The 57202-nt window shown below is 44.4% G+C and carries 64 protein-coding genes (2 of these 64 only partly in view); 17 read left to right on the top strand and 47 right to left on the bottom strand.

Annotated features, from left to right (window positions below; all coding sequences use genetic code 11):
- From TY16_RS16270 to TY16_RS16205, 14 genes are all read right to left on the bottom strand, one after another.
- Positions 1-119: the 5' end (the start) of a stage V sporulation protein AB gene (locus TY16_RS16270; RefSeq protein WP_155922346.1), read on the bottom strand. It extends 304 nt beyond the left edge of the window; only the first 119 of its 423 coding nucleotides appear in the window; its start codon is at positions 117-119; its stop codon lies off the left edge, out of view.
- The gene (locus TY16_RS16265; RefSeq protein ID WP_043934792.1) at positions 109-729 is read right to left on the bottom strand and encodes a stage V sporulation protein AA; all 621 of its coding nucleotides are present in this window, start codon (positions 727-729) and stop codon (positions 109-111) included. Before TY16_RS16265 ends, TY16_RS16270 begins: the two co-directional genes overlap by 11 nt.
- 157 nt (positions 730-886) lie before the next feature.
- The gene (gene sigF / locus TY16_RS16260; protein WP_043932890.1) at positions 887-1645 is read right to left on the bottom strand and encodes an RNA polymerase sporulation sigma factor SigF; all 759 of its coding nucleotides are present in this window, start codon (positions 1643-1645) and stop codon (positions 887-889) included.
- Positions 1646-1656: 11 nt separating this feature from the next.
- Positions 1657-2097, bottom strand: coding sequence for an anti-sigma F factor (spoIIAB, locus tag TY16_RS16255; protein WP_043932889.1), 441 nt, complete (start codon positions 2095-2097; stop codon positions 1657-1659).
- The gene (spoIIAA, locus tag TY16_RS16250) at positions 2097-2447 is read right to left on the bottom strand and encodes an anti-sigma F factor antagonist (RefSeq protein ID WP_043932888.1); all 351 of its coding nucleotides are present in this window, start codon (positions 2445-2447) and stop codon (positions 2097-2099) included. Before spoIIAA ends, spoIIAB begins: the two co-directional genes overlap by 1 nt.
- Before the next feature lie 184 nt (positions 2448-2631).
- Entirely contained in the window at positions 2632-3804 is a 1173-nt protein-coding gene (locus TY16_RS16245) for a D-alanyl-D-alanine carboxypeptidase family protein (protein WP_043932887.1), read from the bottom strand.
- A gap of 133 nt (positions 3805-3937) precedes the next feature.
- Positions 3938-5242 (bottom strand): pyrimidine-nucleoside phosphorylase, encoded by a 1305-nt coding sequence (locus TY16_RS16240; RefSeq protein WP_043932886.1) that lies wholly within the window; start codon positions 5240-5242, stop codon positions 3938-3940.
- A 518-nt stretch (positions 5243-5760) separates the two neighbouring features.
- Complete coding sequence (deoB, locus tag TY16_RS16235) at positions 5761-6948, bottom strand: phosphopentomutase (RefSeq protein WP_043932885.1); 1188 nt, start codon at positions 6946-6948, stop codon at positions 5761-5763.
- A gap of 437 nt (positions 6949-7385) precedes the next feature.
- Complete coding sequence (gene xerD, locus TY16_RS16230) at positions 7386-8279, bottom strand: site-specific tyrosine recombinase XerD (protein WP_043934791.1); 894 nt, start codon at positions 8277-8279, stop codon at positions 7386-7388.
- Between the two features lie 8 nt (positions 8280-8287).
- Positions 8288-8515: a YqzK family protein gene (locus TY16_RS16225; protein WP_043932884.1), complete on the bottom strand. Its 228-nt coding sequence runs from the start codon at positions 8513-8515 to the stop codon at positions 8288-8290.
- A gap of 118 nt (positions 8516-8633) precedes the next feature.
- Positions 8634-9113 (bottom strand): ferric iron uptake transcriptional regulator, encoded by a 480-nt coding sequence (gene fur, locus TY16_RS16220; RefSeq protein ID WP_043932883.1) that lies wholly within the window; start codon positions 9111-9113, stop codon positions 8634-8636.
- Between the two features lie 115 nt (positions 9114-9228).
- Positions 9229-9867, bottom strand: a complete 639-nt coding sequence (spoIIM, locus tag TY16_RS16215) for a stage II sporulation protein M (protein ID WP_043932882.1) — start codon at positions 9865-9867, stop codon at positions 9229-9231.
- Positions 9868-9965: 98 nt separating this feature from the next.
- Entirely contained in the window at positions 9966-11132 is a 1167-nt protein-coding gene (locus tag TY16_RS16210; RefSeq protein WP_043932881.1) for an endonuclease Q family protein, read from the bottom strand.
- Positions 11132-11683, bottom strand: coding sequence for an NUDIX domain-containing protein (locus TY16_RS16205; protein WP_043932880.1), 552 nt, complete (start codon positions 11681-11683; stop codon positions 11132-11134). The genes TY16_RS16210 and TY16_RS16205 overlap by 1 nt, the downstream gene beginning before the upstream one ends.
- A 74-nt stretch (positions 11684-11757) precedes the next feature.
- On the opposite strand from TY16_RS16205, the gene mciZ reads away from it, so the two are divergent.
- Both mciZ and TY16_RS16200 read left to right on the top strand, forming a co-directional pair.
- Complete coding sequence (gene mciZ / locus TY16_RS25800) at positions 11758-11904, top strand: Z-ring formation inhibitor MciZ (protein ID WP_081773015.1); 147 nt, start codon at positions 11758-11760, stop codon at positions 11902-11904.
- 40 nt (positions 11905-11944) lie between these two features.
- Positions 11945-12853, top strand: a complete 909-nt coding sequence (locus tag TY16_RS16200; RefSeq protein WP_043932879.1) for an aldo/keto reductase — start codon at positions 11945-11947, stop codon at positions 12851-12853.
- A gap of 34 nt (positions 12854-12887) precedes the next feature.
- On the opposite strand, the gene TY16_RS16195 is transcribed toward TY16_RS16200, so the two are convergent.
- The 3 genes from TY16_RS16195 to TY16_RS16185 form a co-directional block, all read right to left on the bottom strand.
- On the bottom strand, positions 12888-13418 hold the full coding sequence (locus TY16_RS16195; RefSeq protein ID WP_043932878.1) for a GrpB family protein: 531 nt from the start codon (positions 13416-13418) through the stop codon (positions 12888-12890).
- Positions 13418-13675: a YqkE family protein gene (locus tag TY16_RS16190; RefSeq protein ID WP_043932877.1), complete on the bottom strand. Its 258-nt coding sequence runs from the start codon at positions 13673-13675 to the stop codon at positions 13418-13420. Before TY16_RS16190 ends, TY16_RS16195 begins: the two co-directional genes overlap by 1 nt.
- Before the next feature lie 412 nt (positions 13676-14087).
- Positions 14088-15278 carry an acetyl-CoA C-acetyltransferase gene (locus tag TY16_RS16185; RefSeq protein WP_043932876.1) on the bottom strand — a complete coding sequence of 397 codons (1191 nt, stop codon included), beginning with the start codon at positions 15276-15278 and terminating at the stop codon, positions 14088-14090.
- Positions 15279-15409: 131 nt separating this feature from the next.
- Here TY16_RS16185 and TY16_RS16180 point away from each other — a divergent pair, with 131 nt between their 5' ends.
- From TY16_RS16180 to TY16_RS16160, 6 genes are all read left to right on the top strand, one after another.
- Positions 15410-16312: a hydroxymethylglutaryl-CoA lyase gene (locus TY16_RS16180; protein WP_043932875.1), complete on the top strand. Its 903-nt coding sequence runs from the start codon at positions 15410-15412 to the stop codon at positions 16310-16312.
- A gap of 54 nt (positions 16313-16366) precedes the next feature.
- Positions 16367-16498, top strand: a complete 132-nt coding sequence (locus TY16_RS27125; RefSeq protein WP_269320305.1) for a hypothetical protein — start codon at positions 16367-16369, stop codon at positions 16496-16498.
- 115 nt (positions 16499-16613) lie between these two features.
- Positions 16614-17585, top strand: a complete 972-nt coding sequence (locus TY16_RS16175) for an alpha/beta hydrolase (RefSeq protein WP_081773146.1) — start codon at positions 16614-16616, stop codon at positions 17583-17585.
- A 66-nt stretch (positions 17586-17651) separates the two neighbouring features.
- Entirely contained in the window at positions 17652-17861 is a 210-nt protein-coding gene (locus tag TY16_RS16170; RefSeq protein ID WP_043932874.1) for a CDGSH iron-sulfur domain-containing protein, read from the top strand.
- A gap of 178 nt (positions 17862-18039) precedes the next feature.
- Positions 18040-18375: a PadR family transcriptional regulator gene (locus TY16_RS16165; RefSeq protein ID WP_043932873.1), complete on the top strand. Its 336-nt coding sequence runs from the start codon at positions 18040-18042 to the stop codon at positions 18373-18375.
- Positions 18372-19052, top strand: a complete 681-nt coding sequence (locus tag TY16_RS16160) for a DUF1129 family protein (RefSeq protein WP_043932872.1) — start codon at positions 18372-18374, stop codon at positions 19050-19052. Before TY16_RS16165 ends, TY16_RS16160 begins: the two co-directional genes overlap by 4 nt.
- 29 nt (positions 19053-19081) lie before the next feature.
- On the opposite strand, the gene TY16_RS16155 is transcribed toward TY16_RS16160, so the two are convergent.
- From TY16_RS16155 to TY16_RS16135, 5 genes are all read right to left on the bottom strand, one after another.
- Positions 19082-19585 (bottom strand): GNAT family N-acetyltransferase, encoded by a 504-nt coding sequence (locus TY16_RS16155; protein ID WP_043932871.1) that lies wholly within the window; start codon positions 19583-19585, stop codon positions 19082-19084.
- Positions 19578-20180: a GNAT family N-acetyltransferase gene (locus TY16_RS16150; RefSeq protein WP_043932870.1), complete on the bottom strand. Its 603-nt coding sequence runs from the start codon at positions 20178-20180 to the stop codon at positions 19578-19580. Before TY16_RS16150 ends, TY16_RS16155 begins: the two co-directional genes overlap by 8 nt.
- Before the next feature lie 72 nt (positions 20181-20252).
- Positions 20253-20525, bottom strand: coding sequence for a YfjL-like protein (locus TY16_RS16145; protein ID WP_043932869.1), 273 nt, complete (start codon positions 20523-20525; stop codon positions 20253-20255).
- A 163-nt stretch (positions 20526-20688) separates the two neighbouring features.
- Complete coding sequence (locus TY16_RS16140; RefSeq protein ID WP_043932868.1) at positions 20689-21021, bottom strand: YolD-like family protein; 333 nt, start codon at positions 21019-21021, stop codon at positions 20689-20691.
- A 55-nt stretch (positions 21022-21076) separates the two neighbouring features.
- The gene (locus TY16_RS16135) at positions 21077-22336 is read right to left on the bottom strand and encodes a Y-family DNA polymerase (RefSeq protein WP_043932867.1); all 1260 of its coding nucleotides are present in this window, start codon (positions 22334-22336) and stop codon (positions 21077-21079) included.
- 212 nt (positions 22337-22548) lie between these two features.
- On the opposite strand from TY16_RS16135, the gene TY16_RS27305 reads away from it, so the two are divergent.
- The 4 genes from TY16_RS27305 to TY16_RS16120 all read left to right on the top strand — a co-directional run bounded on the left by TY16_RS27305 (position 22549) and on the right by TY16_RS16120 (position 25373).
- Positions 22549-22707, top strand: coding sequence for a YqzH family protein (locus TY16_RS27305; RefSeq protein ID WP_081773145.1), 159 nt, complete (start codon positions 22549-22551; stop codon positions 22705-22707).
- A 21-nt stretch (positions 22708-22728) separates the two neighbouring features.
- Positions 22729-23172 (top strand): SgcJ/EcaC family oxidoreductase, encoded by a 444-nt coding sequence (locus TY16_RS16130; RefSeq protein ID WP_043932866.1) that lies wholly within the window; start codon positions 22729-22731, stop codon positions 23170-23172.
- A gap of 25 nt (positions 23173-23197) precedes the next feature.
- A complete protein-coding gene (locus TY16_RS16125) occupies positions 23198-24082 on the top strand; it encodes a proline iminopeptidase-family hydrolase (RefSeq protein ID WP_155922345.1) in 885 nt (294 codons plus the stop codon).
- Positions 24083-24341: 259 nt separating this feature from the next.
- The gene (locus TY16_RS16120; RefSeq protein ID WP_043932864.1) at positions 24342-25373 is read left to right on the top strand and encodes a DUF2332 domain-containing protein; all 1032 of its coding nucleotides are present in this window, start codon (positions 24342-24344) and stop codon (positions 25371-25373) included.
- 50 nt (positions 25374-25423) lie between these two features.
- On the opposite strand, the gene TY16_RS16115 is transcribed toward TY16_RS16120, so the two are convergent.
- Both TY16_RS16115 and TY16_RS16110 read right to left on the bottom strand, forming a co-directional pair.
- Positions 25424-26215: an SDR family NAD(P)-dependent oxidoreductase gene (locus tag TY16_RS16115; protein WP_043932863.1), complete on the bottom strand. Its 792-nt coding sequence runs from the start codon at positions 26213-26215 to the stop codon at positions 25424-25426.
- Positions 26208-27188, bottom strand: a complete 981-nt coding sequence (locus tag TY16_RS16110; RefSeq protein WP_043932862.1) for an MBL fold metallo-hydrolase — start codon at positions 27186-27188, stop codon at positions 26208-26210. The genes TY16_RS16115 and TY16_RS16110 overlap by 8 nt, the downstream gene beginning before the upstream one ends.
- Before the next feature lie 187 nt (positions 27189-27375).
- Between TY16_RS16110 and namA the strand changes: the two genes are divergently transcribed.
- The gene (gene namA, locus TY16_RS16105) at positions 27376-28398 is read left to right on the top strand and encodes an NADPH dehydrogenase NamA (protein WP_043932861.1); all 1023 of its coding nucleotides are present in this window, start codon (positions 27376-27378) and stop codon (positions 28396-28398) included.
- Between the two features lie 305 nt (positions 28399-28703).
- Here namA and TY16_RS16100 read toward each other — a convergent pair whose 3' ends face one another.
- On the bottom strand, positions 28704-28985 hold the full coding sequence (locus tag TY16_RS16100; RefSeq protein WP_043932860.1) for a hypothetical protein: 282 nt from the start codon (positions 28983-28985) through the stop codon (positions 28704-28706).
- A 197-nt stretch (positions 28986-29182) separates the two neighbouring features.
- On the opposite strand from TY16_RS16100, the gene TY16_RS16095 reads away from it, so the two are divergent.
- Positions 29183-29461, top strand: a complete 279-nt coding sequence (locus tag TY16_RS16095; protein WP_043932859.1) for a hypothetical protein — start codon at positions 29183-29185, stop codon at positions 29459-29461.
- A 108-nt stretch (positions 29462-29569) separates the two neighbouring features.
- Here the strand turns inward: TY16_RS16095 and rnz are convergent, their stop codons facing one another.
- Positions 29570-30493 carry a ribonuclease Z gene (gene rnz, locus TY16_RS16090; RefSeq protein ID WP_043932858.1) on the bottom strand — a complete coding sequence of 308 codons (924 nt, stop codon included), beginning with the start codon at positions 30491-30493 and terminating at the stop codon, positions 29570-29572.
- A 248-nt stretch (positions 30494-30741) separates the two neighbouring features.
- On the opposite strand from rnz, the gene zwf reads away from it, so the two are divergent.
- A complete protein-coding gene (zwf, locus tag TY16_RS16085) occupies positions 30742-32277 on the top strand; it encodes a glucose-6-phosphate dehydrogenase (RefSeq protein ID WP_081773014.1) in 1536 nt (511 codons plus the stop codon).
- Between the two features lie 178 nt (positions 32278-32455).
- Here the strand turns inward: zwf and TY16_RS16080 are convergent, their stop codons facing one another.
- Positions 32456-33736, bottom strand: coding sequence for a DNA polymerase IV (locus TY16_RS16080; protein WP_043932857.1), 1281 nt, complete (start codon positions 33734-33736; stop codon positions 32456-32458).
- 169 nt (positions 33737-33905) lie between these two features.
- Between TY16_RS16080 and TY16_RS16075 the strand changes: the two genes are divergently transcribed.
- Positions 33906-34715, top strand: coding sequence for a hypothetical protein (locus tag TY16_RS16075; RefSeq protein ID WP_043932856.1), 810 nt, complete (start codon positions 33906-33908; stop codon positions 34713-34715).
- Positions 34716-34818: 103 nt separating this feature from the next.
- Here TY16_RS16075 and TY16_RS16070 read toward each other — a convergent pair whose 3' ends face one another.
- From TY16_RS16070 to mce, 3 genes are all read right to left on the bottom strand, one after another.
- The gene (locus tag TY16_RS16070) at positions 34819-35937 is read right to left on the bottom strand and encodes a M20/M25/M40 family metallo-hydrolase (RefSeq protein ID WP_043932855.1); all 1119 of its coding nucleotides are present in this window, start codon (positions 35935-35937) and stop codon (positions 34819-34821) included.
- Between the two features lie 75 nt (positions 35938-36012).
- Entirely contained in the window at positions 36013-37563 is a 1551-nt protein-coding gene (locus tag TY16_RS16065) for an acyl-CoA carboxylase subunit beta (RefSeq protein WP_043932854.1), read from the bottom strand.
- A gap of 1 nt (position 37564) precedes the next feature.
- The gene (mce, locus tag TY16_RS16060; protein WP_043932853.1) at positions 37565-37978 is read right to left on the bottom strand and encodes a methylmalonyl-CoA epimerase; all 414 of its coding nucleotides are present in this window, start codon (positions 37976-37978) and stop codon (positions 37565-37567) included.
- A gap of 186 nt (positions 37979-38164) precedes the next feature.
- Here mce and prli42 point away from each other — a divergent pair, with 186 nt between their 5' ends.
- Positions 38165-38260, top strand: a complete 96-nt coding sequence (prli42, locus tag TY16_RS26330) for a stressosome-associated protein Prli42 (protein WP_155922268.1) — start codon at positions 38165-38167, stop codon at positions 38258-38260.
- Between the two features lie 112 nt (positions 38261-38372).
- On the opposite strand, the gene TY16_RS16055 is transcribed toward prli42, so the two are convergent.
- The 17 genes from TY16_RS16055 to TY16_RS15975 form a co-directional block, all read right to left on the bottom strand.
- Positions 38373-38885 carry a L,D-transpeptidase gene (locus tag TY16_RS16055; RefSeq protein WP_043932852.1) on the bottom strand — a complete coding sequence of 171 codons (513 nt, stop codon included), beginning with the start codon at positions 38883-38885 and terminating at the stop codon, positions 38373-38375.
- 40 nt (positions 38886-38925) lie between these two features.
- On the bottom strand, positions 38926-39906 hold the full coding sequence (locus TY16_RS16050) for an aromatic acid exporter family protein (RefSeq protein WP_043932851.1): 981 nt from the start codon (positions 39904-39906) through the stop codon (positions 38926-38928).
- A gap of 268 nt (positions 39907-40174) precedes the next feature.
- Positions 40175-40897: an amino acid ABC transporter ATP-binding protein gene (locus tag TY16_RS16045; protein WP_043932850.1), complete on the bottom strand. Its 723-nt coding sequence runs from the start codon at positions 40895-40897 to the stop codon at positions 40175-40177.
- Positions 40890-41549: an amino acid ABC transporter permease gene (locus TY16_RS16040; RefSeq protein ID WP_043932849.1), complete on the bottom strand. Its 660-nt coding sequence runs from the start codon at positions 41547-41549 to the stop codon at positions 40890-40892. Before TY16_RS16040 ends, TY16_RS16045 begins: the two co-directional genes overlap by 8 nt.
- A gap of 78 nt (positions 41550-41627) precedes the next feature.
- Positions 41628-42413, bottom strand: coding sequence for a transporter substrate-binding domain-containing protein (locus tag TY16_RS16035; protein WP_043932848.1), 786 nt, complete (start codon positions 42411-42413; stop codon positions 41628-41630).
- A gap of 414 nt (positions 42414-42827) precedes the next feature.
- A complete protein-coding gene (locus tag TY16_RS16030; protein WP_043932847.1) occupies positions 42828-43265 on the bottom strand; it encodes a BrxA/BrxB family bacilliredoxin in 438 nt (145 codons plus the stop codon).
- A 266-nt stretch (positions 43266-43531) separates the two neighbouring features.
- On the bottom strand, positions 43532-44581 hold the full coding sequence (gene meaB, locus TY16_RS16025) for a methylmalonyl Co-A mutase-associated GTPase MeaB (protein ID WP_043932846.1): 1050 nt from the start codon (positions 44579-44581) through the stop codon (positions 43532-43534).
- Positions 44582-46759, bottom strand: a complete 2178-nt coding sequence (gene scpA / locus TY16_RS16020) for a methylmalonyl-CoA mutase (protein WP_043932845.1) — start codon at positions 46757-46759, stop codon at positions 44582-44584.
- Positions 46749-48524, bottom strand: coding sequence for a methylmalonyl-CoA mutase family protein (locus tag TY16_RS16015; protein WP_231505637.1), 1776 nt, complete (start codon positions 48522-48524; stop codon positions 46749-46751). Before TY16_RS16015 ends, scpA begins: the two co-directional genes overlap by 11 nt.
- Positions 48525-48862: 338 nt before the next feature.
- Positions 48863-50191 carry a dihydrolipoamide acetyltransferase family protein gene (locus TY16_RS16010; RefSeq protein ID WP_043932844.1) on the bottom strand — a complete coding sequence of 443 codons (1329 nt, stop codon included), beginning with the start codon at positions 50189-50191 and terminating at the stop codon, positions 48863-48865.
- Positions 50192-50231: 40 nt separating this feature from the next.
- Positions 50232-51215, bottom strand: coding sequence for an alpha-ketoacid dehydrogenase subunit beta (locus tag TY16_RS16005; RefSeq protein ID WP_043932843.1), 984 nt, complete (start codon positions 51213-51215; stop codon positions 50232-50234).
- Positions 51215-52222 (bottom strand): thiamine pyrophosphate-dependent dehydrogenase E1 component subunit alpha, encoded by a 1008-nt coding sequence (locus tag TY16_RS16000; protein ID WP_043932842.1) that lies wholly within the window; start codon positions 52220-52222, stop codon positions 51215-51217. Before TY16_RS16000 ends, TY16_RS16005 begins: the two co-directional genes overlap by 1 nt.
- A gap of 61 nt (positions 52223-52283) precedes the next feature.
- Complete coding sequence (gene lpdA / locus TY16_RS15995) at positions 52284-53705, bottom strand: dihydrolipoyl dehydrogenase (RefSeq protein ID WP_043932841.1); 1422 nt, start codon at positions 53703-53705, stop codon at positions 52284-52286.
- A gap of 18 nt (positions 53706-53723) precedes the next feature.
- Positions 53724-54821 carry a butyrate kinase gene (gene buk, locus TY16_RS15990; RefSeq protein ID WP_043932840.1) on the bottom strand — a complete coding sequence of 366 codons (1098 nt, stop codon included), beginning with the start codon at positions 54819-54821 and terminating at the stop codon, positions 53724-53726.
- Positions 54822-54966: 145 nt separating this feature from the next.
- On the bottom strand, positions 54967-56061 hold the full coding sequence (gene bcd / locus TY16_RS15985; RefSeq protein WP_043932839.1) for a branched-chain amino acid dehydrogenase: 1095 nt from the start codon (positions 56059-56061) through the stop codon (positions 54967-54969).
- A 20-nt stretch (positions 56062-56081) separates the two neighbouring features.
- A complete protein-coding gene (gene yqiS / locus TY16_RS15980; RefSeq protein WP_043932838.1) occupies positions 56082-56993 on the bottom strand; it encodes a phosphate butyryltransferase in 912 nt (303 codons plus the stop codon).
- Positions 56994-57134: 141 nt separating this feature from the next.
- On the bottom strand, positions 57135-57202 hold the 3' end of the coding sequence (locus tag TY16_RS15975; RefSeq protein WP_197028409.1) for a sigma-54 interaction domain-containing protein. It continues 2050 nt past the right edge of the window; only the last 68 of its 2118 coding nucleotides appear in the window; its start codon lies off the right edge, out of view; it ends in the stop codon at positions 57135-57137.

The following is a 57202-nucleotide window of genomic DNA, read 5'->3' as shown; positions in this document are numbered from 1 at the left end:
GAAATTTGAGCCAGTCGCGGGATAATTCCTAATACTGTCAGGAAAGCAACAAAGCCAGACCCAACTGCTAGCCCTCCGCTCAAAGCAATGAACACTATTGCGAGCCCTTTAATGATCATCAAGGCGCTTCATGCTCTCCTTGTTTTCGTGTATCATGACATAGTTGTCAAGATCTTGCTGGTAGTTGAACATTTCTACTTCGAGCGGGCTAGGCTCTTCGTTAATTCGTTTTTTGAAAATATGGTTAAAAAATATGACCATTCCTGCCCCCAGTCCAATTGAATATGGTATTTGGAAAAGAAGGGGCTGATGGGACTCCTTACCTGTAATGATGGTATAGAGCTTTTCCTGCACACTTTGCATACTGACATCATCATGGAAATTCATGATTGCCATGGCTGAACCGAAAAAAAGCAAAAACCAGATTAAAATGAATAAGGGAAGGGAGAGCCCTTTTTTCTTTAAAATAACTTCAATCAGTGTTTGGGCAGGGCCAACCGTCTGAACATCTGCGCCAGGTATAGCGTTCGTAATATGCCGTATTATTTTCATGGCATCCATGACAATAAAATTGCTATCACGGGAGGTAACCTTGTAAATTGGAATCGTTTTGATCCGTTGATCCATCCCATCCGGCGCAAGCACTTGGGCAACATCTTTTAAGATAATTTCCTGATTGGGCTGGACCAATATCCTGTTCCTCATTCGGATGTAGACCGTTTTTTCCAAGACACTCACTTCCATCATTGATTTCCTTGTATTGCTAGTATGGATAAAACGGGAATTCTTCATGAAAGGCAATAATTGCCTCAGATACGATTATGATGAGGCTAAAATAGGGGGAATTAATCGATAATTAATTTTCCGCAAAAAAAACCATATGGACTCAGAGGTCCATATGGTTTTTCATTTGCTGCAGGATCTTTTTTTCTAGCCGTGAAACCTGTACCTGGGATATACCAAGCCTCTGGGCGACCTCTGATTGCGTCTGATCCTTATAATAGCGAAGATAGACAATCAGCTTTTCCCGTTCATCCAGTTCACCAATGGCTTCTTTAAGGGCGATTTTATCAAACCATTTCCCATCATTTCCATCATCAATTTGATCCAGAAGCGTTATTGGATCACCATCATTTTCATAAACGGTTTCATGGATGGATGCAGGCGTACGGCTTGCTTCCTGTGCAAGGACAATTTCCTCGGGTTCGAGGCCTAAATACTCGGACAATTCCTTTACTGTCGGTACACGCCCAAGTGTTTTGGACATTTCATCCTTTGCCCGCCGGATTTTATTTCCCGTTTCCTTCAGGGATCTGCTTACTTTGACGGTTCCATCATCCCTGATGAATCGTTGGATTTCCCCTATGATCATTGGTACTGCGTATGTTGAAAATTTGACATCATACGAAAGGTCAAATTTATCGACTGATTTTAGAAGGCCGATACAGCCGATTTGAAATAAGTCGTCCGGGTCATAGCCGCGATTTAAAAATCGCTGTACGACAGACCAGACAAGCCTCATATTCTTCTCAACAATAAGGTCCCGTGCATCCTGGTCCCCGTTATGGCTTCTCTTAATCAATTCCTTCACTTCATGGTCCTTTAGAAACGGCTGCGCACTCTCTTTTTTGACCTCCACATCCATAGGCCCTCTCCTTAATTGCAAAGCATTTTGCTTCGGGATAGATTCTTCCGCAACCTGACCTCGGTACCGCTACCTTGCTCGGACAAGACCTCGACCTCATCCATAAAGTTTTCCATGATGGTAAAGCCCATCCCGGATCGCTCAAGGTCTGGTTTTGTTGTAAACAAAGGCTGCCGTGCTTCATCTATATCGGCAATCCCGTTTCCTGTATCCTTAATGACAATATCAACAAGCTCCCCTTCAATCGCCACGTGGATATGGACAATTCCTTCGGGATCATTCTCATAACCGTGAATAATTGCATTCGTGACGGCCTCCGACACCACGGTCTTAATTTCAGTTAACTGGTCCATAGTCGGATCCAGCTGAGAAATGAATGCAGCAACCGTAACCCTGGCAAACGATTCATTTTGGCTTAGTGCCCGAAATTGGAGGTTCATTTCGTTTCTCATCATGCAACCCCCAATCTTTGAAAGGCAAATTCTTCAGTCGGTTCCATTTTCACGATTTTAAAAAGCCCAGACAAATCAAACAGGCGTTCAATCGCTGGTGAAACCGAGCAAACAACCATCTCTCCATGAAGCTGCTTCAATTGTTTATACCGTCCAAGAATAACGCCCAGCCCAGAACTATCCATAAAGGATAACCCTTCAAGGTTCAAAATAATGTGGCGGATTCCATATTCCTCGATTGCTTGTGTGGCTTGCGAACGAAGCCTGTCTGCGGTGTGATGGTCAAGTTCGCCGCTTAAACGGATGCATAGCACTTCACTTCTAACTTCCATTCCGATGTTCAGACTCACTATCTCCGGCCTCCTATTGTATACTCGGCATTTGGCAACTTCTGTGCCAATATTAGCCCACTGCGGATGCAGTCTGGCCGCCTTACAAAGGTTCAATTCGAGACAGGGTAGTTCAAATCCTTCAACACGGACAAAACTAGTGGCATTTCGCTAAAGGTAGTGCAATTATTTTCCGTTTCGACAACTACTCGCCGGACTTCGTAAACATGCCCAGAGCACGTTTATACATAGTCCACCATCCAGCTTCTCCAACATTTTTGCTTGCCATAAGCGGACTTTCCTGCAGCACTTTTCCGTCTTTTACAATTTTAAGCGTTCCAATCGTATCTCCTTTTCCGATAGGAGCGTGGATGTCCTTCTTTAGGTTGACCACTTTTTTGACATCTGAAATCTTTTCTCCTTTTTTCGTTAAAAGAGAAATTGGTTCACTTGTAACTGCCTGCAGCTTCTTTGAATTGCCTTTGCTTACTTCCACTGTGCCTACTGCAACATTTCTTTGGAAAAGAGGATGTGTTTCATACTGGCTGAAAGCATAATCAAGCATCCTCGTCACCTGTGCATTTCTAGCCTTTGAGGTAGGCGCTCCAAAGACAACAGCGATTACCCTCATTCCATCCTTTTGCGCTGTTGCGGTAAGGCAATATTTCGCTTCAGCAGTAAAGCCTGTTTTTAATCCATCAACACCAGGATAAAATCTGACCAGCTTGTTTGTATTTACAAGCCAGAACTTTTTATCGGTATCTTCACGCAGATATGCTTCATACAATCCTGTATACTTTGTTATATCTTCGTATTTCAGCAGTTCTTTCGCCATCTTTGCCATATCACTGGCAGTGCTGATATGGCCTTCAGCAGGCAAGCCTGTTGTATTTTTGAAAACGGTATTCTTCAGGCCAAGCTCCCTGGCTTTTTTATTCATCATGTCTACGAAGGCTTCTTCAGAGCCGCCAATCCGTTCTGCCATCGCAACCGATGCATCATTTCCCGAGCCTATTGCTATTCCCTTTAAAAGTTCTTTTGTTGTCATTTCCTCACCAGGTTCGAGGAAAATCTGGGAACCTCCCATGGAAGCGGCATATTCACTTGCACGAATCTTTTCATTAACATCGAGCTTACCATTATCTAATGCTTCCATGATGAGAAGCATCGTCATGATTTTTGTCATGCTCGCAGGCGGAAGCTGCTCATTGCTATTTTTCTCATAGAGAACAGTACCAGTGTCCCTTTCTATCAGGATGGCCGATTTTACATCCTTTGCCAAATCAGTGGAGTTATCTTCTTTAGCAGAAACTGTACCGGGTAAAACTAGTGTAAAAGAAAGCAATGTTGCCAGCATTAGTGAACCTAATCGTTTCATGTACATAACCCTCCATTCTTTATAGCCTCCATTTTTTCCAAAAATGGTTTTTCTATACAAATTTAACCGCAAAAAAGACAGTGGCCACAACTGCTTCAGCAGTTTAGCCACTGTCTTTATAATTTCAGTGATTTTATTCGGTTATTTCGCCATAGATTAAAGTCGGTGCGTCGACTTGTTCACTGGTAATTTTAATGCTGTTATAAAGCCTTTTCCTTACTTCTTCAACTTCCTCGCTATTGCTGTGAATTTCAGCAAGCGATTCTCCGGCTTCAACCTTATCGCCAATTTTCTTTTTCAAGACCAGCCCAACAGCGAGATCGATTTCGGATTCCTTAGTCGCTCTCCCTGCACCTAGGAGCATCGCGGCTGTACCTACCTCGTCGGCGATAATTTCAGAAACGTAGCCACTTGTCTTTGCTTCAAGAGGCATAATAAATTTAGCCTGAGGGAGCCTGGAAGGATCTTCCACAACAGAGGCATCCCCACCCTGAGAGCTAAGGAACACTTTCATTTTTTCAAGCGCAGAGCCGTCAGCTATTGCCGCTTCAAGCAATAGGCGAGCATCAGCTAGTGATTCCGCTTTTCCTGCCAAGAACACCATATAGCTGCCAAGTGTCAAACTCAATTCAGCCAAATCCTCAGGGCCTTCCCCTTTAAGCGTATCAATCGCTTCCTTTACCTCCAGAGCATTCCCAATTGCAAAGCCAAGCGGCTGGCTCATGTCGGAAATGACGGCCATCGTTTTCCGGCCAACATTATTCCCGATTCTAACCATTGCTTTTGCCAGCTCCCGGGAATCATCCAAGGTTTTCATAAATGCGCCGGCTCCAGTTTTGACATCAAGTACAATTGCGTCAGCACCCGCAGCTATTTTTTTGCTCATAATAGAGCTTGCAATTAGCGGGATACTGTCCACCGTAGCAGTTACATCGCGAAGTGCGTACAATTTCTTATCAGCCGGTGTCAGGTTCCCGCTTTGCCCGATAACAGCTATTTTATTTTTATTAACAAGCTCGAGGAATTCTTCATTGCTAATTTCAACATGAAATCCCTCAACTGCTTCCAATTTGTCAATGGTACCACCGGTATGTCCAAGCCCGCGGCCAGACATTTTTGCAACAGGCACTCCCACCGATGCAACCAAAGGGCCAAGTACAAGAGTTGTAGTATCTCCTACACCTCCAGTTGAGTGCTTATCCACTTTCACGCCTTCAATTCCTTTAAGATCTATCTGATCCCCAGACTTAACCATTGCCATAGTTAACTCGGCACGTTCAGATTCTGTCATTCCTTTAAAAAAGATAGCCATAGTAAGCGCGCTCATTTGATAATCAGGAATAGAACCAGAGGTATACCCTTGAATAAAGAAATTGATCTCCTCGGATGTCAGCTCTAGCCCATCACGTTTCTTTTCAATTATGTCTACCATTCTCATCGTAATCATCACTACCTTTTCATTTTTTGAAAAGCATTTACTTAACTAAAAATTTCCACTCCAGGCGCTTCGCTTTCCGTGGGCGGGCGGGGAGCCTGTCTCGCTTCAGTGCCTAGTCCCTCGAGGTCGCTTCGGTCCCTCAGGTGAAGTCAAAGAGCGACTTCTCCTTCAGGCCCTCCAGCGCTTGTCGGGGCAACCCAAGGCACTTACGCATTTCATTCTCCTCGGCGCTAAAGCGCCTGTGGGGTCTCCCACTGTCCCTTTTCTCCCACAGGACGTTGAATAAGCTTCCCTGAAAAATGCATCGCAGGAGAAAATGCGCTTTTTGCATTTTCGAACGAGTCCCGCGCCTTCCGTACTAATTAAAGTTATTTAGTTGATCTTGTTAAACAATCCATTATCATCACGATTGGTTAAAGTTGTACATCCATGTTACCTGCCCGCTAATAATGAAAAAAAGCATCTTCCAACAGAATGGCTTTCCACTAATTGTCTGTTTAGGGATATTAGTTTGACGGTTACTTCAGTTCGCCAAGAAAACTCTTCCCATGTTGCGGCATGGTTACGTTGAAGTTTTCTGCAACTGTTGCACCAATGTCGGCGAACGTTTCACGGATAGGAAGCTCACTGCCGCCAGTAAGTCCTTTAGAATAAACGAGAAGAGGAACATATTCCCGTGTATGGTCAGTTCCAGGGTGAACCGGATCGTTCCCGTGATCTGCGGTGATAATTAGCAAATCGTCTTCTTGCAGCTTTTCAAGCACTTCTGGAAGACGGGCGTCATATTCCTCAAGAGCCTTCCCGTACCCTTTTGGATCACGGCGATGGCCGAAAAGAGCATCGAAATCAACAAGGTTGAGGAAGCTTAGTCCTGTAAAATCCATATCGAGCGTTTCATTTAATTTATCCATTCCATCCATATTAGAAGCGGTGCGGAGCGATTTTGTCACCCCTTCGCCATCATAAATGTCGGAAATCTTGCCTATTGCAATTACATCTAGGCCCGCATCCTTCAATTCGTTCATAACTGTCCGGCCAAATGGCTTCAAAGCATAATCATGACGGTTCGCAGTGCGTTTGAAGTTTCCTGGCTCGCCAACAAATGGCCTGGCTATTACTCTTCCGACCATATATTTCTCATCAAGTGTTAATTCCCTGGCAATTTTGCAGATACGGTACAATTCATCAAGTGGAACAATATCTTCATGGGCTGCAATTTGAAGCACTGAATCGGCAGATGTGTACACAATAAGCGCACCTGTCTCCATATGCTCCTGCCCAAGTTCCACAAGAATTTCCGTACCGCTTGCCGGCTTGTTCCCAATGATTTTCCTGCCTGTACGAGCTTCAAGCTCGGATAGAAGTTCATCCGGGAAGCCTTCAGGAAATACACGGAACGGAGTCTGAATATTAAGGCCCATGATTTCCCAGTGTCCAGTCATTGTATCTTTTCCGTTCGAAGCTTCCTGCATTTTAGTATAAAAAGCAAGGGGCTTCTCCTGTTTTTCAATACCCTTAATTTCCTTAATATTGCTAAGACCCAGTTGGCCCATGACAGGCATTTTTAGGCCGCCCATTGCCTCACCAATATGCCCAAGCGTGTCTGAACCTTTATCTCCAAATTTTTCAGCATCAGGAGCCTCACCAATCCCGACAGAATCCATAACAATTAAAAAAATCCGTTTGAATGTTCCACCCTGGCCCATTCAAAACCCTCCTTTTAAGGTAAAAGCTGTTCTCAGCTGTTCACCTCTATAATTTGTCTTTAAGTAGAATATTTTCATCAAACCTCGTTGCTATTCTACCCTTTTCAACTATGATTACTCACCAGAATCACGGCGCATGCACCTTGTTTATCGCCATACAAAAGTGAAGTTGCTTCAACCGAGATAATGGAATCACGAAGATTGCGATTCATTGATGAACTACCTCAGGAGTAAACTGAAATTTTCCAGTCGATAAATGTTCAAGTGAGAGGTATAAGAAAGTCAGAAGTCTGACATCTATATTGTACTAAACCACAGAGAAAATACAAGCAAGAAACCGCTCTCAAGACCAATCTTTTCCGTGAATATAAAAAGCGCACGCACCATCAACACCAAAAAAGACCAGCTATCACTTCGCTGGCCTTTCTAGTAAACTCTTAAGCTCTTGGATGGAATTTACTGTATACATCACGCAGCCTTACCTTCGTGACATGTGTGTAAATTTGAGTAGTTGAAATGTCTGCGTGCCCTAGCATTTCCTGAACAGCCCGTAAGTCCGCCCCATTCTCTAACAAATGCGTTGCAAATGAGTGCCTTAGTGTGTGCGGGGTCAATGGTCTCTCAATTCCCGCTTCCTCGGCAAGCTTCTTCAAGATTTTCCAGAACCCCTGCCTAGTCAGCCTATGTCCAAGATGGTTAAGGAATAAGGCATCTTCACGCCCGGTTTTGGCTACGAGCTGAGGCCTGCCGTCAGAAAGATATCTTTCCAGTGTCTCAGACGCGGTCCGGCCGATCGGAATGATCCGTTCCTTGTTTCCCTTCCCTATGCAGCGGACAAAGCCCATTTGTAAATGAAGGTCTCCGATATTCAAGCCTATTAGTTCACTTACCCGTATGCCCGTTGCATAAAGGATTTCGAGCATTGCTTTGTCTCTAAGCCCAAATGGGCCATCCTCTGTCGGAGCTTCCAGCAAGGTCTCAACTTCCTCCATGCTTAAGACCTTTGGAAGGTTCCTCTCAAGCTGCGGCGTTTCAATATGGACAGAAGGATCGTGTTCAGATGCTTTGTCCCTCAATAAAAACTGGTGGAAGGAACGAATTGACGCCACGTGTCTGGCAATAGTTTTTGACGACTTCCCATCTTCCTTCAATTTTCCAAGAAAGTGCAGGATATGCGTCCTTTGAATCTCATTGACTGATGTTAACCCGCTTTTGTTTTTCACATGTTTCAAATAAGCCTTTAAGTCACGTTCATATGCTACAACAGTATTTTGTGACAATCCTTTTTCCACTAGTAGGAAATGGATGAAATCTTTCAAGTGATCTTCCATCATGCAAATTACTCCCCGCTCAAATAGAACAGCAACAACCGGTCCAGCCATTCGGGATTACTAGCCTGTGATGTGCTGGACACTTTCACTGCAGTTCCCTTCGGCTCATCGTACCGGTGATAGTTCTGATACTCTTCGTGTAACCACATCATACCATAATAAAATAGTACCGTGCAGGTTACAAACAGGATAAATACCTTCAATGTATGATAAACAGCCCTGCAAAATGACAACATGTTCTTTTCCCCCAAGGTTTCTGGTTTTAGTACAAGGTATGCCAAAATTGCACGATATTATACCTGGGGATCGCCCTGCAGAAAAAAAGAACCTGCCAATTTGGCAGGTTCTTGTATGTTATTTATTTGTAAATTCTGCTTCCAATTCGGCAGTTTCACTTTTCCCCTGGCAGCGATGGCAAATTCCATGGAAGGTGAGCCGGTGATCCTTAATTTTAAAATTCCAGCGGCGTTCCACGATTTCTTCAACGTCTTCCAACAGGTCTTCTTGAATTTCATCCACAGCGCCGCACTCGATACAAACAAGATGATGATGGAAATGGGCGGCACCTTCCTGGCGAAGGTCGTATCTCGAGACTCCGTCTCCAAAATTAATCTTATCAACTATTTTCAATTCAGTCAGCAATTCCAATGTTCGGTAAACAGTTGCCAGGCCGATTTCGGGTGATTTCTCTTTAACAAGCAGATAGACATCTTCTGCACTGAGATGATCCTCTTCGTTTTCCAGCAAAACCCGAACGGTTGCTTCGCGTTGCGGAGTAAGCTTATAGCTTGACGAATGCAACTGTTTTTTTATTCTTTCAATCCTTGTTTCCATGGGGTTGACCTCCCTCGCAACTGTCCCTCCCATTATAGCAGATAGAAATTAAGATGAAAACTAAAATTATTATAAACAACAGTTTAAAATGATTATTAACTGAAATTGATTATCACTAAAGGGAACCTGCGACTGCCTTCATGAAACCTGGCGAAAGATATGCCTCAATACCCGATCCAACCACTAATAAAAACAGTGCGGCAGCAAGAAAAATCAAATACCTTCCGAATAATGGCGCTATCGGTTGGCCGACCTTTTTGAAAAACTGCCTCCGGATCATTTTCAGAGAAAATACTATCGACACTGCTGCCATAATGATAAAGACAGGTATGATTATCACATTTTGCGGCAGAATTGAAACAAAAGCAAAAACAAAGCCATCCCAGCCCATTTGGCTGACTAGGAAGCCAACTGTAAATCCGATGACCATTCCTTTAATAAACAGCAGAATTAAAATAACCGGAAGTCCAATGATGGAAATTCCAAGAATCCACATCAGGGAAATGAATTTGCTATTATGCAAAAGGCTTTGGATAAATAAGTTCCTGGCAGATTCTGTTTCACCACTGGCTATCTGTCCGAAAAATTGAGATAAATAATAGAATAAATCTTCCTTTTGACCAAGGCTCATGCTGTTTACGATAATAGCCCCAAAAATGACTCCCATCATGAACAGGATGGAAACAAACAGGAAGATTGAGGAGTGCTCGCCTAAATATGCTGATACGATGGACTGGTTCATACGTTTTTTCATGGCATTTCCCCCTAAACGGTTCGTGTTTCTACCATTGTATGCCAATCCTATCTTGATATTACTGTCTCTCTCCATTTCCTACTATTAAATGATTATCTCTATGAGAAGTCTACCTTCCCATATTTACCTCCACCGCCGGCAGTTAAACGTAATCTGCCTTCTCTTGCCTCGATAATGAGCTTGGCAATTCGCTCCGGTATTACCTGCTCAATTGCTTCACTTGGAACATCATGAAGGATGGCCATTTCCGTCCCGAAATGCCACAATAATTTTTCAAAAAGCTTTGGGCCAAGCCCCGGGATAAACTCTAAGGGAACCTGGTGGATATACGGGGGCCGCCAGTTCGGGCGTTGTGCAGCACTCGACAACTCTGCTATCCTGTCCGCGACTCCTCTAGTAATCTTCATTGAACCGCAGTTGCTGCAAGGTTCTCCCGTTTTATTATTTGGCTGCAAACAGTCTGTACAAACCGTCCTATGGTATTTGCCAAGCAATGGATCCAAACCATAATTAGCCAGGATCCCGCATCCCCCTTCTCCCCTTAATCCCAGGGCGAGATTCGTAAAAGACGCTTCTTCCATTAAAATCGCCTGGTATTCCCGGGCTATTTTTGCAAGTGAATGGGCATCTGAATTTGTTAAAAAAGGATAGCTATGCAGTTCCTCCAATCCATCTGCCATATTAGTATCTGAGCTTAATCCAAGCTCAATGCCATCTATAAGCTGTGGGTCAAAAACTTCCTCGAGAGATTTATTGACACCTTTTCCGTATAGGCTTTTAAAAGGTGTGAATACGTGGGCGGGAATGAACAGACCGCCAAGTTCCTTCACTTTGATTTGAAGCTCCCGGCCAGTAGCGTAAATCCGCTGTGAGCTAAGATTTACGTTTTTCATTTTCCCTGAAAGCCAAGCGGAAAACTCCTTCATCGTTTTCATGTTGGGCATAAATACAAGGACATGGATTGGTCCCTTAGTTCCCGGATCATAAATCTCCAGCTCTGAACCTGGAATGACAGCCATCCCTCCAAATTCCAATCCACCGCCTGATAGTTCAGACATCTCACCCGCAAGCATTAGTTCCTCCATCTCGACGATGACTTCCGGTGAATGGCAATCAATTATACCAATCATATGAAGACCTTTTTTATTGCGGGCATGTTCAATGATATTGGTGAATGTCAGTGATTTTGCCCCGGTTATTTTGACTGGCTTTCCTGTCTTAGTCCGGCCAATGTGGATATGCAAATCCGTGTAGAACTTTTTCATTATTTCGAAAGCGCCTCCTGCAGCTGTACATATTGGACAGCATAAGCAGTTTTCGCATCATATATTCTTTTTTCTTCTATTAAAGTTAATGCTTCTTCCAGCGTAAGTTCCATAACATTGACGAATTCATCCTCATCTAGTCCTGCAGCATCTTCCTTTTGAGAAAGGCCTTTAGCAATATACAGGTGGACGATTTCATCCGCAAATCCCGGAGAGGTGTAGAAAGAAATCAAGAGCTCCATTTCCTGGCACTCGTAGCCTGTCTCCTCTTCCAATTCCCGGCGGGCGCAGACTGCAGGGTCTTCCCCTTTTTCAAGCTTTCCTGCCGGTATTTCCACTAGGATCTTCTCCATTGGTTTCCTGTATTGTTCAACCATGACTATTTTATTATCATCGGTAACAGCTAGCACAGCTACTGCACCTGGATGTTTCACAATTTCCCTGGTGGACGTCTTTCCATTTGGAAGCTCAACTTCATCGAGCTTAACGGTAATAATTCTTCCGCTGAAAATTTCCTTGCTTCCGATAGTTTTTTCCTCTAAATTTCCCATCCATTGCCACTCCTGTTCTATTCCTGACTATCTGTTCATACATTCTATCATACTTTAATTGGGGGAAATTAACCATGAAAGCGTATGTACACAAGAAGGGCTTCACTATGACCGGAAAGGCCTGGGAAATCAAATATTTACTCCGTGAATTGGGTTCTGTCCACCTTACAGTTTCTGAACTGCTTCAATTTGAAGCCAAGAGGCAGTCAAGTTGCCGCTAATTCACTCATGAGGGTACAATGGCAATAAGGAGTGATGGCTATGAAAAAGAATACACTTGGCAATTCCGAGTTGGAGGTTAGCGTTCTCGGGCTTGGCTGCATGTCGCTTGGAACTGATGTGGACAAGGTCCGTTCAATCATTGATGCCGCGCTGGATGAAGGAATTAACTACTTTGATACTGCCGACCTCTATGATTTCGGCCAGAATGAAAAGATTCTAGGTGAAACCCTGAAAGGCCGGCGGGACAAGGTGATCATTGCCACGAAGGCGGGAAATCGCTGGAAGCAGGACAAATCTGGCTGGACGTGGGACCCTTCAAAGGAACATGTTAAGAATGCAGTTAAGGACAGTCTAAAACGTCTTCGGACAGATTACATAGATTTGTATCAGCTGCATGGCGGCACGGTCGATGATCCAATTGATGAAACGATTGAGGCATTCGAGGAAATGAAATCCGAAGGGTTAATCCGCTATTATGGCATTTCATCAATCCGGCCGAATGTTGTAAGAGAATATGTGGATAAATCTTCGCTCGTATCTGTGATGGTCCAGTACAGCATGCTTGACCGGCGGCCAGAGGAGGAAATCTTGCCTTTGTTAAAGGCCAATGGTGTATCCGCAGTCACAAGAGGTCCGGTTGCAAAAGGCCTGCTTAGTGAAAAAATGCTCGAAAAAGCCTCTTCTGAAGGCTACCTGGATTACAGCTACGAGGAACTTGAAAGGCTATTGCCTTTGTTAAAAGAAAAACTGGGTTCCCGCTCTCTAGCCGAGGCTGCCCTTCAATACAACCTATCACATCCTGCAATCGCTTCAGTTGTTGCGGGTGCAAGCAGTGCTGAACAGATTGTGCAGAATGCGAGGGCAGCACGAGCCAACCCGCTTACAGACGAAGAAATAGCAGTCATTCGTGAGCTTACAAAAGTTAATAAGTATAGTGCGCATCGATAAATAAATAGGGCAGCCATCATTTGAAGCGGCTGCCCTATTTCTGTGTTTTCGCCCAATTTATCGCTTCTCGTTCGATATCTAAAACTATTTTTTCTTTATATGCTATATATGCGGTGATGTCATTAGGGAATTTGGATGCGGCCTCTTCCTTTATTTTTCCGTATGCATTAGCTCTATCAAAATGGCTAATAAGATAGTCGCGGAAATAGAGATGCCTGTTGATATGAGGACTTCCCTTTTCAAACGCATGGAGATGGACGAGCCGTTCTCCGTTCGGATTTACTTTTATATAATATCGCCGGCCCGCAATCCCGTTTTCTCCCCTCCCAATGTAGCCTGCATTCATCAGACTGCGTTCATTCCTATCAAAAATCTCCAGAGACTCCACCTCTGCCAGTATATCAATAATTGGTTTCGCGCTAAGGCCTGGTACAGATGTACTGCCGATATGATGAAGAATAACCCTGTCTGTTCTCAATTCCTTTAGAATATTATCTTTTTCCGCCTCAAACCGTTTTGGCCAATCGGCCGAATAAGGTGCCACCTCTACTTTCCGTGGGACCATTACTTAAACTCCTTCCAATTCATGCCGCTTTCGTTTAAAAGCTCTTCAAAGCTTTTATTCTTTTCTTTTAAGCGGCGCTCCTCGCGTTTGCGGTTTTCTTCTTCTTCCACTTTTCGTTTTTCTTCCTCTTTCAGTTCGTGCTGACGATTCTTTAGTTGGGTGAATATATCCTGATTTATCATATCTCCCAGTGTAAGTGGTGTTTCGGTCTTTTTTGATTGCTGATTTTGTCTTTTCGCTTGCTTTTTCTTTGCCATAGCCCGCCGCTCCTTTTTTAAATATAAGACTATTATACTTCATCTTTTTAAATGGAGGAACGAACGTATCTTTGCTTGGGTTAAGGGGATTCTTCGGGGGTACTGGGGTACTAAAGGATCTTTCACATTGGCCGCCAGAATTGAAAGTGTGCATAAATCTTGAAAAGTGTTCATAAATCCTGGGAAGTGTTCATAAATTCCGGGAAGTGAGCATAAATCTTTGGAAGTGTTCATAAATTCCGGGAAGTGCGCATAAATCTTTGGAAGTGTGCATATTTGTTCTTGAAACTTGTCTCTACTATTCATTTTTCATGAAAACTCTGCTATCAATACTATTGTTTGTAAAATTTAATCACAAATAAAAACGGAAGCATCCAGCTTCCGTTCTTTCATTGGATTTTTCGTAATCCCGCTATTCTGCTAGTTCAACTACGGAGGCGACTCCCTGTCCCCCGCCGATACAAAGTGTGGCGAGGCCTTTTTTTGCGTTCCTTCTTTTCATTTCATGAATGAGTGTGACGAGGATTCTTGCGCCGCTTGCTCCGATTGGGTGGCCAAGTGCTATCGCGCCGCCGTTGACGTTTACTTTATTCATATCAAAGCCCAAATCCTTGGCAACTGCGAGGGATTGTGCGGCAAAAGCTTCGTTCGCCTCAATGAGGTCTAAGCTTTCAATCGATTCCCCAGCTTTCCTTAACGCTTTCCTGACTGCCTCTACCGGTCCTATGCCCATGATAGCCGGGTCGACTCCAGCGCTTCCGTTCCCTTTTAACACGACGAGCGGCTTTACACCTAATTCTTCAGCTTTTTTACGGCTCATCACAATTACTACAGCAGCGCCGTCGTTAATACCTGACGCATTGCCGGCTGTTACGCTTCCATCCGCTTTGAAGGCCGCGCGCAGCTTGGCAAGTGTTTCAGGAGATGTCCCTTTCTTCGGATATTCATCTGTATTAAACACAATTGGATCGCCTTTGCGCTGGGGTATGGTTACCGGGACTATTTCGTCCTTGAACTTTCCTTCTTCAATTGCCCGTACTGCCTTTTCCTGGCTAGCGACCGCCAGAGCATCCTGATCCTGCCTTGTAATTTCATATTTCTCAACGAGATTTTCAGCGGTGACCCCCATATGATAATTGTTAAATGCGTCCCATAGTCCATCATATATCATGCTGTCGATTACCTTCTGGTCGCCCATTCGGAATCCCTCGCGCGCATTTTTTAATAGGTATGGCGCCTGGCTCATGTTCTCCATTCCGCCTGCCACAACAACCTCCGCGTCTCCGGCGAAGATGGCCTGTGCTGCAAGATGGACCGCCTTTAGCCCGGAACCGCAAACTTTATTGATTGTCATGGATGAAGCGGCATTAGGGATACCTGCTTTAATCGCTGCCTGGCGGGCGGGGTTTTGCCCCAGCCCAGCCTGGAGGACGTTCCCCAGGATAACCTCATCTACTTGATCCGGCTGGAGTCCGGCCTGTTCAAGTGCAGCCTTGATTACTGTTGCACCCAGCTCAGTCGCGGGAACACTTTTCAAGCTTCCATTAAAGTTTCCAATTGCAGTCCTTGCAGCAGCGACAATTACGATATCATTGTGATTCATTCCTATTCCCCTTTCAAACTAGTAATTCTCAATACCTTCTTACCCTAATAGCATTAAATTATCCATAAACTTGCATAAATCAAAATAGTCAAATTACAATGGAGAAAATGCAACTTAAGGGGGAGTATGGCATGCAGCTGCCACGCAATGTGACGGTTATTGAAGTTGGACCAAGGGATGGGCTTCAAAATGAAAAAGGATTTGTACCAACGGAAGCTAAGAAGGAATTCATCCATGCCCTTCGCCTCGCTGGAATTACTGAAATGGAACTAACCTCGTTTGTCTCACCAAAATGGGTACCCCAAATGGCCGATGCGGCGGAAATTGTAGATGGATGCCTTGATGGCAAAACGCGTTCCATTGTCCTCGCACCTAACCAGAAGGGAATTGACCGTGTCAAAGAAACTGGCTGCAAAGCGGTTGCTGTATTTGTTGGAGTCAGCAACACCTTTAATAAAAAGAACATTAACAAAACCACTGCAGAAAGCATGTTTGAATTGCGTCCGCTCATCGCCAACTTAAAAACTGACGGCTTTTTTGTAAGGGCTTGCATATCCACTGCATGGCATTGCCCCTTTGAAGGCAAGATTTCTGAAGATGACACAATCAAGCTGTGCCAGGAATTTGCCGAAGCTGGGGTGGATGAGCTTAGTGTCGCGGATACTATCGGGATGACTGTGCCAAATGAAGCCTATTCACTTTTTAAAAAACTAAAGGAAATCCTGCCTAACATCCTCCTGACCGGCCATTTTCACGACACGCGGAAGCTGGCATTAGCGAACATACTTGCTTCCATGCAAGCTGGAATTGACCGTTTCGATACTTCCGCGGGCGGACTAGGCGGCTGCCCATTTGCGCCTGGTGCGACAGGAAATGTCGCTACAGAGGATGTTGTGTATATGCTCGAGCGAATGGGGATTGAAACCGGTATTTCCCCTGAAAAAATTATCGAAGCTGTCGAAATTGTCCGGCCTCACCTTAGCCGCCCAATTGATAGTGTGATCTATAAACTGCAAGCTTCATCAGGTGCATAACCTATCCCCCTTGGGCTCATCTTAATAGTAAAGAAATGAAGGGAGACGTAAACGATGAGCCAGAAACGCGACAAAGGATTTAGCCAAAAGGGCCAGCCGTCGGCAAAGGATATTAAGCCTCAAATAGCAGTAGAGGATTTGGAAAAGGAAATTCATCCTACAAATAGGCAAAATGCTCCCAAATAAGTTTCAATCACCGCCTGTTCAGGGCGGTATTCTTTTTTGCCACGATAGTGGGTTTGAAACAGCCTCGAATGGTAAAATAATGAAGGGAACGCATATTGTAGCCGGAGGGATTTTTTTGAGAAGAGCATTTCGGGTTTTGTTATCAATACTTGCCGCCATTACAGCCGTTGGGGTTTATTTTACAAACAGGCTGATGTTCATGAAAAAGAAAGAAGATGAATTTATTCTGAGTCGTGAACGTGAAGCAGGGAGAATCATCGATGAAGAGTACGATTCTTTGAAAAAAAGGGATGTATCCATTCCCTCCCCATTCGGCTACGAGATTAAAGGTGTTTTGGCCGAGCCTCATGACACCAACTATTTTATGATTATTAGCCACGGTGTGACCGAGAACAAGTTCAATTCTATCAAATATATGAACCTATTTCTGGAGCGCGGCTTTAATGCCTTGATTTTCGATCATCGCCGTCATGGGGAATCCGGAGGGAAAACGACTTCCTACGGCCATTATGAAAAATTCGACCTGAAATCAGTTGTGGATTGGTTGAAAAACGAAAAGGGCCCTCATATCAAGCTAGGCATCCATGGCGAATCCATGGGGGCGGCCACTATGCTCCTATATGCAGGGATGCTCGAGGATGGCGCAGACTTTTATATTGCTGATTGCCCGTTCTCTGATTTCCGTGAACAGCTTGCCTATCGTGTAAAAGAAGAGGTCCGTCTTCCAGCGGGTGTCCTGGTCCCGCTCGCTGAACTGTTCCTCCGTTTCCGCGATAAATATTCGCTTCGTGAAGTTTCTCCTATTACGGTGATTGACAATATCAAGAATCCCGTTTTATTCATTCATAGTGCAAAGGATGATTTTATCCTTCCTTCGATGACAGAAGCTCTTTATGAAAAAAAGAATGGACCAAAAATGCTCTTTATGGCCGAAAATGGCATCCATGCCCAATCATTTAACGAAAACCGTGAACAATATGAGCTTGCGATTGACGATTTCCTGTTAAGTATAGGGATGGTTCCAGCGCGCAAAACTGCGGATTTTGCCCAAAAATCATCTACTGCTCAACAATCGCATATGTCTTAACAACCAGATTTCACTATTTCACCTGGGAGAGTAAACGAAATAAAGAAATATTGAGGAGGAATCGGAATGTCCAAAGTTCAAATTAAGATAAACGATAACGGATCAATCAGGATTACCGGCGAAGTTGAACTGCTTGATGGCCAGGGGAATGTGTATCAAACAAAACCTGCATTTTCTCTTTGCCGCTGCGGTTTGTCATCAAACAAGCCATTTTGCGATGGAACGCATAAGGGAAATTTCGAATCACAGGTTCGTGTACCGGAAGATCAGAATTAATCCTCTTTACTAACTATGACTGACTCGCCAATCGGCGGGTTTTTTCTTTTTGATGGATATTAGTATTGACATAAGTTTCCTCTCCGCTTATGCTATACATAACTACTTTGCAAAACAAGGTAGTTAACCTTTGAACAGCTATCTTGTTTTACCAAGTACCTAAAGGCAGGTATCACTTATGTCAATTCGAAGCCAGCTATTAAAAGGAATTTTGGACGGCTGCGTGCTCTCCATTATTTCAATTGAACCGGTATACGGCTATGAGCTTTCCCAAAAGCTCCAGGATGAGGGGTTGATGGAAGTGAGTGAAGGGACAATCTACCCGGTCTTGCTTCGCCTTCAGAAAAATGGGCTGATTGAGGGCAAGATGGAACCGTCGCCTTCAGGGCCAAACCGGAAGTACTATCATTTAACGAAAGAGGGACATGCTGCCCTCGCTCTCATCAAGGAGGAATGGGAGCAAATCGCACAGCCTGTAGACAGGATTCTAAAAAAAGGGAGCGGGATGGAATGAATGCGAAACAATTAATTGAACTGAACAATCAGAAACAAACAGAACTTTCACCGGAAAACGAGAAAATCTACTCCGATTTTCTTATTTATATCAGGCTGCAGCTTACCTTATCCGAACAGCAATCAGAAGAGGTCCTTATGGAAATTCTTGACCATTTGCTTGATGCCCAAAAGGATGGAAAGTCTGCACACTCACTATTCGGGGATGACCCAAAGAGATTCGCAGATGAACTGATTGCCGACATTCCAAAGGAGAGTAAAAGAAATGCCTTTGTGTTCATCTCCTCACTCGTTCTTCAACTGCTGAGCTATATGCTCGTTATTCATGGTATTTTTGGACTTATTTTAAATGAGGGTATAAATACTCTTTATCCATTAAAGGGTGTTCCTATTTTCATAGGTTCTGTGATTTCAATCTTTTTTCTCATCTGGCTATTTTTTAATCTGATTCAAAAAACGCTCTTTGTCAAAAATGCCTCTCATGTTAAAAACATGATTATCCTTGGAGTTTCGGCGGCCGTTTTAATGGCACTTTACTTGGCTGCTGGTCTCTTTATTCCCGATTTTGGCCCGTCTATCGATTTTCCGTGGTACACTTCTGTGATAATCGGTCTTCTTGCCTGGGGAATTTCCTATATGTTAAGAAATAGGTCTCTAGCTAAAAAAGCTGCTATCTAAATAAAATGGACAGAAAAAAGCGAATGGCTTTATCTGTCCTTTCTTGTTTTTTCGATTACCGGAGTGTTCCTGTCAGCCTTAGCGATATCCTTCCTGAACAAGGCGATCTTTAAGTTATCAGCAACCTTCCTCTCCCCTATTCTTTGAAAACCATGCTTTTCATAAAATCGAATCGCGGGTGTATTCCCGGATCCAGTCGAAACAACCAGCGAATCTGCATCTGGATTCCTTTCCTCAAGGTAAGCGAGAAGCTGATTGGCGATGCCTTTCCGGAAATAGTCAGGATGAACCATCAGGCGGTGGATATCGACCGTTTCGCTGATTAGCTTATACGAGATCGCCCCGCAAAGGCTGCCATTTTCATAGTAGCCACAAAATCTCTCACCACACTGGCGCAGTGTTTCAACCGTATCATTCAAGGTAGGAATCTCATAAAAATCAATCAGCTTTGCTTCTGTCATATACGCTGGCAACTGAATATCCAGCACTTCTTGGGCTATATCTTTTCTTGTAATATTAATTTCTTTAATCAAGATAATCTCCTGTAGTGGTTACTTTTTTCTGCAAGTTAACAAACTCTTCCTGAAGGATTGAATACACCTTTAAGTCTCGATGCCTCCCCTTAATGAACATCGCCTTTCGGTTAATGCCCTCAAAGCTCATCCCGGCCTTTTCCATCACCCTTGCTGATCCTGTATTGTCAACAAAGCATCTTGCCTGGATCCTAATAAGCTCCATCTGCTCGAAACCAAATTTAATGATCGCCTTCGCAGCCTCCGTACATATGCCTTTTCCCCAATATTCAGGTGCTACCACATAGCCGATTTCCGCGCTTCTATGGTTTGGCTGCCACCAGACAAAATCGATCGTTCCAATCAGACGGCCTGTTCCCTTGAGTTCAATTCCCCACGGGGCCACCTTTTTGTTGCTGTATTGATTGAGGACATAATCGATGAACGTTTGGGTATCCGAAAGTTTACGGTGTGTATCCCAAGTTACATACTGCGCGACTTCCTCATTTGATCCGTATTCAAACATGTCTTCTGCATCTGCTGGCGTTATTTTTCTTAGGAGCAGTCTCTCTGTTTCAAGTATCGGCAAGTCCCCATATATTTGCTCAATTTCCACCCTTAATTCCTCCATGTCCAATTCTTTTTCATATCCTATCAAACTTTTCTGAATTTTACTAGGAGGTTTTTGTTATTCATTACCAATTTCAATTACTTTCCCTTTCCTTATATCAAGATTTCCTTCTTGCTCCCCTTTATTTATGCTGTAATTGACTATATATGTTCCTTCCCCCGGATAGTAACTGACATTACTTATTTTTAAAGACTGTTCTGGATGCTTTTCCCGGAGGTATTTTTCAGCAATTCTTTTGCTCTCTGCACGTTCGACAGGATTACCATAGAAAAATAAGCCCACTGCAAGCAACAGCAGTGACATCAGTAACACCATAACTTTCTTTTTCATTTCCATCACCTTTCTCACAATTCTTTTGGTGTAATTTTACACCAAAAGAATGGAAAGTGACACTATTTATTTAGCCCTTTTTGAAATTTCTATTAAATCTGTGGAAACAGCCCAGACAACCTTTTTCGGTGTTATCTGGTCAAATGAAGAAGGCGGCCAATTATCAATCAGCCAGCCTTACGTCGGCAATTGCCGTAATTGAAATGAGGTGTGCATCCCCGAAGGAATCGATAATGTGGAGTTTTTGTGTAAGCTCATCCCAATAATGGACGTGCCCAATGCAGATTTCATAATTGTGGCGGCGATAATGTGTGATCACAACAGCCTGGTTAAATTCCATTGCTTCCCCAAGCACTTCATTCATCATTTCAAGCTGCTGCTCATCCAGTTCGGTTTTTTGCTTATACGAATCTTCTTTCACCCAGTCGCGGAGCATCTTTACGTGCTCAGGGAGCATCATTGAAGTCCATTTTATCCTGCCGCGGTCGCGAATCATGTTCTTCCCCTCTTTCTTGGTTGGACTAGCGGGCGCTGATCAAATATTGTTGTTCTTATGATTTATGTCCCCCAAGCAGCGTGGCCCGGTGCTTAGCAGTTCCTGCGGACGTATAGGAGACAGCCCGCAGCAGTGCCCCGGATCCGTACCTGTTCCGAATCCGGTCAACCACATAGCCAAGATCCCGTCTTTTGCTTGCGCCCATGTCAAAAAGGCTCATCTGGAGTTCGGTATCATCGACGATATTCCCAAGTGTGATGTTAATCTGGCGGACCGTCTTGCCGGAATAATTCTCGCCAAACAGTTCCAGGCAAACACGGTATATATCCATTGTGACGTTCGTCGGTTCGGAGACCGTCCTTGCCCGCTGGAAACCGCCTCCGAATTCGTCCTGGCTGTAGCCGATGCCAAGTGTGATTGTTCTGCCGGCTTTTCGGTGCGTCCGCGCTCTGCGTGCAACCTCCTCGCACATTTCAAGGATGACATGCTTGATTTCTTCCTCATCCTTATAATCCCGAAGAAGAATTTGGCCTTTGCCAAAACTGATCTGTCCCTCCATTATCGGAGCGCCCATATCGGAAAGGTCAACACCCCAGGCGTGGTAATACAGCTGGTTGCCCATAATGCCGAATTTTTTCTCGAGCAGTTCGAGGTCATACCGGGCCAGCTGGCCGACTGTGAATATCCCCATCCCGTTTAGTGTTTTTTCAACACGCCTGCCGATCCCCCACATTTCCCGGAGTGGCGAAACGTTCCATAGTTTGGTTTGGACATCGTCATAGGTCCATTCGGCAATTCCATGCTGTTTTGCATCAAGGTCAAGGCAAAGCTTGGCCATGAGCATATTCGGCCCAATACCAATTGCGCACGGAAGCTGAAATTCGCGCTCGATGTCATCCTTGATTTTCCGGGCGATTGTTTGGGCATCGCCCCAGAGCTTTGCCGCCCCGTCCACTTTGATAAAGCTTTCATCAACGCTGTAGACATGGATGGCTTCCTTCGGCACGTAGCGGTGGAAGACGCGGGTAATTTCGGTTGAAATTCTTAGAAACAGACCCATTTTAGGCTCAACTACCAGAATTCTTGGGTCATTCGGAATCTCAAATTTACGGGAACCCGTTTTTATTCCAAATTCCTTTTTTAAAAGTGGGGAAGCAGCGAGGACAACACTTCCTTCACGCTCTTTATCGCCGACTACAGCAAGGTAGCAGCCGAGGGGATCGAGCCCTTCCACAACTGCAGCACAGCTGGCGTAAAAGCTTTTCATGTCAACGCAAAGAATTTTATGCTGCGGCATCGTGCTGTAATCAACCATTGCATTTAACCTCCTACAGAAAAATAAGAACATCCGTTCCGTATCATTATACCCATATCATAAGCGAATATGCGTTCGCATTCAATGGAAATTTTCCGGCAGGTTGCATAAAAATAGGGTGCGTTTCCATTTCGATGTGTTACAGAAAAGAGCTATAATAGGATTTGAGGTGCTTTGAATGGAGGAAAAACTGGTAAGAAAAATGATTAAAAATTGCCTGCAAACAATATTATACCGATGAGGCTCAGCCACTTGGTGAACTCGATATTGCTCGCTTATGCGAACAAATTCATAGGCAAAAAGACGCAGATCCCGAGGCTCGTCTGCATGATATCGTCAATGACGTTGTCTATGATTTTTTAACTGCGTAGAAGAATGTTGGGAGGTTTAAAATGGAAACTTCAGCTGAAATTCAATCCTTGTACAGGAAATTAATTGAGGCATGGAACAAACGCGATGCGAAAGGTATGGCAGTGCTATTCGCAGACGGCGGCACCATGATTGGTTTCGATGGAAGCCTAGCTTTGGGACCTAGAGAGATTCTTTCCCATACAGGTCCGATTTTTGAACACCATCCCACTCCACCCTTTACTGTAAAAATAAAGGAAACCAATATTTTGGGAGCCGATACGGCTATCCTCCGGGCGATTGCTGGAATGGTGCCGACTGGGGGAGATGACCTCAAACCTGAACTCAATGCCCATCAAACGATGGTAGCAAAAAGGGATACAGGTATATGGAAAATTGAGTTATTCCAGAATACACCGGCGCAGTTCCACGGGCGTCCAGAGCTTGTCGAAGAAATGACAGCGGAATTAAAGCAGGAGATGAGATAGTTATTTATTAAAGGAGGAGAAAATGTTGAAGGTTGAAGAAGGTTTTGTTGGAGTAACTGGCGGCAGGGTATGGTATCGAATTGCGAAAGGCGAGCGGGATGCGGCTCCATTACTGGTACTGCATGGGGGTCCAGGTTCTACAACCTACCCGCTTCAAAGGCTGGACGAGCTTACCGAAGGAGCAGATGGCAGGACAATTGTTTATTATGACCAGCTCGGGGCGGGACGGTCACAAGGACCGACTGACAAGTCATTGTGGAACCTCGACCGCTATGTGAAAGAACTTGGCCAGGTACGCGAGCAACTGGGATTGGAAGAAGTACATATTCTAGGTCATTCTTGGGGAACCACTTTGCTTGCGGCGTATTTGCTTACCAAGCCTCCAGGCGTCAAAAGTGCGATTTTTTCAAGCCCCTGCCTAAGCGCGCCGCAATGGGCAAAGGATCAGGAGCGGCTGTTGAAACAGCTTCCAGAAGAAACGCAGGAGGCAATCGCCCGATGCGAGGCGGACGGCACGACAGACTCTGAAGAATATAAGCAAGCAATGGATGTGTTTGCGAAAAACTTTGTTTGCCGGATTGAAGTAAGTAAAGAGGAACGTGAAGCCGTTTCACAACTCGCCAATCGTGAGATATACAATACAATGTGGGGACCATCCGAATTTTGTGTAACCGGCAATCTTAAGGAATTTGACTGTACCCCGAGGCTCCATGAGTTGGATGTGCCTTCCCTGTTCCTTTGCGGCCGCTATGATGAGGCCACACCGGAATCGACCAGCTATTTTTCAAGCCTCGTTCCTGGAGCAAAGCTGCATATCTTTGAGAAAAGCGCCCATTCACCTTATCGGGAGCAGCCAGAAGAATACAGGCAGGTTGTGAAAGAATTTCTTGCTGGAAGAACAGAGAAATAACTAAAGAGGCGCCGGCCTCGGCCAGTGCCCTTTTTACATAGGATTTGTTAAATAGGATTTATTGGGAGGATACATGACTGGTGAATAAAAGATGGTCTTCAAGAACCTTTATTGACGACCGCGCTGATCATTTTTTACTCGCAGGGTCTTCAAGAACCTCTTTTACGACCGCGCACACCAATTTGATAAAATGCAGCAGATTTCCCAGCGCCTATGTATATATTTAGCAGGATAAAAAATAATTTTTCGGGGGGAAACCATGCTATCAACAAAGCTGCCTGAAACGTTTAAAGCTTTTGCAGAAAGAGAATGCAAGGGGTCAAGTAAGTTGTATGAAAGTATTTCTTTGAAACTAGCAGAAGACCCATACGTTCTTGAACTATGCGCCTATGCCCCACTAGGCCAGCCCGTTCCAAACCTGCTCTATGGTGCAGTCCATTACCTTCTCCTAAAGGGAAAAGACCATCCTCTGGCAAGGTTTTACGCAAGTATTGATAGCAAGCCGCAGTCTCCTGAAGCAGCATTTCCTCACTTTAAAAATTTTTGCGCAGCCCATCGGGAGAAGATTATTGAACTGTTACAAACCAAACTTGTTCAAACCAACGAAGTTAGAAGATGCGGCTATCTCTTCCCCACTTTCAATTATATATATACAAAAACAAACAAGCCTCTTGCATTGATTGAAATTGGCACGAGTGCCGGCTTTCAACTTCTCTGGGATCACTATTCTTATTCCTATAACAAGGGTACAATTTACGGAAGCAGCGAGTCGGAGTTGGTTATTCAGACTGAGGTTAAAGGGAAGGGAAAGCCTTTATTTCCGTATAGTCTTCCTCCAGTCCCAGCCCGATATGGCATAGATCTGCATATTAATGATATGAGAAATGAGGAAGACTCGCTTTGGATGAAGGCGCTGATTTGGCCGGAACACCAGACCCGAAGAGAATTATTTGATAAAGCAGAGCAGTGCATGCAGCAGAATCAGGGAAAAATCACATTCATAGAAGGTGATGGTGTAGACCTGCTGCCCGCTATTACGGGGGGAATCCCGGAGGAGTTTACTATCGTTGTCTTTCATACCCATGTAGCCAACCAGATGCCTTATGAAACGAAAACAAAACTGCTTGAAACGATAAAAACAATTGCAGCAAAGAGAGACATCTTTCATCTTTACAACAATATTCGGGATTCATATCTCCGCCTTGATTCCTTTGTTGGGGGTATCAACGACCATAAACTCGTTGCCGAAACGGATGGGCATGGAAGATGGTTTAGCTGGAAATTAACCTAAAACAGCAAACACTCGGGGTCTCTTCATTCCCGAGTGTTTTTACAAGATGATTATTTCTTGTTGAAAGCCTTTTTTCCAACCTTCTCAAACAGACGAGGAAACAAGGTATAAAAAGTGCTGCCCAGATTCATCCAGCCCGGGAGGTTAATTTCACGGACAGGCGACTCCATCGCATCAACTACCTTACGCGCGACGTATTCCGGCTTCAGCATCCATCGTTTTACGTTTTTTACATACGTACCACTTTCATCGGCGATGTTGAAGAAATTTGTTTCAATCGGACCGGGGTTGACAGTGGTGACGTGAACATTATAGTCAGAAAGCTCCATACGCAAGCTATTCGAGTAGCCCAGAACCGCATGTTTTGTAGCCGAGTAAACACTTGATTTTGGAGTGGCGATCTTTCCTGCCTGGGAGGCAATATTAATGATCTGCCCTTCTCTTCTCTTCCGCATTTTATTCAAAACAGCGCCAGTACAGGCAATCAAGCCGACAACGTTAACATCAAACATGGCCTTGACCTCATCAATAGGGGCTTCATGAGCATGACGGAACACGCCAAATCCGGCATTATTGACGAGAATATCAATATGGCCAAACTCATTATGTACTTGGTCAAAGACCTCAGCGATGCGCCCGGTATCAGCAACGTCGAGCTTATAGACAAATACTTTGTTCTTGTAAGTTGATTCGAGCTCTGCCTTTAGGGCTTCAAGCTTGTCGATACTCCTCGCAAGCAGGGCAAGGTTTGCCCCTCTTTCTGCTGCCATCCTTGCTATTTGAGCCCCTATCCCGCCCGAGGCACCTGTTATAACAATATTTTTTCCGGACAAGCTATCCATGGCCGACACCCCGTTTGCTTCGATAACACATAACATTCCCGTCAGTATACGATTCAATTTCGTCTAATGAAAGCAGATAATCCAACTGGCCGACTGTTTCTGAGAGAGTCAATCCCAACTCACGTTCAAATGCTTTTGGAAAAAGCTCGCGGCATAACTCAAATACTGTTTTTGGCCTCTCATTAAGCATTTCTTTCACATGCATGGCACGATCATGCTGGCGCTCAAGCCTCCGGTCAATCAACTGTGGAAGCTTCCTGACTTCCGCCCCATGCCCAGTATAAACAAGGTCAATTGGATAATCACGAAGCTTTTTTAGTGAAACATTGTACTGCAGTTGTGGCTTCGGCCGTTCTCCACCCGCTATGAGCGGAGGCTCAAGTAAGGGATTCGGGGAAATATGGGCCAGGATATGGTCACCGGCGAGCAGTACTCCATCTTCTTCACGGAATAAGGATATATGACTCTGGGCATGTCCGGGAGTTTCAATTACCCTCCAGCCCGCAAGTCCCGGAAGCCTGTCTCCTTCTGAAAGAGTTCCTGTCAATGACCGATGGCAGGAATATTTCAATGATTTCTTCAGCTGTCCCGCCATCCGCAAATACTGTTGCGGGATACCAAATTCCGTAAACAGCCCCAAGTAAAATCGATCGTGCTCCTCCAAAAACTCTTCAGTCCGATTTATCCATCGTTCATTCAAATAATGGCCGAAAACTTCCAGAGAATCAGGAAAATAATCAAGAAGTCCGGCATGGTCCGGATGATCATGAGTGAGGATAACCTGCTCAATATCCTCTGGAGTAAGACCTAGCCCTGCCAATTGAAATTTAAGAGATTCCCAGGCCTCTTCTGTTTTCGGTCCGGCATCAACTAGTGTCAGCCTATCACCTTTTATTAAGTAAATATTTACATCGCCAACCGCAAATGGTGTTGGGAGTGTAATTTTTGCTATTTGATTTTTCCACTCTGCCATAAAAGTCCCTCACAACATTATTTTCAAATATCATACGTCTTAGTTTACCGATTCAGGAAAACCTTGTCATTATTTTCGCCTCTACAGGCAAGGAATATGTCTGAAATGTCCAAGCAATCATTTTTCTAAAATAAACAGACTTTGCTATACTAAAATTGGAAAGAGTTAGAAAGGGAGGCTAAAAATCGTGGCAGCAAGATTATTCACTCCGTTTACAATTAAAGGAGTTACTCTGAAAAACAGGATTGTTATGGCGCCAATGTGCATGTACTCATGCGAGTTAGAAGATGGAATCGTTACAGACTGGCACCGGACCCATTATACTAGCAGGGCTGTAGGACAGGTCGGTTTAATTATTATTGAAGCGACAGCTGTGCAGTCTCAAGGAAGAATATCCCCGAACGACCTGGGAATCTGGAGCGATCAGCATATTGAAGGGTTAAGAGAATTGACCTCTATGGCGAAGGCTCACGGTGCGGCAATGGGAATTCAGCTTGCGCATGCAGGCAGGAAAGCCGTTCTGGAAGAAGATATATACGCGCCATCAGCACTCGCATTTAATGAAAAATATAAAACACCAAAAGAAATGACTAAAAACGATATTAAGGAAACCGTTGAAGCATTTAAAAAAGGTGCGGAGCGGGCAAAACAAGCAGGATTTGATGTGATCGAACTGCATGCTGCGCACGGATACTTGATTAACGAGTTCCTGTCCCCACTCACAAATAAACGCAAAGACGAATACGGAGGCTCGGCAGAAAACCGTTACCGCTTACTTCGTGAAGTAATTGATGCAGTCAATACCGTTTGGGATGGCCCTTTGTTTGTCAGGATTTCTGCAAAGGACTATCAAGAAGAAGGGTTGGTGCCTGAGGATTATATCCAGCTGGCAGAATGGATGAAGGAGCAAGGTGTTGATTTAATTGACACAAGCTCGGGCGGAGTTGTACCAGCTCATATCAATGTATACCCCGGGTATCAGGTTCCTTTTTCCGAGACAATCCGAAAAGGAGCAGAAGTTGCTACTGGTGCGGTTGGGTTAATCACAACTGGAAAACAAGCTGAGGAAATTCTCCAGAATGAACGAGCCGACCTTGTTTTCCTTGCACGTGAATTATTGCGTGACCCCTACTGGCCGCGCACTGCCGCAAGAGAACTAGGGGAAGAAATCCCGATGCCGGAACAATATATTCGCGGATGGAAATACTAAATACAAAAGCGCAAGCGCCTTCGTGACAGGCAAAAACCGCCTGTCCCTGCGATGATTATTCTTGGAAGCTTTCCTTAGTGGTCATCGCCGTACAAACTGGAGGGGCTTTGACTGAGATAAAGGAATCACGAAGAGCGAGGCGATTGGATGATGACTTATCGTAGGGAGGAGACCTGAAGTTTGCGCACGCGTAGGCGCTGGTGCTAGACGTAAACATCCTCGATAAAAAAAGTTATCCACAGTCGCGAGATCTATTTATCTTAACAGCAAAAAGGGCGCATTCCCGCGGGAATACGCCCTTTTGTTTAATGAAGTATACTCTCTGGTTCAACTTCTGTTTTATTTTTCAAATAGCGCCCGAAACGACCAAGCGCGACGGCCATACCCGAGAAAATAATATTAAAGATTATAGCAAATAAAGTGCCTACATCAAACACAAAACTGGCTAATACTCCGGCAAGCGCGCTAGCTGCCAAAATGAATATAACATGTATTTTAGGAAAGAAATAACTTACCAAACCGCTGGCAAAAAGGACAATCGACCCCATAATTAAACAATAAACACCCATAATGATAATTGCTTCCATTTTGAATCCCCCTGTAGTATGTATAAAATACTACTACCCTACCTGAAAACAATTATTCCGAAAAAGTAGTAAAAATATAAAATCCGGAATGAATAGTCGATATTTCAGCCCAAGCTAAATAAAATGAGTAGTTCCCAGATTTCGGATAAAAATAAATAAGTCATTACATTTCTCCATGGGAGGGATCGCTCAAATACATGAACTTCCCTATTATATATACAAATATGTGGGATGCAGTCTTTGCTGTTCCCGCAGTCATGATCATTACTCAAACCCTAAAAATATATTTTGGGATACCAAAGTTCATTGTTCCAACAATCGCACTTTGTATCGGACTGGCGTTATCCATTCTCGTATGCCACAAGCATAGCTTTATTGCTGCTATTTTCATGGGTTCGTTTTACGGTTATGCAGCCATAGGCAGTTATGCTTCCATAAAGACATCCTGGCGGGCCTACCGCGAAAATAAACGTTAAAGCCAGACGGTAGATTGCTCGGGTAAAAGAACAATTCACAGGCAGGAAGCCAAATGTTTTCTAAAAAACAAAAAACCCGGCTTTTCCAATTTGGATGCCGGATACTTACTATGGGAGAGGTATATGAATTTCTTTAAAATCCTCAGCAATTTCGGTATTTGCAAAGTAACTTTGTGTCTCTTTTAAGAGCTCTTGGGCCGCATGGCGATCGTAGCGCGAACTAATATGTGTAATGCATAGTTTCTTCGCATTCGCTTTCACTGCCACATCAGCAGCCTGGGCAGTGGTCGAGTGGAAATAATCATGCGCCATGCCTTCCTCACCGGCTGCATAGGTTGCCTCATGAATAAGGAGGTCTGCATCCCTTGCCAGTTCCACAGCATTTTCACAACGCCGGGTATCGCCCAGGATTGTCACAATTCTTCCTTTCTGCGGCGAGCCAACAAAGCGGGATGGGTCCAACACTGTTCCATCCTCTAAAATGACTTGCTCCCCTGCTTTTATTTTTTTATATAAAGGGCCTGGAGGAATTCCGGCGGCAGCAAGTTTATCAGCGAGCAAAGTCCCTGGCCTGTCAGCTTCCGAAATCCTGTATCCATATGAAGCAATCCCGTGGTCAAGAAGCCGCGCTTCTACCCTGAATTGCTGGTCTTCAAAAACGTTTCCCTCTTCTAGCTCAGTAATTTTCAAAGGATACTTCAAGTACGTCCCGCTAATTCTCAGGCTTGTCCTGATAAAAGTGTCAATTCCTTTTGGGCCGATCACCTCAACCTCGGAATCGCCGCCCTGGAAAGAACGGCTGGACAATAGACCTGGCAGGCCATAGATATGATCACCATGCAGATGGGTGATGAATATCTTTTCAATCCGGCGCGGTTTAAGGGAAGTATGAAGAATCTGATGCTGGGTAGCTTCACCACAGTCAAACAGCCAAACAGAGCCCCTCTCTTCCAGAAGTTTGAGAGCCACCGCAGTGACGTTTCTGAGCTTTGCCGGCAGTCCTGCGCCAGTTCCAAGAAACAACAAATCCAACGTAAAAACCTCTCTTCAAAAAATGCTTTAAACGCATTATGATTGAAATAAAATTTACTTTACTATACCATACTTAACGCTTCCTGCCTTCATCATACCAACTGGTTTGATTACAAGCACTAAAAATACAGGAGGTCGCCTATCAGTCTTTTCCAGCTTTTTTAAACCTGGTACATGGATTGCATTACATTTGCGAAATCTAGAAGAAACAGCTAAACTTAAATATTTGTAAAGACAATTCATCATCTATGGAAATTTTTCACGAAAAGGAGTCCTTATCCTTGGCAGAAAACAAAGAACAAGCATCCTTAATTATGATATTCGGGGCAACCGGGGACCTTGCAAAGCGCAAGCTATTTCCTTCGCTCTACAGGCTTTTTAAAAAAGGGCTGCTTTCCGAAAGGTTTGCAGTTATAGGTGTTGCCAGAAGGCCTTTGACAAATGAACAGTTTCAGGAAAACGTGAAGTATTCGGTCAGCGAAGCAATGGAAGCCAGCGATAATCTGGACGAATTTGCATCTCATTTTACATACCATTCTCACGATGTAACTGATTCTGGGTCATATGCCGTTCTTAAGCAACTGGCAGAAGAAATGGACAGCAAGTACGGACTCGCCGGCAACCGAATCTTTTATCTGGCAATGGCACCTGAATTTTTCGGTCCAATTGCACTCCATCTAAAATCGGATGGCTTGACAGATGTTTCAGGCTTTAAACGGCTTGTTATCGAAAAGCCGTTTGGCCATGACCTTCAATCTGCAATTGAATTGAATGAGCAAATCCGTACTGCATTCGATGAGCACGAAGTTTACCGGATTGACCATTATCTCGGAAAGCAAATGGTTCAGAACATCGAAGTAATCCGGTTTGCCAACGCAATGTTCGAACCGCTCTGGAACAATCGTTATATTTCAAATATCCAGATTACATCCAGTGAAACACTTGGTGTCGAAGAACGCGGGCGCTATTACGAAACAAGCGGAGCTCTTAGGGATATGGTACAAAACCATATGCTTCAGATGGTTGCGCTGCTGGCAATGGAGCCGCCTATCAAACTGACGACAGATGAAATCCGCTCAGAGAAAATCCGGGTCTTCCGGTCGCTAAGAACAATAGAAGGCGATGAAATCCAGAATTACTTTGTCCGTGGCCAATATGATGCCGGCTTCATCAATGATGAAAAAGTTCCTGCTTACAGGGACGAGCCGATGGTCGACAAACAATCTAATACGGAAACGTATGTAGCAGGCAAGCTAATGATAGATAACTTCCGCTGGGCAGGAGTTCCTTTTTACATTCGAACAGGTAAAAGGCTCGGCGCCAAGTCAACGAAGATTGTCATCCAGTTCAAAGATATTCCAATGAACCTTTATTACCAGCCGGACAAGCCTCTCAACCCAAATCTGCTTGTTATCCACATCCAGCCTGAAGAAGGAATTACCCTTCACTTGAACGCCAAGAAGGCAGGCCAGGGCATGGATGCAACAGAAGTAAAATTGAGTTTTGCCAACAATGGTGTGAACGAAATAAATACACCTGAAGCATATGAGCTTCTCTTGTACGATTGCCTGCGCGGAGATGCAACTAACTTCACTCATTGGGATGAAGTTGCCCTCTCTTGGGCCTTTGTCGATAAGATATCGGAAGTTTGGGAAAAGACGAAAGATGAAAGCTTCCCGAATTACGAATCCGGCTCGAGGGGACCAAAGGCTGCCGAAGAACTGCTTGAAAAAGATGGATTTTCATGGTGGCGTGTCCGTGACTTACAAGTTGATAAATGTTAGCGTGGAGGAAAACCGGGAAGGTGCGCATAAACCTTAAAAAATGTTCCGTAAATAGTAAAAAGTGATCGCATAAAACTCAGAAAGTCTTTATAAAACGCGAAAAATACGCATAAAAGCTCGCACAATAGAGTTTTCCAAATCAGCATACTAAATGCCGCTCTGAATTTCAGGGCGGCATTTATTTTGATTTATTATCATCCTGTCCAGGCTTAAAACCGCGAAGAAAATCTTTATTAAAACTTGTTTGAGTCCCCTTGTTGGCATCGAGCTCGGCTTTGCTTCCGGCATTGGTAATTATGTTTTTGCCATACTTGTCCTTCAATTCAGAAAGAGTCTTGAATAATGGCTCCTTCCTTGCTTCTTTTTCATAGGAAAATAAATCCAGTTGGGTTGCAATTCTATCAATATCTGCCAAATCTGAACCTGTAATCCCTAGCAGCCTGACCGGGTTACCGTTCCAATTGCTCATAAAAAGCTGCTTGGCCAGCTGCAGGATATCTTCCTTAGAGCTGACAGGATTCCTTAGTTTACGGCCGCGATTTATCGTTTTGCGGTCCTTGTACCGAATCGTGATTGCCAAAGAATTAGCAACAACCTTCTTTCGTTTTAGTCGGGTTGCCACTTTATCGGAAAGACCTTCAAATACCTTGAACAACTCGTGCTGGTTGGTCATATCCCTCGGAAGGGTTGTGGAATTCCCTATACTTTTAAAATCCGAAACAGAATCCGGGTCAACCGGGCGAGCATCAATTCCATTGGCTCTTTCCTTTAGTCTGGTCCCATTTATTCCAAGCAGCATCTTCAATTGTATGTCATTACCGCCAGCGAGATTCCCAATGGTTTGTATGCCAATCCCGTTCAATTTCTCTGCAGTTTTTGCTCCAATACCGTGCATGTCCCCTACAGGGCGATGCCACAGAACGGCAGGAATATCCCGCTTTCTAAGAACTGTAATCCCAAGAGGTTTTTTCATATCGGAAGCTGTTTTGGCAAGGAATTTATTTGGCGCTATCCCGATGCTGCATGGCAGATCAAGCTGTGCCATGATCCGTTTCTGGATGCTGTGTGCTATTTCGAGTGGGCTGCCCAGCTCGTGGCTTCCTGTAATATCCAAATACCCTTCATCAATTGAGACAGGTTCAACCAGCTCGGTGAATTGGGCAAGTATCTCGAACATGGCAGTCGATGCAGTCCTGTATCGGTCAAAATTCGGTCTCATCACAATCAATTGCGGGCAAATCTTTTTGGCTTCCCAGAGTGGCATTGTTGTCTTGATTCCCATTTTCCTAGCCTCATAGCTGCAGGTGACAATAATGCCTCGCCTTTCTTCAGGATTTCCAGCGATGGCAAGCGGCTTCCCCTTCAAGGCCGGATCATGCGCCATTTCAACCGATGCATAAAAGCTATTCATATCAACATGTAAAATAACCCGCCCCTTTTTCGGGTACATTTCCCTCACTGCCAACACCTCCAATTACCTATTAGTTTAGCAAAAAAAGCGAACACCTGCACGAGTCACCTAATGGGTGTGACCCGGAGCCCATTTAGTTTCATTTATGCAACTTGGTATTGTGGACCACGTCTAATTAAAGATAGCTTCATATTTCAATAAGGAAGTGGATAGGCATATGAGAAAGATTTATTTAGTCATACTCACTATTTTTCTTTTAGCAGGCTGCAGTTTTTGGAATAGTTCCAAGCCGAACAATGAATCAGGAGGAGTCCAAAAACCAACAGAACAGACAGACGGAGGAACGGAAACGTCAGGGGATAAGGAAGAAATTGATGGAGAAAAAGATAAACCTGTTAGCAATAATTCCGGTAATGGACCAGGAGGTAAACCCGGAACTGGTACAGATGGGAGCTCTGGTGGCAAACCCACAGGCGAGGGTGCAAACGGAGAAAATGACAGGCCAATTGAGACTGGAAGTTACTTTCCTGAAGGCAATAAGATCAAAACCTTCAAAGGAACTGGAAATGAATTTGCTTCTGAAGTGGAGCATGTTTTCACCAAGGAGGGAAAATACATTGCTACCATAACTGATAATGGCGGGACAAGGATGCTTAGGATATACAACCTTGGTAAGAAGGGAATTTCGATTGTTTACGAGGAGCCAGAATATTATTCGGAGGATGCCCCCTCAATTGAAAATTACAAAGCAGCATTTAAAGAACAGCTTGTTTTGCCAAATCCAATCAAACTGAAACAAAGCTTTGACGGATGGGTCGTTAAGGAAATTGATGCAACCATTTCTGTTCCATATGGAAAGATTAGCAAGGTCATCGTGCTTGAGAAGATCGGGACAGATGGAAGCATTGTCGAGAATTACTGGGCACCCCGGCTTGGGATTGTAAAAAAGACGTTATATTTAAAGGACTCAACTGGGAATGAAATGAGTGTAACGACTGAACTTGAAAAGATTGAAAACCTGCCTTAAAGATAAAGGAAAGGGAACCCGCTTGGGCTCCCTTTATCGTTTCATTATTTTTTAAAAAGTCAATTCGACAACCTTTTAGGCGACCTCAATTTAAAAGTGTATCTTACTTCGCAACTTCCTCAACGATGGCAAGGGTCATCTCAGCCAGTTTGCCAAGCTCTTCAACCGGCATCCGTTCGTTTGTTGTATGGATATCCTCATACCCAACTGCCAGGTTGACAGTCGGTATTCCGAATCCTGCTATCACGTTGGCATCGCTGCCCCCGCCGCTTTGCTGGAGCTCACAGCTGCGGCCAATTTTCGCTGCTGCTTTCCTGGCTACTTCGACAACATGGTCACCTTCACCAAATTTGAAGCCAGGATACATGACCGTCACATTCACTTCGGCTCTGCCGCCCATTTCTGATGCAGCCGATTCAAAGGCTTCTTTCATTTTCGCTGCCTGTGCTTCCATTTTATCTGCCACAAGGGATCGTGCTTCAGCCAAAATATCAACACGGTCAGCAACAATGTTCGTAGCCTGGCCGCCGGCAAACCGCCCGATATTGGCTGTGGTTTCACTGTCAATCCTGCCCAAAGGCATCCTGGCAATTGCTTTCGCAGCAATTGTAATTGCGGAAACTCCCTTTTCAGGCGCTACACCTGCATGTGCAGTCTTTCCATAAACAACTGCTTCAATCCGGGCCTGAGTAGGAGCGGCAACAACAACATTGCCGACGAGGCCATCGCTATCAAGTGCGTAACCGTATTTAGCAGTGATCTTTGAAGGATCTAAAGCTTTGGCACCCATAAGGCCAGACTCTTCCCCAACTGTAATAATGAATTGTATTTGCCCACGCGGGAGATTCTGCTCCTTCAGGACACGAATCAATTCAAACATCGCTGCAAGTCCAGCCTTGTCGTCTGCACCGAGAATGGTTGTGCCATCTGTAACAACATACCCATCCTTGATGGAAGGCTTCACGCCATTCCCAGGAGTCACTGTGTCCATATGGCTAGTGAAGTAAATTGAATCAACCCCATCCTTCGTTGCAGGAAGCGTACAAATCAGATTGCCTGCACCATGCCCTGTAACGGCTGTAGTATCATCTTCAAAAACATCGAGACCGAGCTCGGTGAATTTTTTCTTTAGGACTTCTGCAATTTTTGCTTCAAATTTTGTTTCTGAATCGATTTGAACAAGTTCAAGGAACTCATTCAATAAGCGCTCATGGTTAATCATCCGTAAAACCTCCGTCTGGTTATGTACTCACCATTTCAGTATACTCTTGTCAAACTCGAGCTTCAACCAATGGGGTTAGAGCGGAATATTTCCATGCTTTTTATGTGGCCGTTCCTCTTGTTTATTCCTTAGCATATCCAATGCCTGGATAAGCTTTATCCTGGTTTCCCGCGGATCGATGACATCATCGACCATTCCCCGGGCTGCAGCCACATAAGGGTTGGCAAACTGCTGGCGGTATTCCTCAATCTTCTGCTGACGGACCTTCTCTGGTTCAGGCGAACTTTGGATTTCTTTAGCAAAAATGATATTCGCTGCTCCCTGCGGTCCCATTACGGCAATCTCTGCGTTGGGCCATGAAAAAACAAGATCGGCGCCAATTGATTTACTGTTCAGCGCCACGTATGCACCGCCGTATGCCTTTCGTAAAATAACGGTCAACTTCGGTACGGTCGCTTCAGAATAAGCATAAAGTATTTTAGCACCATGGCGGATAATCCCGCCATGTTCCTGTTTAATCCCCGGAAAGAAACCGGTTACATCTTCGAATGTTATGATCGGTATATTAAAAGAATCACAGAAACGAATAAAACGGGAGGCTTTGTCGGAAGAATCAATATCAAGGCTGCCGGCCATCACCTTTGGCTGATTGGCAACCAGCCCTACCGGTTCACCTTTTATTCTTGCAAGGCCAACTACAATATTCCTTGCAAAATCCTTGTGAATCTCCATAAAACTATTATTGTCAACAACCTGCTCGATTACAATCCGCACATCGTATGGCCTGATAGGATCAAAGGGAATACAATCCACCAGGTCAGCCCTATAATCGTCTTCATCGGCGACAGTTACTACCGGAGGCCGTTCTTTTGAATTTTGCGGGAGATAGCTTAATAGCCTTCTCACTGAAGCCAGAACTTCTTCTTCCGTCTCTCCTCTAAAATGGGCATTGCCGGAGATCGTATTATGAACCTTGGCACCGCCAAGATCATCAGAAGAAATTTTTTCACCGGTCACCGTCTCAATCACTTTTGGTCCTGTAATAAACATTTGGCTCGTACCCTCTACCATGAACACAAAATCCGTAATAGCGGGTGAATAGACAGCGCCCCCGGCACACGGCCCCATAATGACTGAAATTTGCGGAATAACGCCTGAATAGATGGCGTTTCGATAAAAGATTTGTCCGTAGCCATCCAGTGACACGACGCCCTCTTGAATTCTTGCCCCGCCGGAGTCGTTCAACCCAATAACCGGTGCGCCGCTATTGGCAGCCATGTCCATCAGTTTGGCAATTTTATGGGCGTGCATTTCCCCAAGAGCACCACCGAACACAGTGAAGTCCTGCGAAAAAACATAGACTGCCCGGCCATTTATTTTGCCATATCCGGTTACAACCCCGTCACCTGGCCCTTTCTGCTGGTCCATACCAAAGTATGTAATCCTGTGCTCAATAAAAGGATTCAATTCAACAAATGTACCTTCGTCTACAAGAATAGCAATTCTCTCACGTGCTGTCAGTTTCCCCTTTGCATGCTGCCGCGCAATTTTTTCATCACCGCCGCCCATTTCGATTTCACGGCGCTTATCATACAATTCATTAATCTTTTCAAATATATCCGGCATGTTACTTCTCCATCCCCTTCTTCTCGCAAAACTCGTATAATATCCCACCGGAATCTTTTGGGTGCATGAACGCAACCATCGCTCCATGTGCTCCCAGCTTCGGCTCCTCATTAAGCATCCTGATACCGGCTTCCTTCATATCGTTAATCCTATCCTGAATCGATGTAACCCCCAGTGCGACATGATGGATTCCTTCTCCCCGCTTTTCGATATGTTTTGCAATAGGGCTGTCCTCGGACGTTGGTTCAAGCAGTTCCAGCTTTGTCCCTCCCGCATCAAGAAATGCGACAATCACCTTTTGGCTTTCCACTTCCTCAATTCCAAGGAGAGGGAGCTTTAAGGTATTCGTATAAAATGGAAGTGCCTGTTCGAGTGATTTAACGGCGATCCCAATATGGTCCACTTTTTCAATCATGAATATCCCCCCTTGTATAAACTGCCAGTTCCACTAATAAGCGAAACTGAATTCCTCCCAAAAATTCGACAATTACTGTATTCTCTACAAAGTGTCATAAATCCTTCCTAATTTGAAAGGTTGTTAGTTGTCCGGATTCACGTTAAAATAGAATTATCCCATACACATTAAAGGGAGGAAACCAAGATGAATAGTCGTAAAACGAGGAAGGTCATTGTTTATTTAATGCTTTTTGCCATGCTGGCCTCAACACTCCTAATGGGATTGTCTACTTTCCTATAAGGTGCTACTATAGCAAAGGGACTGTCCGCAAAATTTGGACAGTCCCTTTTCTTGTTGTATTGAAAACTAGATTTTGCACTATTTTCCTCTCAAAGAGAAATTTGTGCTTTTGTTATTGTATCGCCCCGTATTCGATACCCAGTTCAGTGAACGGCCGGTCGGATGAAGTGATTAAAACCTTCGTACCAAGTGGGATGAAAGGATAAAGCGATTCAATTCCTTCGTTTTGCAGCCGGATACATCCGTTTGACACATATTTCCCAATAGAAGCCGGATCATTGGTTCCATGCAGCCCGTATACCCGGCCATCGGTCGCCTTGGCATCAAAGCCGATCCATCTAGAACCTAATGGATTTTCAGCATGGCCGCCGGGTATATTCTTTTTTCTGTAATAAGGCTGCGCTGCTTTTACTGTAACGGTAAAAACACCCTCCGGAGTCAGATCCTCGCTTTTGCCGGTTGCCACGGATAGGACAGTTTGAACCCTGTTCTCATCAATAAACGCCATCTCGTTTGTTTTTTTATTAATAATAATAAATGTATCCCCAGGAAGCGGATTTGGCCCTAAAGGCCAAATAGGGGAAACGAAAAGAACGGTAAGCAACGCAGCAAGCATTTGTGCCATTCATACCACCCTTTACTTTTTCCCCTAGTTTGTGCCAAACCTACTGTGGCAATACTTTCTTTCTTGGTTGCTTCAAGCCTTTGAACGAACTCTTTATCAAGAGATACTGTTCCAACTCATTGAGCATTTGGAACAAGCTGGCCCTGGCTTCAAATTCATCACGGGTCCTAGGGAGTTCCATTTCCTCAAAATCTCGTCTCATAAGCCTCAATTTATCAAGATAAATATATGCAGTATTCCCTGGATGAATATTTTCACACAGCTCCTCAATAAAATCAGCCATAATCCTTGCCTGTTGAACATTCTTCGGCAGGGAAGCGGCAATAGGCATAATCCTCTCGATAATTTCAAACTGTTTTTCCCTCATAGTGAAATAATGATAATATAAATTTTCTTCTCTGGCCAAATGATTCTCGACATCACGAAAGGCAAGTGATTTTGCTTCATTAAGAAGCTTTGAGGTAGCAGTCACTTCATGTCCATCCCAGATTGTTTCGTTTGTCCTTAAGTATTTTGCCATTTCCAGAAAAATCGTTCTGAAATTATCTTCAATTTTACTACTATACTCATAAAGCTTAGTCTCAAGGCTTGGCATATACCAATTCATCAATAAGGCCACACCTATTCCGACAATAATAATAATAAGTTCATTTAGGAAGATCTCTTTAGAAACTTCACCTGCTGCGTATATATGCATGATGATAACGGACGAAGTCACAATTCCATCCTTTGCTTTAAGCATTACAACGGTTGGAATAAAAAAGAACAGCATAAGCCCAATTACTAATGGATGATAGGCAATTAGTTCAAAAAATAGAGCTGAAAATGGCATTGCAAGTACGCAGGCAAGGAATCGATCCCATGACGCTCTGAGAGACTTCCTCTTTGTAGGTTTAATGCAAAGGATTGTGAGGATCCCAGCAGAAGAATAATTCGCTACCCCCAGCATCTGGGCTATAATAATCGCGGCCGCAGTACCGACCGCAGTCTTTATGGTCCTATAACCAATTCTATATCTCATACATTCACACTCCATGGGTCTTCAATCATAAAGCCTTGCCAAATTCCATTTCCTATAGCAAATATGTAAATCCACTTGATTACAATAAAGATGGAATAATTATAAGTGTTATGAATTAATTTTAACCTCTTCTTTTCCTAAAAATATCATTGATGAACAGAATGAATGACATTTCAGCTTTTACTATGGCATACGTAATCACGGAGCTCCGACTCTACAAAAACAAAGAAAAGATGATCATCCGACCATCTTTTCCATAATAACTCTATTAAAGCATTTTTTGCAAAAACTCCCGGGCGCGGCTGCTTTTTGGATTCGAAAAGAATTGTTCTGGCGGTGCATCCTCGACAAGGACCCCACCATCCAAAAACAAGACCCGGTCCGCTACTTCGCGCGCAAATCCCATCTCGTGTGTAACAATCGCCATCGTCATCCCGGTGTGGGCGAGCGATTTCATAACATCGAGAACCTCCTTGACCATCTCTGGGTCAAGGGCAGACGTCGGTTCATCGAACAGCATCACATTTGGCTGCATCGCAAGTGCCCTTGCAATCGCTACTCGCTGCTTTTGCCCGCCTGACAGTCTGCCTGGAAATTCGCTAGCCTTATCGGATAATCCAACTCTTTCTAATAGCTCATATCCGATTTTTTCTGCCTCTGCTTTTGAAAGACCCTTCACCTTCATTGGTGCATACGTCAAATTTTGAAGGACAGTTTTATGCGGAAAAAGGTGAAAGTGTTGAAAAACCATTCCGACATTCTCACGTACTTTCATAATATTTGTTTTCTTATCTGTAATTTCATTTTCACCAATCCAGATGCGGCCGCTTGTTGGAGTTTCAAGCATGTTCATGCAGCGAAGGAATGTTGACTTACCCGAACCTGATGGGCCAATGATCGCAACTACCTCTCCCTCTGCAATTGTAGTTGTGATTCCCTTCAATACTTCGAGCTTTCCAAAGTTTTTATGCAATTCACTAACTTTAATCACTGCGCCTCATCCTCCTTTCAAGACCCTTTCCAAGGAAGGTCAATGTAATGACCATCAGATAATAAATTAAGCCGGCAAAAAGAAGCGGTTCAAGATAGGCGTAATATTCGGCCCCTACCTGGTAAGACCTCCGCATGATATCTGCGACGCCAATGGTGGTGACAATGGCTGATTCTTTTGTCAGCGAAATGAATTCATTCATTAGAGCTGGGAGTATATTTTTCATAGCCTGCGGCAGGATGATGTCAAGCATCATTGGACGGGATGGAACGCCAAGTGCCATAGCGGCTTCCCTCTGCCCTTTGTCAACCGCAAGAATGCCGGCCCTGATAATTTCGGAAATGTAAGCACCTGAGTTCAATCCGAAAGACAGGATCGCAGCAACGTGCATATCAATTTGATAGCCCAGTAATTGCGGAGAGCCGAAATAAATAATCATCAGCTGCAGCACAAGTGGCGTTCCCCTGAACACACTTGTATAAGCATCCGCAAACCAGTTAAGCGGCTTAAACTTACTGATTTTGAATATTGAAAGAATAATACCAAGGATAAATCCCAAAATACCTGCAACAAGAACGATACCTAATGTTACCCAAATCCCTTCCAGTATATATGGCAAGGAAGGGACGATTTGTGCGAAATCCAGTCCCACTTAAAATTCATTCCTCTCTATATCAACTGTAAAAACGTCCAGAAAGGCAACGCCTTCTGAACGTTTCAATTTTCCCCTCTATTCTTCCCCGCCAAACCATTTAACAACCAATTTATCGAGTTCGCCGTTTTCCTTCATTTTTTTCAGTTCGGCATTGAACTTATCAGTCAGTTCGCTGTCCTTCGCAAATGCAATCGCAGAACCTGCTTCTTCCGGGTTTTCGGAAATTGTAAATCCTGAGAAACCTTCTTCGTTTTCAATGAAACCTTTAGCGACTGTATCTTCAATAATTGCTGCGTCAAACCTTCCAGATTTAATTTCTTGGATTAAATCTGGGATTCTATTACGGTCTTCGATTTTGAAGTCTACTTCTTTTTGGAGTTCCTTTGCTTTATCGCTCTGAATAGAACCGAGCTGGACACCAACAGTCTTGCCTTCAAGATCTTCAAGTTTTGTAATGCTGCTATCCTTAGTCACAATCAAATGGGAAGCGGTATAGTAGATATCAGAAAAATCAACATTCTTCTTCCGTTTTTCAGTTGGTGTCATACCTGCAAGGACAAGGTCTGCTTGTCCTGATTTTAGCGCCTGGACAAGACTATTGAAGTCCATATCTTTTACCTCGATTTCATAGCCAAGCTTTTCACCAAGTGCTTTTGCCAAATCAACGTCAAAACCGATAATTTCATCACTTTTTTTCGTATCGATATATTCAAATGGCGGGTAATCAGCTGAGGTAGCCATCGTAAGTGTTTTCTTTTCCTCTGCTCCGCCTCCATTTGTGTTATCTTCACTGGAACCACATGCCGCTATAATGCTGATAACAAGGGCCATAGCCAAAAATAAAACTAAACCTTTTTTCATTATAATTTCCTCCCTTTATTTTTCAGAATAATCGATAAACTTTTACCCATTACAGACAAGCCCGAATCCTTTCCAATCAAGTAAGAATGGACTCATTTTTATTCACATTAATGAATTTTAACACGTTTTAATAATTATTCAATACTATTTTTAAAAATTAATTTTCTGATTTTTTCCAGCGGTCTGCTGACAAGAAAATCGCAAGCAATTCGTTGTGGACTTATCGTAACCAGGGACCTAAGTAAACCAGGCGCTAGACGCTCCTCATTACGCAATCGTGTAATTTCGTGCGACCCAATTTCTGGAATGCTTTCCTTGTGGTGCTAGACATCCCTCAAAAAAGAGTTCTTTCTTAATATTACATAAAAAAACCCGCCACGCAAAAAGCGTGACGAGTAAGTTGATTTATGCTTTTTATAATTCTTCGCAGTGTTTATCGAATGCGTCTTGAAGCTTTTGAATGACAGCCATTGGTTCATGGCCTTCAATATCATGTCTCTCAAGCATGGTGCAGATTTTTCCGTCCTTTAGCAGGGCAAAAGATGGAGAGGATGGTGGATATCCTGTAAAAAAACTGCGTGCTTTTTCGGTTGCTTCCTTGTCCTGTCCGGCAAAAACAGTTACTAAATGATCCGGGCGCTTATCATAGTGAAGCGCGTGGGCTGCAGCCGGTCTTGCAATCCCGCCTGCGCACCCGCATACAGAATTAATCATGACCAAAGTTGTTCCTTCTTTATCAAAAGCTTGTTCAACCTCTTCAGGTGTCTTTAATTCTGTATAGCCGGCTGCAGAAATTTCATCCCGTGCCTGGCGGACAACATCGTTCATGAACAAATTGAAATTCATCGTCAATGGTTTCACTCCCTCATATCAATATACAACTTATATTCTATCATAACAGGGAAAATAAACTTTTTTCAATTAAAGAGAAAAATTTATGGAAGAGGTTTACACCTTTTCCATAATGGGAAAGTAAAGAATACAGCTAGATCCATACCCCTAAACTCCCTAATTTATTGGATAGCACTTTGTGCTATCCCCTTTTTTTTGTATACGGATGTATAGATATGCATTTTTTATTCACAAAAAATAATCTAAACGCACAAAATTATGCAAAATTAATTACTATTTTCATAAAACTGACCAAGAAGGATTTCTGCGGCACGCGCAGGAGTAATCCCGCCTTCAAGAATTTCTTTTTCGATAGGAGGAAGCATGGATTTTACTTTATCATTTTGATAGAAACTGTAATGAAGTTGATCGGAAATAACGTTATGAAACCAATCTTGGAGCTGTTTTCTACGCCTATCATCCCATGTTCCTGATTTCTCTCCAATTTTGGCGAATTCCACTATTGTGTCCCAGATTTCCGGGATGCCCTTCTTGGTAATCGCTGAACAGGCGAGTGCCTTCGTTTCCCAGCCAACAGTTGCCGGCTGAAGGAAGTGGAGAATTTTTCTATATTCATGAGCCGTTTTCTCAGCAAGACTTTGGTTTTCTCCATCTGCCTTGTTGACAATAATTGCATCCGCAAGCTCCATAATGCCTTTTTTCATTCCTTGAAGCTCGTCTCCAGCTCCGGTCAGGGTGAGCAGCAGAAAAAAATCCACCATCTCCCTGACTGAAACTTCACTTTGGCCTACTCCAACGGTTTCGACAAGGATTACATCATAACCAGAAGCCTCACATAGCAACATTGATTCACGAGTTTTCCTATGTACACCCCCAAGTCTTCCTGCAGAGGGGGATGGCCTGATGAAGGCTGATGGATGCCGGGAAAGCTGTTCCATCCGAGTCTTATCCCCGAGTATGCTGCCTCCAGTTACTGAGGAACTGGGATCTACCGCAAGCACGGCTACCTTATGGCCCATTTCGCAAAGATACAGGCCGAAAGCCTCGATAAAGGTGCTTTTGCCTGCACCTGGAACACCAGTTATTCCAATCCTGATGGAATGACCGGTGAAAGGCAGCAATTTTTGCAAAAGAGTCTGTGCATCTTTAAAATGGTGAGAAGCATTGCTTTCAATGAGAGTGATTCCTCTGGCAAGCGCGCTTCTGCTCCCCTCCTGAATTTGTTTTGCAAATTCAGCTGCCTCAAATTCCTTTCTGCTTTGCTTTTTAAATACTGGCTTGTTCTCCTTCATGGTGTTATCATCCTTTTTGCCCATTTACACTTCCTCGTACCCAAGCGATTTGTAGATCTGTTTGATAATATCCTGGGCGGCAACTGGAATGACTGTTCCGGGTCCGAAAATAGCGGAAGCACCATTTTCATATAAAAACTGATAATCCTTGGAGGGAATGACCCCGCCAACTACAACGAGAATATCAGGCCGTCCTAGCTTCCTTAGTTCCTTTACAAGCTCTGGAAGCAACGTCTTATGGCCGGCAGCCAGTGAACTAAAGCCAACGACATGGACATCATTTTCCACAGCCTGCATCGCGGTTTCGGCAGGTGTCTGGAAGAGCGGGCCGATATCGACATCGAAGCCAAGGTCCGCAAAAGCTGTGGATATGACCTTCGCCCCGCGGTCGTGTCCATCCTGTCCCATTTTTGCAATCAAAATCCTTGGCCGTCTTCCCTCGTTTTCCAGGAATTCCTCAGCCATTTGCTGAACCAGTTCAATTTCTTCTTCCTTCGAGAAAGTTGAACTGTAAACCCCGCTAATGGAGCGGATGGAAGCTTTATGGCGCCCGGCAGCCTTTTCAACTGCTTCAGAAATTTCCCCAAGTGTCGCCCTTGCCCTTGCTGCTTCAACTGCGAACTCCAGCAAATTGCCTTTGCCGCTCTTTGCTGCTTCCTCCAATTGAGCTAGAGCTTCAGCAACAGCCTGGCTATCCCTGTTTGCTTTTAATTCATTTAATTTTTCAATTTGGCGATGCCTGACCGCGGTATTATCAATATCCAGGATATCGAGAGGTTCTTCTTCGTTTGCTTTATATTTGTTTACTCCGACAATTATTTCCTTTCCTGAATCGATCAACGCCTGCCTTCTGGCTGCGGCTTCCTCAATTTTCATCTTCGGCAGACCGGTTTCAATCGCCTTTGCCATCCCGCCTAATTGTTCAATTTCATCGATATGGACAGTAGCCCGTTTAATCAAATCATTTGTTAATGCCTCAACATAATAGGACCCAGCCCATGGATCAATTACTTTTGTAATTCCTGTTTCCTCCTGTAGGAAAAGCTGAGTATTTCGGGCGATTCGCGCTGAAAAATCGGTTGGAAGGGCAATTGCCTCATCAAGAGCGTTTGTATGAAGCGACTGGGTATGCCCCATTGCCGCGGCATGTGCTTCAATTAAAGTTCTCATCACATTATTGAAAGGATCCTGCTCGGTCAAGCTCCAGCCAGAAGTTTGTGAGTGGGTTCTCAAAGCGAGCGACTTTTCACTCTTTGGGTTGAAATTCTTCATCATTTTTGCCCAAATGAACCGGGCTGCCCTCATTTTTGCTACTTCCATGAAATAATTCATGCCTATTCCCCAGAAGAAACTAAGCCTTGGTGCAAAGGAATCAATTTCAATCCCAGCTTTAAGCCCGGTCCTGACATACTCAAGTCCATCTGCAAGCGTATAGGCAAGCTCAATATCCGCTGGCGCTCCTGCCTCCTGCATATGATATCCCGAAATACTGATTGAGTTAAACTTCGGCATAAACTGTGATGTATAGGCAAAAATGTCGGCAATAATCCTCATCGACATTTCAGGAGGATATATATATGTATTTCGGACCATATACTCCTTCAAAATATCGTTTTGGATTGTTCCAGAAAGCTTATCCTTTGTCACACCCTGCTCCTCGGCAGTGACTATATAAAAGGCCAGCACCGGCAGGACAGCTCCATTCATTGTCATTGAAACTGACATCTGGTCAAGAGGAATTCCATCGAATAAAGTCTTCATATCAAGTATCGAATCGATGGCCACCCCCGCCTTGCCTACATCGCCGACAACTCTTTCATGCTCAGAGTCATACCCGCGATGGGTAGCCAGGTCAAAGGCAACTGACAAGCCCTTTTGTCCCATTGCAAGATTTCGCCTATAAAACGCATTGCTTTCCTCCGCAGTCGAAAATCCGGCATATTGACGGACAGTCCACGGCCGATTAACATACATGGTCGGATAGGGTCCTCTTGTAAATGGAGGCAGTCCTGGTTTGTCATCAAGATGCTCCAAACCGTTAAAATCGGCTTCATTGTACACTGATTTCAAGGCAATTCCTTCATTCGTTTCAAAAACAGAGTTACTGTTTTCCTTCAGCAAAGGCTCAGATTTTATTGCTCCATGCTCATGCTGCTCATTATTAAAAAGCGAGATTGTCTTAAAATCTGGTTTATTGCGCATTTCCTGGCACCTCCAATCCATTTAGGATGCTGTTAATAAATTGATAACAATTGCTTTTGGCATGAATGAAATCATGTATGCCAGCCGCTTCCCATTCCTGGCTGTTTCCCGGTTGTCCCGCCAGATACAATCTAATATCGGGATGCTTTTTCTTCAACTGGCTGGCAATTTCGAGTCCAACCTCTTCGTATAACTCATTACTAGAGCAGATACAAAAATTGGTGAGGCCTTTTTTTTCAACAAAGGCTAATGTGCCTTCAATTGTGAAATTGGGTTCACTTCGAACTGTACGGATACCGCCTGGGGAAAGGAAGCCTTCCACAAAATCAGCCCGGGGTTTATGGTCCCTGATGTCCCCAAGACAAATCAGGCCAAATTCGGTGTTTACCCCTGCAGTTTCAAGCTCTATAGCCTTTATCCTCAGCTCCTCGAATGGTACCGATAGCCTGGTCGGTATAGGTATGTTTGAAACTGGCATCCCTTTTGGCGTTTCTTCTGCAAGATTGGCATAAACGTTTGTGCCAATAATACTGCGCTTTCTATTTTTACTATCAATAAGTCTGTTATTAAGTGTTCTTTCAATCTCACTTTGGATCCAGCCAGATTGAAGCGAAGCCACCATGCCTCCGTGATGGTCGATTTTACAAAAAAGCTCCCAAGCCTTTTCTGCGAGCTGTTCGGTAAGCTCTTCGATGAACCACGAGCCTCCCGCAGGGTCCGCCACCTTATCAAGGTGCGCTTCTTCCTTTAGGATAAGCTGAATATTCCTGGCAATCCGTTCTGATTTAGGAGTTGCGCCTGTCAAACTATCATATGGATCAACATGTAAATACTGGGCTCCCCCAAGGACAGCAGCAAAGGCTTCATTTCCTGTTCGCAATAAATTGACATGAGAATCAAAAAGCGTAAGGGTAAATTTGGAGGTTTCAGCGGCTATGACCATCTTCCGCTTCGCTTCACTAGCCCCATATACTTCGGCTATCTTATCCCAAATGATCCGGGCTGCCCTTAGCTTGGCAACTTCCATAAAAAATTCCGAACCAATCTGAAAGTTGAAAACAAACTTGTCCACTATATCATCAATGTCCATACCAGCATCAAGCATGCTTTCAATATAGGAAACTCCTGTTGCGGCGGCTGCCGCTAGCTCCTGTACTGCATTGGCACCCCTCACATGGTACACACCTGTATCAACCATTACTGTTCTAAGCGCTGGCTCCCGTACAGCCGCAGTCTTAATAGATTCAGCCCAGTGTTCAAGATTGACTTCTTTTTCATAAGCAGATATTGGGTCAAAGGCTATGTAACCGGAGAGGCCTCCCTGGCCATCTTTCTTTTCAAGCTCTCCAAGTACTGCATCAATCCCAGTGCTTGTTTTAATCGCAAAAGGATGGCTTTTAGCAAAATATGCGAGCACCTCTGCATGTGCTGCGGTAAATTCAGGACTAACCTCAAGAGCAATCGCGGTTTGTCCATTTGCCGTCGCATCCTCAAGCTTCTCCCTTAATTCTTCAGGAGATATGGCGACAATTTTTTGTGCAATCCGCCATGGCTCATCTTGATAGCCATTTTGGTAAATTCCCCTGCGGTAGTCAGGCTTTCCAGCGAATCCAGGATTTTTTTTATCATCTGCTGAATAAAGCGGTTTCAAAACAATCTCTTCATATGTGCTGCTGCAAAGTGATTCTACCGTTTTTCCCTTCAAGGCTTGTTCTGCTTTTTCTTTCCAGTCATCAACGGTATAGTTATTAAATTGATAGTCCATTAGTTTCCCTATCCCCATATGCCCTGCCAATAAGGCAGCTCACCCCTTTTCAGCTCTTGTTCAAAGATTCTAAAAACTTCTCGCTCTAATTGTAGTATAGCGGGCTATTCCAGGCAATGAAGAAGAATTCTTTATGCATACAAAGCAATAGTTCTGGTTTTAAACTTGTTATGTTACCGACTAGAGGTCTCGAAACCCATAAAGGAAAGATAGAACCTGGCTATGTAACAAACCCGAGGTCGCGAAGCACTAACAGACATAGAATATTAACCATCAACTTGACCTCACCAATAAAGAAGGCTGACCAAATTCAATACTTTGGTCAGCCTAAAGGGTTATTAATAAATTGACGTGTTTTCCTTAGACATGTTCTCAATAATTGCCTTGACCCTCTGCAGGAACCGGCCGCAAACAAGGCCATCAAGGACACGGTGGTCGAGCGAAAGGCAAAGATTCACCATGTCACGGACAGCGATCATGCCATTGTTCATGACAACCGGACGTTTGACGATAGATTCGACTTGCAGGATGGCAGCCTGAGGATAATTAATAATGCCCATCGACTGGACTGAGCCAAATGAGCCGGTATTATTCACTGTGAATGTACCGCCTTGCATTTCGTCCATTGTAAGCTTCCCATCACGTACCTTGACAGCAAGCTCTGAGATTTCACGGGCAATGCCTTTAATCGTTTTCTCATCCGCATTTTTAATGACAGGGACAAAAAGCGCATCATCGGTTGCGACTGCAATCGAAATATTGATGTCTTTTTTCTGGATGATCTTGTCTCCTGCCCACATTGAATTCATATGTGGAAATTCTTTTAGAGCCTGTGCGACTGCTTTTACAAAGAAGGCGAAGAATGTCAGGTTGAAACCTTCCTTCTTTTTGAACTCATCCTTGAGTGAATTCCGATACTCAACAAGGGATGTCGCATCGACTTCGACCATTGTCCAGGCATGTGGTGCTTCATGTTTTGAGCGCAGCATGTTCGCTGCAATCGCCTTGCGGACGCCAGTCACAGGTATTTCTATATCACCAGGCAGTGTCGGAATCGAAATAGGAGCCTTCTCCTGGGCAGGTTTCGCAGCAGGCTGTTGGGTACCGGCTGGTGTTGCCGATTCTGTAAGGGTTTCCGCAGCTTTTGATGCTGCTGCTCCCGCTTGAGGAATAGTGCCTGATTCGATAAGCTTAAGCAAGTCCTTGCGAGTGATTCGCCCTGCCGCACCTGACCCGGAGACCTGGTTCAGGTCAATACCGTGTTCCTGGCTAAGTTTTAAAACTGCCGGTGAATACCGAGCCTTGCCCGATCCTTCTCCGGATTCCTTAACCGCGGTTGCGGCAGGCTGGTTCTGTTCAACAGACGCTATGGAAGTTCCCGCTTCGACTGTCTCAACTGTTTCAGCAGGCACAACAGCTTCCTCTCCACCAACATCTATTGTGCAGATAACTTCTCCAACAGCAAGGGTATCCCCTTCACCGGCAATCAATTCCTTGATGGTCCCGGTGAAGGAGGATGGTACCTCTGCATTCACTTTGTCCGTCATAACCTCTGCGAGCGGATCGTATTTGTTAACTTTATCGCCAGGGGAAACGAGCCATTTACTAATGGTACCTTCCGTAACACTCTCTCCCAGCTGCGGCATTTTAATTTGTTCAATTGCCAAAATGAAGTCACTCCTTCATACATATTAAAGGGAACGGCTTTTAAAATTCCGCAAGCTCCCGCATGGCCTTCTCTACTTTTTCCGGATTCATCATGAAGAATTTCTCCATTGTCGGGGCATATGGCATGGCCGGTATATCCGGTCCGGCAAGCCTTTTTATGGGAGCATCAAGATCGAACAGGCAGTTTTCAGCAATAATTGCTGATACCTCTCCCAAAATGCTGCCTTCTTTATTATCCTCTGTAACAAGCAGGACCTTCCCGGTTTTGGAAGCAGCTTCGATAATGGCTTCCTTATCAAGCGGATATACTGTCCGAAGATCGAGGATGTGCGCAGAAATGCCATCCTTTGCAAGCTTCTCGGCAGCCTGCAAAGCAAAGTGGACACAAAGGCCATAGGTAATGACGGTAATATCTTCGCCTTCACGTTTCACATCAGCCTTACCAATCGGAAGCGTATAATCCGTATCAGGAACTTCACCCTTGATTAGGCGGTAAGCCCGTTTATGTTCAAAGAAAAGGACCGGGTCATCATCACGGATTGCTGCCTTTAGCAGACCTTTTACATCATAAGGAGTCGAAGGCATAACAATTTTCAAACCAGGCTGGTTTGCAAAAATAGCTTCAACTGATTGCGAGTGGTACAACGCCCCATGGACACCTCCTCCATAAGGAGCACGGATAACGATCGGGCAGTTCCAGTCATTATTGGAGCGATAGCGGATGCGCGCTGCTTCGGAAATAATCTGGTTGACTGCTGGCATGATGAAATCGGCGAATTGCATTTCAGCAATTGGCCTCATGCCATACATGGCAGCTCCAATTCCGACACCGGCAATCGCAGATTCAGCAAGCGGGGTGTCAATCACACGTTCTTCCCCAAACTTATCGTACAGCCCAACGGTTGCTTTAAAAACCCCGCCTTTGCGGCCAACATCCTCACCAAGGACAAAAACTTTAGAGTCTCTCTCCATCTCTTCACGGATTGCCATTGTTACAGCATCAATATAAGAAATAACAGCCATTATGCATCCCCCTTGTCATCAGCGTAGACATAGTTGAGGGCGTCCTCAGGCTTTGCATAAGGAGCATTCTCTGCATACTCTGTTGCTTCGTTGACCTGCTTCATGACGCGCTCATTGATTTTCTTCTCCAATTCATCATCCATAACGCCCGTTTCCTTTAAATAAGCGCCAAATGTAATAATCGGATCCTTAGTCTTTGCTTCGGCAACTTCATCCGGTGCGCGGTAAGCCCTGTCATCATCATCGGAAGAATGTGGAGTAAGTCTATAGGAAATCGTTTCAACAAGTGTCGGACCTTCTCCGCGCCGACCGCGGTCGGCTGCTTCCTTGACAACCCTATAGACTTCAAGCGGGTCATTCCCATCTATCGTATAGCCAGGCATTCCATAGCCAATTGCCCTGTCTGACACATTCTCACAGGCAAGCTGCTTTTCAATTGGAACAGAAATAGCGTACTTGTTGTTTTCGCACATTAAAATGACAGGCAATTTATGAACTCCGGCAAAGTTGGCGCCTTCGTGGAAATCACCCTGGTTTGATGAGCCTTCACCAAACGTGACAAACGCAACAAGATCTTTCCCTTCCATTTTTCCGGCCAGAGCAATCCCGACTGCATGTGGGACTTGTGTTGTTACAGGTGATGAACCTGTAACAATCCGATTTTTCTTTTGGCCAAAGTGGCTTGGCATCTGACGGCCTCCGGAGTTTGGATCTTCTGCTTTTGCAAAGGCAGATAACATCAATTCCCTTGGTGTCATTCCAAAAGTCAAAACAACTCCTAAATCCCTGTAATATGGAAGGACATAGTCTTTTTCCTTATCGAGTGCAAATGCTGCCCCGATTTGTGCAGCTTCCTGTCCCTGGCATGAAATGACGAAGGGAATCTTTCCGGAACGGTTTAAAAGCCACATCCGTTCATCCAGACGCCGGGAAAGAAGCATTGTTTCATACATTTCAAGAACCTTTTCATCGCTCAGGCCCAAAGCGTGGTGGCGGTTTTCAACCATATATCAAGTACCTCCCATGTGTTCGTATTGATTTATTCGTTTAGAAGCTAAAGTCAGTTCTTTAAGAGTGAATCGCCATGCCATCGACTGCCAGCGCGGCTTCCCCTATAGCCTCTGACAATGTTGGATGCGGATGAATCGTATGGGCAATTTCCCAAGGAGTTGCATCCAGCACTTTTGCAAGCCCGGCTTCGGAAATCATGTCTGTTACGTGTGGTCCGATCATATGGACACCAAGCAAATCATCTGTGTCTGCGTCAGCAATGATTTTAACAAACCCATCTGATTCTCCAAACACAAGCGCTTTGCCTATTGCCCTGAAGGAGAACTTTCCAGTCTTGACATTGTAGCCTTTTTCTCTTGCCTCATCTTCGGTCAATCCAACGCTCGCAGCTTCAGGATGGCTGTAAATACATTTGGAAATAAGCGTGTAATCAATTGGGTTTGGATGGTTTCCAGCAATATGTTCAACTGCAGTAATGCCCTCGTGAGAAGCAACATGTGCAAGCTGCAAACCGCCAATTACATCGCCAATTGCATATATGTGGGATTCTTTTGTTTGATAATATTCGTTTGTTGCAACGAACCCTTTTTCTATCTGAATATCAGTATTCTCGATGCCGATTCCTTCGACATTGGCTTGCCTGCCTACTGATACAAGGATTTTTTCTGCCTTATATTCCTTGAGCTGGCCTTTGACTTCAGCAGAAATAGAGACACCCTCTTCTATAGTTAGAGTCTCAGGAAGGACTTTTGCACTTGTTACAATTTTTACGCCGCGCTTTTTCAAAAGCCGCTGCATTTCCTTTGAGATTTCGTGATCCTCGGTTGGTATAATCCTCGGAGCATACTCAAGGACGGTTATCTCAACGCCAAAATCGGATAGCATTGATGCCCATTCAATCCCAATAACTCCCCCGCCTACAATCACAATTGATTGCGGCAAGGCTTCAAGTCTCAGTGCCTCATCCGAAGAGAGGACATATGTACCGTCAATGTCCAGGCCCGGCAGTGAACGGGGCCTGGAGCCAGTTGCAACAATGACATTTTTGGGAATGAGCATTTCGTTCTCGGTGCCATCATTCATTTCAACGGAAATTGTACCAGGCATCGGCGAGAAAATGGATGGCCCAAGAATTCGGCCGGTCCCTTCAAAAACATCGATTTTCCCCTGTTTCATTAGGTGTTGGACACCTTTATGCAGTTGGGAGACAATCTGATTTTTTCTCTCCTGAACCTTCCCAAAATCAAAAGTGACATCTGGCGCAATAATGCCATACTCCTCGCTCTTTTTAGCTGTAACATAAACTTCGGCGCTTCTTAGCAATGCCTTGGAAGGGATACATCCGTTATGAAGGCAAGTTCCCCCAAGCTTCCCCTTCTCGACAATTGCAGTTTTCAAGCCTAACTGAGAGGCGCGGATTGCGGCCACATAACCGCCTGTTCCTCCGCCCAAAATGACCAAATCATATTCCTGAGCCATGCTTTATCCTCCTGCTATTTAATAGCGGATTTTATTTGGATATTCCTTCACACTTTCCTCACCGCGAAGCACGCGAAGCGCACCTTCAGCCAATGCCTGCAGCTCATTTTCGCCGGGGTGGATGAAACAATCGGAAATCCAGTCAATCCGGTCTGTGATCAATTTGACGAATTCCTTGCCATAAGCAAGCCCGCCAGTAAGAATGATAGCATCCACTTTTCCGGCAAGTACTGCACTTGCGGAACCAATTTCCTTGGCAACCTGATAGGCCATAGCTTCATATACCAGCCTTGCCTTTTCGTCACCTTTTTCTATCATTTTCTCTACTTTTACTGCGTCACTCGTGCCGAGATAGCTGAAAAGACCACCCTGTCCGACTAGTTTTTTCATAACTTCATCACGGTAGTACTCGCCGGAAAAGCAAAGGCTGACGAGATCGCCGACAGGAACAGTACCTGCCCGTTCTGGACTAAATGGACCTTCACCATGAAGGCCGTTATTTACATCAATAACCCGGCCGCCTTTATGGACGCCCACAGTAATGCCGCCGCCCATATGTGTCACAATCAAATTCAAGCTTTCATAGCTCTTGCCTAGATCCCTTGCGACTCTTCTTGCCACCGCTTTTTGATTGAGTGCATGAAAAATGCTTTTACGCTGAATTAATGACACACCCGAAATTCTGGCAATATCCTGTAACTCGTCTACAACGACAGGGTCAACAATATAGGCCGGGATGTTTAAACCAGATGCAATCTCATAAGCAAGAATGCCTCCCAGATTGGATGCATGCTGCCCTGCATATCCTGCTCGAAGATCGGCAAGCATTGTCCCGTTTACTGAATATGTACCACCTTCGATAGGGCGGAGCAGCCCTCCCCTTCCGCATACAGCACTCAGCTTTGAGATATTGATACCTTCTTCATGGAGTGTTTCCAAAATAGTCTGTTTACGGAATTCGTATTGGTCAATGATGCTCTCATAAGAAGCAATATCCTCAGATTCATGTCGGATTGTCTTTTCCATTACCGGACGCTCGTTGTCATAGATGCCGATTTTTGTTGAGGTAGAGCCGGGATTAATGACGAGGATGCGATAGTTTTTGCTTTGCTTCATACAAGACCTCCAAAAAAACTGATGTTATGGCCGGTCACCCTCAGTTCATATTCCCCAATGGGCAAACCCTGCATTTAAGGTAAAGCCGCATGCCAATAAAGCACATGCGGCTAAGCGTGGCCAATTTTTGACGTAATATTATTGATTATCGTCTGCTCAGAATATGGTGGCCATTTTGCAAAAATTGATTTCTTGAATTGCGAAGTTTACTGATCCGTTCTTCGACCATACGGTCTGCTGATACATAAGTTGGTATACCATCGCGTTTGCTTATTTCCATTACCTTCTCAATATTGGTATAGATTTGCTCGACCCTCTTCATAGCGCGCTCCCTGTTATAGCCGTGAAGCTCATCAGCTACGTTAATGACACCGCCAGCATTAATGACATAGTCTGGCGCGTAGACAATACCCATCTCATGAATGGTATCCCCGTGGCGGGTATCCTTCAGCTGGTTGTTTGCGGCTCCTGCAATGACTTTGGCGCGAAGCTGAGGAATTGTATCATCATTGATGACTGCCCCTAGTGCGCAAGGTGCGTAAATATCGCATTCAACACTATAAATTTCGTCAGGATCAACTGCTTTGGCACCAAATTCTTCAACTGCCCGCTGAACAGCTTCCTTATTGATGTCAGTAACAATCAGATTGGCTCCTTCTTCATGAAGATGCTTGCACAGGTTATAGGCTACATTCCCCACACCTTGAATCGCAATTGTTTTGCCCTCAAGCGAGTCGGAACCAAACGCTTCTTTTGCTGCAGCTTTCATTCCCCTATATACGCCATAGGCTGTAACCGGTGATGGATTGCCGGATGAGCCGAACGCTGGAGAAATTCCTGTCACATAGTCGGTTTCCTCATGAATCAAATCCATGTCTGCAACTGTTGTGCCTACATCTTCCGCGGTGATGTATCTTCCGTTCAAACCTTGAATATACCGGCCAAATGCACGGAACATTTCTTCATTTTTATCCTTGCGCGGGTCACCGATAATAACTGTTTTTCCCCCGCCGAGATTCAGGCCGGCTGCAGCATTTTTGTAGGTCATTCCACGTGCAAGCCTTAGTGCGTCTTCAATAGCTGCTTCCTCGGAGTCGTATGTCCACATCCTGGTTCCGCCAAGTGCTGGTCCTAACGTTGTATCATGAATGGCAATGATTGCCTTTAAACCGGATTGCTTGTCCTGACAGAATACCAATTGCTCATAATCATACTTTTCCATATACTTGAAGATTTCCATTTGTTGTTCCTCCTCTAATTTCAAATTGCACTTGAAGACGAGCATAGCGCCAAAGCAAGTGAATAAAGCTTGCTTTCCGAAGAATCGGAGCGTGAAGTGAGGACAATTGGGGCCTTGGCCCCACATACGACACCACCGACTTTTGCATTGGCAAAATAAACAAGAGATTTATACAGGATATTACCTGCCTCAATCGAAGGCATGAGTAAAATATCTGCTCTTCCAGCCACATCCCCTATGATGCCCTTGTGTTCGGCAGCAAGGGGTGAAATTGCATTATCAAGTGCCAGGGGACCTTCAATAATACAGCCCTCTATTACGCCTTTTTGATTCATTGCAGCAAGCTCTGCAGCATCAAGTGTAGCCTGCATGGAAGGGTTAACGATTTCAACAGCACAAACTGGAGCAACTTTTGGATATTTAATTCCTGAAGCAGTCGCAAGCGCAACCGCATTCTGGATAATTTTCGCTTTTTCCTCCAGATTGGGAGCTATATTCATCGCGGCGTCTGTTACAAAAATCGGCCTTTCGAATCCAGGAATATTAAATGCTGCGGTGTGGGACAAGATACCGGTTGATCTAAGCCCATACTCCTTATTTAAAACAGCTCTTAATATCAATGAAGTTTGAATATCGCCCTTCATCAAGACTTGTGCTGTTCCTGAACTGACTGCTTTTACTGCTTCAATTGCCGATTCATTTATTTCCTGAACGTCCCTTATGATAATGGAAGTATTCCTTGCAAGTCCAGGCTGGATTTGTTCAAGAATGGTTTCTATATGCTCGCTATTACCGAACAGGATAAACTTAGCCATTCCATGGCGGATGGCTTCAGCAACTGATTCGAGAACCTCTTCGTCGGCTGCCGCGGCAACTGCCACTGTTCTTTTCGTACCTTGCACTGATCTTTCTAGAAGAGCATCAAGAAACACTTTGCAATCATCCCCTTTGCCAGGGTTATTCCCCCGAAAAACAAAAATGCAAGAACCGTGCCAAAACGAAACTCCTGCTTTTTATAATGATAGAAAAATAAAAAACGTTATTTTTACGAATTAAATTGCAGACCATGCAAATTATTGCATGCTCGTATTTTCAAGGTTATACTTTTCAAGCTTATAATACAGATTCCTAATTGACAGCC

The organism is Bacillus sp. EB01 (assembly GCF_000613125.1).
In the GTDB taxonomy this organism is placed as follows: Bacteria; Bacillota; Bacilli; order Bacillales; family Cytobacillaceae; genus Bacillus_D.
The sequence above is the reverse complement of the archived record's forward strand: the minus strand, read 5'-3'. Positions and strand labels throughout refer to the sequence as shown.

Coding starts and splice junctions, on each gene's coding strand:
- sigF (WP_043932890.1), bottom strand. CDS start 1,645: ATGGATGTGGAGGTCAAAAAAGAGAGTGCGCAGCCGTTTCTAAAGGAC.
- spoIIAB (WP_043932889.1), bottom strand. CDS start 2,097: ATGAGAAACGAAATGAACCTCCAATTTCGGGCACTAAGCCAAAATGAA.
- TY16_RS16245 (WP_043932887.1), bottom strand. CDS start 3,804: ATGAAACGATTAGGTTCACTAATGCTGGCAACATTGCTTTCTTTTACA.
- TY16_RS16240 (WP_043932886.1), bottom strand. CDS start 5,242: ATGAGAATGGTAGACATAATTGAAAAGAAACGTGATGGGCTAGAGCTG.
- deoB (WP_043932885.1), bottom strand. CDS start 6,948: ATGGGCCAGGGTGGAACATTCAAACGGATTTTTTTAATTGTTATGGAT.
- xerD (WP_043934791.1), bottom strand. CDS start 8,279: ATGGAAGATCACTTGAAAGATTTCATCCATTTCCTACTAGTGGAAAAA.
- TY16_RS16225 (WP_043932884.1), bottom strand. CDS start 8,515: ATGTTGTCATTTTGCAGGGCTGTTTATCATACATTGAAGGTATTTATC.
- fur (WP_043932883.1), bottom strand. CDS start 9,113: ATGGAAACAAGGATTGAAAGAATAAAAAAACAGTTGCATTCGTCAAGC.
- spoIIM (WP_043932882.1), bottom strand. CDS start 9,867: ATGAAAAAACGTATGAACCAGTCCATCGTATCAGCATATTTAGGCGAG.
- TY16_RS16210 (WP_043932881.1), bottom strand. CDS start 11,132: ATGAAAAAGTTCTACACGGATTTGCATATCCACATTGGCCGGACTAAG.
- TY16_RS16205 (WP_043932880.1), bottom strand. CDS start 11,683: ATGGGAAATTTAGAGGAAAAAACTATCGGAAGCAAGGAAATTTTCAGC.
- mciZ (WP_081773015.1), top strand. CDS start 11,758: ATGAAAGCGTATGTACACAAGAAGGGCTTCACTATGACCGGAAAGGCC.
- TY16_RS16200 (WP_043932879.1), top strand. CDS start 11,945: ATGAAAAAGAATACACTTGGCAATTCCGAGTTGGAGGTTAGCGTTCTC.
- TY16_RS16195 (WP_043932878.1), bottom strand. CDS start 13,418: ATGGTCCCACGGAAAGTAGAGGTGGCACCTTATTCGGCCGATTGGCCA.
- TY16_RS16190 (WP_043932877.1), bottom strand. CDS start 13,675: ATGGCAAAGAAAAAGCAAGCGAAAAGACAAAATCAGCAATCAAAAAAG.
- TY16_RS16185 (WP_043932876.1), bottom strand. CDS start 15,278: ATGAATCACAATGATATCGTAATTGTCGCTGCTGCAAGGACTGCAATT.
- TY16_RS16180 (WP_043932875.1), top strand. CDS start 15,410: ATGCAGCTGCCACGCAATGTGACGGTTATTGAAGTTGGACCAAGGGAT.
- TY16_RS27125 (WP_269320305.1), top strand. CDS start 16,367: ATGAGCCAGAAACGCGACAAAGGATTTAGCCAAAAGGGCCAGCCGTCG.
- TY16_RS16170 (WP_043932874.1), top strand. CDS start 17,652: ATGTCCAAAGTTCAAATTAAGATAAACGATAACGGATCAATCAGGATT.
- TY16_RS16165 (WP_043932873.1), top strand. CDS start 18,040: ATGTCAATTCGAAGCCAGCTATTAAAAGGAATTTTGGACGGCTGCGTG.
- TY16_RS16160 (WP_043932872.1), top strand. CDS start 18,372: ATGAATGCGAAACAATTAATTGAACTGAACAATCAGAAACAAACAGAA.
- TY16_RS16145 (WP_043932869.1), bottom strand. CDS start 20,525: ATGAAAAAGAAAGTTATGGTGTTACTGATGTCACTGCTGTTGCTTGCA.
- TY16_RS16140 (WP_043932868.1), bottom strand. CDS start 21,021: ATGATTCGCGACCGCGGCAGGATAAAATGGACTTCAATGATGCTCCCT.
- TY16_RS16135 (WP_043932867.1), bottom strand. CDS start 22,336: ATGGTTGATTACAGCACGATGCCGCAGCATAAAATTCTTTGCGTTGAC.
- TY16_RS16130 (WP_043932866.1), top strand. CDS start 22,729: ATGGAAACTTCAGCTGAAATTCAATCCTTGTACAGGAAATTAATTGAG.
- TY16_RS16120 (WP_043932864.1), top strand. CDS start 24,342: ATGCTATCAACAAAGCTGCCTGAAACGTTTAAAGCTTTTGCAGAAAGA.
- TY16_RS16115 (WP_043932863.1), bottom strand. CDS start 26,215: ATGGATAGCTTGTCCGGAAAAAATATTGTTATAACAGGTGCCTCGGGC.
- TY16_RS16110 (WP_043932862.1), bottom strand. CDS start 27,188: ATGGCAGAGTGGAAAAATCAAATAGCAAAAATTACACTCCCAACACCA.
- TY16_RS16100 (WP_043932860.1), bottom strand. CDS start 28,985: ATGGAAGCAATTATCATTATGGGTGTTTATTGTTTAATTATGGGGTCG.
- TY16_RS16095 (WP_043932859.1), top strand. CDS start 29,183: ATGAACTTCCCTATTATATATACAAATATGTGGGATGCAGTCTTTGCT.
- zwf (WP_081773014.1), top strand. CDS start 30,742: ATGGAAATTTTTCACGAAAAGGAGTCCTTATCCTTGGCAGAAAACAAA.
- TY16_RS16075 (WP_043932856.1), top strand. CDS start 33,906: ATGAGAAAGATTTATTTAGTCATACTCACTATTTTTCTTTTAGCAGGC.
- TY16_RS16070 (WP_043932855.1), bottom strand. CDS start 35,937: ATGATTAACCATGAGCGCTTATTGAATGAGTTCCTTGAACTTGTTCAA.
- TY16_RS16065 (WP_043932854.1), bottom strand. CDS start 37,563: ATGCCGGATATATTTGAAAAGATTAATGAATTGTATGATAAGCGCCGT.
- mce (WP_043932853.1), bottom strand. CDS start 37,978: ATGATTGAAAAAGTGGACCATATTGGGATCGCCGTTAAATCACTCGAA.
- prli42 (WP_155922268.1), top strand. CDS start 38,165: ATGAATAGTCGTAAAACGAGGAAGGTCATTGTTTATTTAATGCTTTTT.
- TY16_RS16055 (WP_043932852.1), bottom strand. CDS start 38,885: ATGGCACAAATGCTTGCTGCGTTGCTTACCGTTCTTTTCGTTTCCCCT.
- TY16_RS16050 (WP_043932851.1), bottom strand. CDS start 39,906: ATGAGATATAGAATTGGTTATAGGACCATAAAGACTGCGGTCGGTACT.
- TY16_RS16035 (WP_043932848.1), bottom strand. CDS start 42,413: ATGAAAAAAGGTTTAGTTTTATTTTTGGCTATGGCCCTTGTTATCAGC.
- meaB (WP_043932846.1), bottom strand. CDS start 44,581: ATGGGCAAAAAGGATGATAACACCATGAAGGAGAACAAGCCAGTATTT.
- scpA (WP_043932845.1), bottom strand. CDS start 46,759: ATGCGCAATAAACCAGATTTTAAGACAATCTCGCTTTTTAATAATGAG.
- TY16_RS16015 (WP_231505637.1), bottom strand. CDS start 48,524: ATGGACTATCAATTTAATAACTATACCGTTGATGACTGGAAAGAAAAA.
- TY16_RS16005 (WP_043932843.1), bottom strand. CDS start 51,215: ATGGCTGTTATTTCTTATATTGATGCTGTAACAATGGCAATCCGTGAA.
- TY16_RS16000 (WP_043932842.1), bottom strand. CDS start 52,222: ATGGTTGAAAACCGCCACCACGCTTTGGGCCTGAGCGATGAAAAGGTT.
- lpdA (WP_043932841.1), bottom strand. CDS start 53,705: ATGGCTCAGGAATATGATTTGGTCATTTTGGGCGGAGGAACAGGCGGT.
- buk (WP_043932840.1), bottom strand. CDS start 54,821: ATGAAGCAAAGCAAAAACTATCGCATCCTCGTCATTAATCCCGGCTCT.
- bcd (WP_043932839.1), bottom strand. CDS start 56,061: ATGGAAATCTTCAAGTATATGGAAAAGTATGATTATGAGCAATTGGTA.